At 72.0% G+C, this 56,074-nt stretch carries 52 protein-coding genes and 1 pseudogene (1 of these 53 cut by a window edge); 27 read left to right on the top strand and 26 right to left on the bottom strand.

Features of this window, described 5'->3' with window-relative positions; genetic code table 11:
- Positions 1-306: the 5' end (the start) of a glycosyltransferase family 2 protein gene (locus ABD198_RS21790; protein WP_344004577.1), read on the bottom strand. It extends 675 nt beyond the left edge of the window; 306 of the gene's 981 nt are visible here — the first part of the coding sequence; its start codon is at positions 304-306; the stop codon falls past the left edge of the window.
- Between the two features lie 220 nt (positions 307-526).
- On the opposite strand from ABD198_RS21790, the gene ABD198_RS21785 reads away from it, so the two are divergent.
- From ABD198_RS21785 to ABD198_RS21770, 4 genes are all read left to right on the top strand, one after another.
- Positions 527-1,846 carry a DUF6716 putative glycosyltransferase gene (locus ABD198_RS21785; RefSeq protein WP_344004574.1) on the top strand — a complete coding sequence of 440 codons (1,320 nt, stop codon included), beginning with the start codon at positions 527-529 and terminating at the stop codon, positions 1,844-1,846.
- 122 nt (positions 1,847-1,968) lie between these two features.
- Positions 1,969-3,243, top strand: a complete 1,275-nt coding sequence (locus ABD198_RS21780) for a cytidylyltransferase domain-containing protein (protein ID WP_344004572.1) — start codon at positions 1,969-1,971, stop codon at positions 3,241-3,243.
- Positions 3,244-3,319: 76 nt separating this feature from the next.
- Positions 3,320-4,255, top strand: coding sequence for an N-acetylneuraminate synthase family protein (locus tag ABD198_RS21775; protein ID WP_344004569.1), 936 nt, complete (start codon positions 3,320-3,322; stop codon positions 4,253-4,255).
- Positions 4,256-4,263: 8 nt separating this feature from the next.
- Positions 4,264-5,400: a hypothetical protein gene (locus ABD198_RS21770; RefSeq protein WP_344004566.1), complete on the top strand. Its 1,137-nt coding sequence runs from the start codon at positions 4,264-4,266 to the stop codon at positions 5,398-5,400.
- Here ABD198_RS21770 and ABD198_RS21765 read toward each other — a convergent pair.
- Entirely contained in the window at positions 5,327-5,758 is a 432-nt protein-coding gene (locus tag ABD198_RS21765) for a class I SAM-dependent methyltransferase (RefSeq protein ID WP_344004563.1), read from the bottom strand. The two genes, ABD198_RS21770 and ABD198_RS21765, sit on opposite strands and share 74 nt — an antisense overlap.
- Positions 5,759-6,099: 341 nt before the next feature.
- Here ABD198_RS21765 and ABD198_RS21760 point away from each other — a divergent pair, with 341 nt between their 5' ends.
- From ABD198_RS21760 to ABD198_RS21725, 8 genes are all read left to right on the top strand, one after another.
- Positions 6,100-7,329: a M20 family metallopeptidase gene (locus tag ABD198_RS21760; RefSeq protein ID WP_344004591.1), complete on the top strand. Its 1,230-nt coding sequence runs from the start codon at positions 6,100-6,102 to the stop codon at positions 7,327-7,329.
- Between the two features lie 235 nt (positions 7,330-7,564).
- The gene (locus ABD198_RS21755; protein WP_344004559.1) at positions 7,565-8,617 is read left to right on the top strand and encodes a BMP family lipoprotein; all 1,053 of its coding nucleotides are present in this window, start codon (positions 7,565-7,567) and stop codon (positions 8,615-8,617) included.
- 583 nt (positions 8,618-9,200) lie between these two features.
- On the top strand, positions 9,201-10,247 hold the full coding sequence (locus ABD198_RS21750) for a BMP family lipoprotein (protein WP_344004556.1): 1,047 nt from the start codon (positions 9,201-9,203) through the stop codon (positions 10,245-10,247).
- Positions 10,248-10,442: 195 nt separating this feature from the next.
- A complete protein-coding gene (locus ABD198_RS21745; protein WP_344004553.1) occupies positions 10,443-12,020 on the top strand; it encodes an ABC transporter ATP-binding protein in 1,578 nt (525 codons plus the stop codon).
- On the top strand, positions 12,020-13,144 hold the full coding sequence (locus tag ABD198_RS21740; protein WP_344004550.1) for an ABC transporter permease: 1,125 nt from the start codon (positions 12,020-12,022) through the stop codon (positions 13,142-13,144). Before ABD198_RS21745 ends, ABD198_RS21740 begins: the two co-directional genes overlap by 1 nt.
- Positions 13,141-14,415: an ABC transporter permease gene (locus ABD198_RS21735; RefSeq protein ID WP_344004547.1), complete on the top strand. Its 1,275-nt coding sequence runs from the start codon at positions 13,141-13,143 to the stop codon at positions 14,413-14,415. The genes ABD198_RS21740 and ABD198_RS21735 overlap by 4 nt, the downstream gene beginning before the upstream one ends.
- On the top strand, positions 14,412-14,822 hold the full coding sequence (locus tag ABD198_RS21730; RefSeq protein ID WP_344004544.1) for a cytidine deaminase: 411 nt from the start codon (positions 14,412-14,414) through the stop codon (positions 14,820-14,822). Before ABD198_RS21735 ends, ABD198_RS21730 begins: the two co-directional genes overlap by 4 nt.
- A gap of 73 nt (positions 14,823-14,895) precedes the next feature.
- A complete protein-coding gene (locus ABD198_RS21725; RefSeq protein ID WP_344004542.1) occupies positions 14,896-16,179 on the top strand; it encodes a thymidine phosphorylase in 1,284 nt (427 codons plus the stop codon).
- A gap of 84 nt (positions 16,180-16,263) precedes the next feature.
- Here the strand turns inward: ABD198_RS21725 and ABD198_RS21720 are convergent, their stop codons facing one another.
- Together ABD198_RS21720 and ABD198_RS21715 are read right to left on the bottom strand one after the other, a co-directional pair.
- Complete coding sequence (locus ABD198_RS21720) at positions 16,264-16,533, bottom strand: hypothetical protein (RefSeq protein WP_344004539.1); 270 nt, start codon at positions 16,531-16,533, stop codon at positions 16,264-16,266.
- 248 nt (positions 16,534-16,781) lie between these two features.
- Entirely contained in the window at positions 16,782-17,702 is a 921-nt protein-coding gene (locus tag ABD198_RS21715; RefSeq protein ID WP_344004536.1) for an AEC family transporter, read from the bottom strand.
- Between the two features lie 160 nt (positions 17,703-17,862).
- Here ABD198_RS21715 and ABD198_RS21710 point away from each other — a divergent pair, with 160 nt between their 5' ends.
- Positions 17,863-18,249: an STAS domain-containing protein gene (locus ABD198_RS21710; RefSeq protein WP_344004533.1), complete on the top strand. Its 387-nt coding sequence runs from the start codon at positions 17,863-17,865 to the stop codon at positions 18,247-18,249.
- Here the strand turns inward: ABD198_RS21710 and ABD198_RS21705 are convergent.
- Positions 18,133-19,146 carry a sigma-70 family RNA polymerase sigma factor gene (locus ABD198_RS21705; protein ID WP_344004530.1) on the bottom strand — a complete coding sequence of 338 codons (1,014 nt, stop codon included), beginning with the start codon at positions 19,144-19,146 and terminating at the stop codon, positions 18,133-18,135. The genes ABD198_RS21710 and ABD198_RS21705 overlap by 117 nt on opposite strands.
- Before the next feature lie 358 nt (positions 19,147-19,504).
- Positions 19,505-20,872: an MFS transporter gene (locus ABD198_RS21700; protein ID WP_344004528.1), complete on the bottom strand. Its 1,368-nt coding sequence runs from the start codon at positions 20,870-20,872 to the stop codon at positions 19,505-19,507.
- 63 nt (positions 20,873-20,935) lie between these two features.
- On the opposite strand from ABD198_RS21700, the gene ABD198_RS21695 reads away from it, so the two are divergent.
- Positions 20,936-21,904: a LysR family transcriptional regulator gene (locus ABD198_RS21695; RefSeq protein ID WP_344004527.1), complete on the top strand. Its 969-nt coding sequence runs from the start codon at positions 20,936-20,938 to the stop codon at positions 21,902-21,904.
- Positions 21,905-21,953: 49 nt separating this feature from the next.
- Here ABD198_RS21695 and ABD198_RS21690 read toward each other — a convergent pair whose 3' ends face one another.
- Entirely contained in the window at positions 21,954-22,709 is a 756-nt protein-coding gene (locus ABD198_RS21690) for an alpha/beta hydrolase (protein ID WP_344004524.1), read from the bottom strand.
- Between the two features lie 168 nt (positions 22,710-22,877).
- Between ABD198_RS21690 and ABD198_RS21685 the strand changes: the two genes are divergently transcribed.
- Both ABD198_RS21685 and ABD198_RS21680 read left to right on the top strand, forming a co-directional pair.
- Complete coding sequence (locus tag ABD198_RS21685) at positions 22,878-24,035, top strand: adenosine deaminase (protein WP_344004521.1); 1,158 nt, start codon at positions 22,878-22,880, stop codon at positions 24,033-24,035.
- Positions 24,036-24,172: 137 nt separating this feature from the next.
- On the top strand, positions 24,173-24,526 hold the full coding sequence (locus ABD198_RS21680) for an ATP-binding protein (RefSeq protein WP_344004518.1): 354 nt from the start codon (positions 24,173-24,175) through the stop codon (positions 24,524-24,526).
- 118 nt (positions 24,527-24,644) lie between these two features.
- Here ABD198_RS21680 and ABD198_RS21675 read toward each other — a convergent pair whose 3' ends face one another.
- The 5 genes and pseudogenes from ABD198_RS21675 to afsQ1 form a co-directional block, all read right to left on the bottom strand.
- Positions 24,645-24,851 (bottom strand): PspC domain-containing protein, encoded by a 207-nt coding sequence (locus tag ABD198_RS21675; RefSeq protein WP_344004515.1) that lies wholly within the window; start codon positions 24,849-24,851, stop codon positions 24,645-24,647.
- Positions 24,852-24,911: 60 nt separating this feature from the next.
- Positions 24,912-25,493, bottom strand: a complete 582-nt coding sequence (locus ABD198_RS21670) for a VanZ family protein (RefSeq protein ID WP_344004512.1) — start codon at positions 25,491-25,493, stop codon at positions 24,912-24,914.
- A gap of 168 nt (positions 25,494-25,661) precedes the next feature.
- Positions 25,662-26,312, bottom strand: coding sequence for a hypothetical protein (locus ABD198_RS21665; protein ID WP_344004509.1), 651 nt, complete (start codon positions 26,310-26,312; stop codon positions 25,662-25,664).
- Between the two features lie 286 nt (positions 26,313-26,598).
- Positions 26,599-28,264 (bottom strand): annotated as a pseudogene (locus tag ABD198_RS21660) (sensor histidine kinase); the annotation flags it as partial.
- Entirely contained in the window at positions 28,261-28,938 is a 678-nt protein-coding gene (gene afsQ1 / locus ABD198_RS21655) for a two-component system response regulator AfsQ1 (protein ID WP_309141370.1), read from the bottom strand. The gene afsQ1 and the pseudogene ABD198_RS21660, both read right to left, overlap by 4 nt.
- A 242-nt stretch (positions 28,939-29,180) precedes the next feature.
- Between afsQ1 and ABD198_RS21650 the strand changes: the two genes are divergently transcribed.
- Positions 29,181-29,918 (top strand): SigE family RNA polymerase sigma factor, encoded by a 738-nt coding sequence (locus ABD198_RS21650; protein WP_344004504.1) that lies wholly within the window; start codon positions 29,181-29,183, stop codon positions 29,916-29,918.
- 385 nt (positions 29,919-30,303) lie between these two features.
- On the opposite strand, the gene ABD198_RS21645 is transcribed toward ABD198_RS21650, so the two are convergent.
- Positions 30,304-30,951, bottom strand: a complete 648-nt coding sequence (locus ABD198_RS21645) for a uridine kinase family protein (RefSeq protein WP_344004501.1) — start codon at positions 30,949-30,951, stop codon at positions 30,304-30,306.
- A gap of 127 nt (positions 30,952-31,078) precedes the next feature.
- Between ABD198_RS21645 and ABD198_RS21640 the strand changes: the two genes are divergently transcribed.
- On the top strand, positions 31,079-31,486 hold the full coding sequence (locus tag ABD198_RS21640) for a hypothetical protein (protein WP_344004498.1): 408 nt from the start codon (positions 31,079-31,081) through the stop codon (positions 31,484-31,486).
- Between the two features lie 92 nt (positions 31,487-31,578).
- Here ABD198_RS21640 and ABD198_RS21635 read toward each other — a convergent pair whose 3' ends face one another.
- The 4 genes from ABD198_RS21635 to deoC form a co-directional block, all read right to left on the bottom strand.
- A complete protein-coding gene (locus ABD198_RS21635) occupies positions 31,579-31,755 on the bottom strand; it encodes a type II toxin-antitoxin system RelE family toxin (RefSeq protein WP_425580523.1) in 177 nt (58 codons plus the stop codon).
- A gap of 117 nt (positions 31,756-31,872) precedes the next feature.
- Positions 31,873-32,775, bottom strand: a complete 903-nt coding sequence (locus ABD198_RS21630) for an aldehyde dehydrogenase family protein (protein WP_344004495.1) — start codon at positions 32,773-32,775, stop codon at positions 31,873-31,875.
- Positions 32,772-34,253: an aldehyde dehydrogenase family protein gene (locus ABD198_RS21625; protein ID WP_344004492.1), complete on the bottom strand. Its 1,482-nt coding sequence runs from the start codon at positions 34,251-34,253 to the stop codon at positions 32,772-32,774. The genes ABD198_RS21630 and ABD198_RS21625 overlap by 4 nt, the downstream gene beginning before the upstream one ends.
- A 5-nt stretch (positions 34,254-34,258) precedes the next feature.
- Positions 34,259-35,209, bottom strand: a complete 951-nt coding sequence (deoC, locus tag ABD198_RS21620) for a deoxyribose-phosphate aldolase (RefSeq protein ID WP_344004489.1) — start codon at positions 35,207-35,209, stop codon at positions 34,259-34,261.
- A gap of 91 nt (positions 35,210-35,300) precedes the next feature.
- Here deoC and ABD198_RS21615 point away from each other — a divergent pair, with 91 nt between their 5' ends.
- Positions 35,301-36,056 (top strand): PH domain-containing protein, encoded by a 756-nt coding sequence (locus tag ABD198_RS21615; protein WP_344004486.1) that lies wholly within the window; start codon positions 35,301-35,303, stop codon positions 36,054-36,056.
- A 133-nt stretch (positions 36,057-36,189) separates the two neighbouring features.
- On the opposite strand, the gene ABD198_RS21610 is transcribed toward ABD198_RS21615, so the two are convergent.
- The 3 genes from ABD198_RS21610 to ABD198_RS21600 all read right to left on the bottom strand — a co-directional run bounded on the left by ABD198_RS21610 (position 36,190) and on the right by ABD198_RS21600 (position 39,802).
- Complete coding sequence (locus tag ABD198_RS21610; RefSeq protein ID WP_344004483.1) at positions 36,190-37,821, bottom strand: phospho-sugar mutase; 1,632 nt, start codon at positions 37,819-37,821, stop codon at positions 36,190-36,192.
- A gap of 616 nt (positions 37,822-38,437) precedes the next feature.
- On the bottom strand, positions 38,438-39,262 hold the full coding sequence (locus ABD198_RS21605; protein ID WP_167993512.1) for a purine-nucleoside phosphorylase: 825 nt from the start codon (positions 39,260-39,262) through the stop codon (positions 38,438-38,440).
- A 102-nt stretch (positions 39,263-39,364) separates the two neighbouring features.
- Positions 39,365-39,802, bottom strand: coding sequence for a gamma-glutamylcyclotransferase family protein (locus ABD198_RS21600; RefSeq protein ID WP_344004479.1), 438 nt, complete (start codon positions 39,800-39,802; stop codon positions 39,365-39,367).
- Positions 39,803-39,901: 99 nt separating this feature from the next.
- Between ABD198_RS21600 and ABD198_RS21595 the strand changes: the two genes are divergently transcribed.
- Positions 39,902-41,350 carry an NAD(P)H-quinone dehydrogenase gene (locus ABD198_RS21595; protein ID WP_344004476.1) on the top strand — a complete coding sequence of 483 codons (1,449 nt, stop codon included), beginning with the start codon at positions 39,902-39,904 and terminating at the stop codon, positions 41,348-41,350.
- Between the two features lie 101 nt (positions 41,351-41,451).
- Positions 41,452-42,405 (top strand): DeoR/GlpR family DNA-binding transcription regulator, encoded by a 954-nt coding sequence (locus ABD198_RS21590; protein ID WP_344004473.1) that lies wholly within the window; start codon positions 41,452-41,454, stop codon positions 42,403-42,405.
- A gap of 673 nt (positions 42,406-43,078) precedes the next feature.
- Here the strand turns inward: ABD198_RS21590 and ABD198_RS21585 are convergent.
- A complete protein-coding gene (locus ABD198_RS21585) occupies positions 43,079-44,851 on the bottom strand; it encodes an acetyl/propionyl/methylcrotonyl-CoA carboxylase subunit alpha (protein WP_344004470.1) in 1,773 nt (590 codons plus the stop codon).
- Between the two features lie 365 nt (positions 44,852-45,216).
- Here ABD198_RS21585 and ABD198_RS21580 point away from each other — a divergent pair, with 365 nt between their 5' ends.
- Complete coding sequence (locus ABD198_RS21580) at positions 45,217-45,762, top strand: hypothetical protein (RefSeq protein ID WP_344004467.1); 546 nt, start codon at positions 45,217-45,219, stop codon at positions 45,760-45,762.
- On the opposite strand, the gene ABD198_RS21575 is transcribed toward ABD198_RS21580, so the two are convergent.
- The 4 genes from ABD198_RS21575 to ABD198_RS21560 form a co-directional block, all read right to left on the bottom strand.
- Complete coding sequence (locus tag ABD198_RS21575) at positions 45,731-46,351, bottom strand: Maf family protein (RefSeq protein WP_344004465.1); 621 nt, start codon at positions 46,349-46,351, stop codon at positions 45,731-45,733. The two genes, ABD198_RS21580 and ABD198_RS21575, sit on opposite strands and share 32 nt — an antisense overlap.
- 49 nt (positions 46,352-46,400) lie before the next feature.
- Positions 46,401-46,529 carry a morphogenic membrane protein MmpB gene (gene mmpB, locus ABD198_RS21570; RefSeq protein WP_344004462.1) on the bottom strand — a complete coding sequence of 43 codons (129 nt, stop codon included), beginning with the start codon at positions 46,527-46,529 and terminating at the stop codon, positions 46,401-46,403.
- A 128-nt stretch (positions 46,530-46,657) separates the two neighbouring features.
- Positions 46,658-46,867, bottom strand: coding sequence for an acyl-CoA carboxylase subunit epsilon (locus ABD198_RS21565; protein WP_167997994.1), 210 nt, complete (start codon positions 46,865-46,867; stop codon positions 46,658-46,660).
- 9 nt (positions 46,868-46,876) lie between these two features.
- Complete coding sequence (locus ABD198_RS21560) at positions 46,877-48,466, bottom strand: acyl-CoA carboxylase subunit beta (RefSeq protein ID WP_344004457.1); 1,590 nt, start codon at positions 48,464-48,466, stop codon at positions 46,877-46,879.
- 110 nt (positions 48,467-48,576) lie between these two features.
- Between ABD198_RS21560 and ABD198_RS21555 the strand changes: the two genes are divergently transcribed.
- The gene (locus ABD198_RS21555) at positions 48,577-49,446 is read left to right on the top strand and encodes a biotin--[acetyl-CoA-carboxylase] ligase (protein WP_344004454.1); all 870 of its coding nucleotides are present in this window, start codon (positions 48,577-48,579) and stop codon (positions 49,444-49,446) included.
- A 754-nt stretch (positions 49,447-50,200) separates the two neighbouring features.
- Entirely contained in the window at positions 50,201-51,322 is a 1,122-nt protein-coding gene (locus ABD198_RS21550) for an adenylate/guanylate cyclase domain-containing protein (RefSeq protein WP_344004451.1), read from the top strand.
- Here the strand turns inward: ABD198_RS21550 and ABD198_RS21545 are convergent.
- Positions 51,319-51,951, bottom strand: a complete 633-nt coding sequence (locus ABD198_RS21545) for a hypothetical protein (RefSeq protein ID WP_344004448.1) — start codon at positions 51,949-51,951, stop codon at positions 51,319-51,321. The two genes, ABD198_RS21550 and ABD198_RS21545, sit on opposite strands and share 4 nt — an antisense overlap.
- 218 nt (positions 51,952-52,169) lie before the next feature.
- Between ABD198_RS21545 and ABD198_RS21540 the strand changes: the two genes are divergently transcribed.
- The 3 genes from ABD198_RS21540 to hutH all read left to right on the top strand — a co-directional run bounded on the left by ABD198_RS21540 (position 52,170) and on the right by hutH (position 55,832).
- A complete protein-coding gene (locus tag ABD198_RS21540) occupies positions 52,170-52,970 on the top strand; it encodes an enoyl-CoA hydratase/isomerase family protein (protein ID WP_344004445.1) in 801 nt (266 codons plus the stop codon).
- Positions 52,971-53,051: 81 nt separating this feature from the next.
- Positions 53,052-54,203, top strand: a complete 1,152-nt coding sequence (locus ABD198_RS21535) for a GGDEF domain-containing protein (protein ID WP_344004442.1) — start codon at positions 53,052-53,054, stop codon at positions 54,201-54,203.
- A gap of 90 nt (positions 54,204-54,293) precedes the next feature.
- On the top strand, positions 54,294-55,832 hold the full coding sequence (gene hutH / locus ABD198_RS21530; RefSeq protein ID WP_344004586.1) for a histidine ammonia-lyase: 1,539 nt from the start codon (positions 54,294-54,296) through the stop codon (positions 55,830-55,832).
- The last annotated feature ends 242 nt before the right edge of the window (positions 55,833-56,074 follow it).

The following is a 56,074-nucleotide window of genomic DNA, read 5'->3' as shown; positions in this document are numbered from 1 at the left end:
CCGCGCGTAATAGCCGGGCGCCAGCCAGTCGTCGCCGTCCAGGAACGTCAGATACTTCCCGCGCGCCCGGTCGATACCGGTGTTGCGGGCGGTCGCCAGACCGCCGTTTCTCTCGTGCCGGACCAGCACCGCGCCCGGCAGTTCGCGTTCGCCGCGCGCGAGAAGTTCCGCGGTCCCGTCCGAGGAACAGTCGTCGACAAGAATGAATTCGAAGTCCTCGCGCGCGTTCGCACGAAGACTGCGCAGGGCATCGGGGACGTATTGCCGCACGTTGTAGAACGGCACGATGACAGAGAGCTTCGGCACCCCGCAGACGTTAGGCGGCACCCCGGCATCCGTCTTGACCTGCACCTTGAGGCAGGGTGAACGACGCGTGGCGAAGTGGTGAACCGGTCACTTCCGCGGCAGTGAAAATCCGTTCGCGACTTTCCGGGCCGGGCCGATTTGCCATTCGGCGGTGCGCTGTTCACCTTTTGTTGGATTCGGGTTGGGCGGCTGCTGGGAATTCCTTCCTAGCGTCATCGACGTGCCAGCAAGTGCAACGAAAGCCCTGCGGGTGGCGGTCCTCGCGGATTCCGACACCCGGTGGAAATGGGGCGCCCTCACCGCGCAACGCCTCGCCCCGGACGGCGGCGCCCGGCCGGCCCTGCGGCTGGACGGATTCCTGCTGCGCGGCCGGGCCACCCCGACCGCCCGCCAGCTGACCGAGGTCGGTGTCCGCGCCGACTCGATCGGCGAGGTGACCGCGGCCGAGTTCCTGCGCACCATGCGCGACACCGACCACGACGTTCTCGTGCTCGCCCTGGTCGGCGGCAGTGTCCAGGCGCTGCTGCACGGTCTGCGGCACATCTGGCAGGACCGGCGGGACCGGCCCGTCGTCGTCACCGGATACGTCGGGGTCGTCTACGAGAAGCTCGCCGACGGCCTGCTGCTGCGGCACGGCGCCGACCTGGTCCTCGCCAACTCCCGCCAGGACGCGGAGCGTTTCCGCGCGGTCTACGAGGGCGTCGGCGCCGACGCCGGCGCGGTCACCGAGGTCGCGCTGCCGTTCCTCGGCGGTGCGCCGTACACCGGCCCCCGCGAGCCGTACACCGTGGTGTTCGCCGCCCAGCCGTCCGTGCCGGAGAGCCGCAAGGACCGTACCTACCTGCTGGAGCGGCTGATACGGCACGCCCGCGGCCACCCCGAGCGCGAGGTGCTGCTCAAGCTGCGCTCCCGGCCCGGCGAACACACCACCCACATCGAGGAACTCCCGTACCAGAAGCTGGCGCAGAGGCTCGACCTGCCGCCCAACCTGCGCCTGGTGTACGGGCACATGGGCGAGGTGCTGGACCGCACCGACCTGCTGGTCACCGTCAGCTCCACGGCCGCCCTCGAGTCCCTGCACCGCCGCATCCCCACGGCGATCCTCACCGACCTCGGCGTGCGCGAGTCGCTGGGCAACCACCACTTCATCGGCTCCGGCTGCCTCGCCTCCTTCGACCAGCTCGACGCCGGCCACCAGCCGGTGCCGGACCCGGAGTGGACCGCCCGTCAGGGCGTGGCGGCGGACGGAACGTACGAGACGGCCTTCGACGCGGCCCGCGAGCGCCTGCTCAAGCTGCTCGCCGCGCCCTCGCTGCCGCCGCTGACCCCCTACTACACGCCGGACACCGCGCCCGGCTACCTCCCCGGCATCCTCGCCCGCCACCACCTCGCGCCCGACGGCAGCCCGCTGCCCGGAGCGCCGGCAGCGGACCAGCAGCCCGGGCCGGTGCGCCGGATCGTGCGGCGGGCCGCCCGCGGCGCCTACCGGCACGGGGTGCAGCGAGTGGCGCCGGTCATCCGGCGGATGGGGGAGCTGTGAACGCCATCCGGCGGCTGGGGGGAGCCGTGAACGCCCCCGCCCGCGCCAGCGATACGCCGCCCACCACGCCGGCGGACGGCTCCTCCGTCTCACCTGCCCCCTCGTTCCCAGGAGTGCACGCCATGCCCGAATCCCCGGCAGCGACCGCGCCGTCCGCCGAATTCCAGCGCCGGGTGGTCGCCGTCATACCCGCGCGCGGCGGCTCCAAGGGCGTGCCCGCGAAGAACCTCGCCCCGGTCGGCGGCGTCCCCCTGGTGGCCCGCGCGGTGCGCGAGTGCCGGGCCGCCCGGCGCGTCACCGACGTGGTGGTGTCCACCGACGACCAGGCGATCGCCGCCGCCGCACGCCAGGCCGGCGCCGAGGTCGTGACCCGGCCCGCCGCCCTCGCCGGGGACACCGCCACCTCCGAGGCCGCCGTCCTGCACGCCCTGGACGCCCACGAGGCCCTGCACCACGCCCCCGTGGACGCCGTCCTGCTGGTCCAGTGCACCAGCCCGTTCCTCCTCGCCGAGGACATCGACCGGGTGGCCGCCGCGGTCACCGAGCAGGGCGCCGACACGGCGGTGACCGTGGCCCCGTTCCACGGCTTCCTCTGGCGCGACGGCAGCGACGTTTCCGACAGCACGGACGGAGCGGGGGAGACGGCTGCCTCCGCCGGAGGCTACGGCGTCAACCATGACAAGGCCTTCCGCCCCCGCCGCCAGGACCGCCCCGAGGACCTGCTGGAGACCGGTGCCGCCTACGCCATGGACGCGCAAGGGTTCCGCACCCACCGGCACCGCTTCTTCGGCCGCACCGCCCTGGTGCGCACCGACCCCGCCCGGGTCCTGGAGATCGACGACCCGCACGACCTCGCCCGCGCCCGGGCCCTCGCGCCGCTCCTGGACGCGCACCGGCCCGGCGCCCTGCCGACCGCGGACGACATCGACGCGGTCGTCCTGGACTTCGACGGCACCCAGACCGACGACCGGGTGCTGATCGACGCCGACGGACGGGAGCTGGTCGCCGTGCACCGCGGCGACGGCCTGGGCATCGCCGCGCTGCGCCGCAGCGGACTGCGGATGCTGATCCTGTCCACGGAGCAGAACCCGGTCGTCGCCGCCCGAGCCCGCAAGCTGCGCGTGCCCGTGCTGCACGGTGTCGACCGCAAGGACCTCGCACTCAAGCAGTGGTGCGAGGAGCAGGGCATCGCGCCGGAGCGCGTGCTCTACGTCGGCAACGACGTCAACGACCTGCCCTGCTTCGCCCTGGCCGGCTGGCCCGTGGCCGTCGGCAGCGCCCACGACGCGGTCCGCGGCGCCGCCCGCGCGGTCACCACCGCCCCCGGCGGTGCGGGCGCCATCAGGGAGATCGCCGGCTGGCTCCTCGGCCCGTCCCTCGACTCCCTCCCCCTCTGACCCCTGACCACAGACCCCCCGAGTGACCCCCAAACCCCGAGCAACCCGAGCAACCCCCAGTAAGGAAGCCCCACTCATGAGCAACTCCCGCATCCGCACCCTCGGTTCCCGCGAGGTCGGCCCGGGCCGCCCCGTCTACATCACCGGCGAGATCGGCATCAACCACAACGGCGACCTCGACAACGCCTTCAAGCTGATCGACGCCGCCGCCGGCGCCGGCTGCGACGCGGTCAAGTTCCAGAAGCGCACCCCCGAGATCTGCACCCCGCGCGACCAGTGGGACCTCGAACGTGACACCCCCTGGGGCCGGATGACCTACATCGACTACCGGCACCGCGTGGAGTTCGGCGAGGACGAGTACCGGCAGATCGACGAGTACTGCAAGCAGAAGGGGATCGCCTGGTTCGCCTCCCCGTGGGACATCGAGTCCGTCTCCTTCCTGGAGAAGTTCGACGTGCCCGCCCACAAGGTGGCCTCGGCCTCGCTCACCGACGACGAGCTGCTGCGCACCCTGCGCTCCACCGGCCGCACGGTCATCCTGTCCACGGGCATGTCCACCCCGAGGCAGATCCGCCACGCGGTGGAGGTCCTCGGCAGCGACAACATCGTCCTCTGCCACGCCACGTCCACCTACCCGGCGAAGGCCGAGGAGCTGAACCTCCGCGTCATCGACACCCTCCGTCAGGAGTACCCGAACGTCCCGATCGGCTACTCCGGCCACGAGACCGGACTGCAGACCACCCTCGCCGCGGTCGCCCTCGGCGCCTGCTTCGTCGAGCGGCACATCACCCTCGACCGCGCCATGTGGGGCTCCGACCAGGCCGCCTCCGTCGAACCGCAGGGCCTGCAGCGCCTGGTCCGCGACATCCGCACCATCGAGGCCTCCCTCGGCGACGGCGTGAAGAGGGTCTACGAGTCCGAGCTGGCCCCGATGCGCAAGCTGCGCCGCGTGCCCGGCGTCGTCGCCGAGGCGGAGATCGCCGCGGCCGCGGGCGAGCCCCTGACCGTCTGAGCGGGCCGGTGATCCCCCGCGCCGGGAAGGCCGGCCCCCACACCCTCGCCTTCGTCGAGAGCCCGGTACAGCTGCTGAACGTGGTGGAGTGGGCGCACCTGCACGCCCCCCGCGCGGGGATCACCCTCGTGGTGCCGGCCCCCGTCGACCCGATGACCCGCGGCCAGCTGCGCCGCATGGCCGGACTGGCCCGCGAGGAGGGCCACACCGTCCGCTGGGAGGAGGCGCGCGGCGGCCCCACCGCCCCGCTGCGGACCGTGGGGGGCCTCGCCGGCCTGCTGCGCCGCGCCCACCGGGTCCTCCTCGGCGACCCCTTCTCCCGCTACGTCCAGCTGCTGCTGACCGTCACCCGCGCCCGCGAGGTGGTGGTCGTCGACGACGGCACGGCCACCATGGAGTTCGTCGGCCAGCTCGCCCGCGGCGAGCGGCTGGTCCGCTGGCACCGCAAGGGCGGCCGGCCCGGCCCCCGCGACCTCCTCCTCGCCCCCGTCTCCGCCGCCGCCCGGCGCCGCCTCACCCCGCACCGCGAGCGCCGCGTCGAGGTCTTCTCCTCGATGCCGGTGGCCGACAGCCCGCCCGGCGTCACCGTCACCGCCAACACCTTCGCCTGGACCCGCGCCCGCTTCGGCCCGCCCCGCATCGCCGAGGGCACCGACCTGGTGGGCACCTCCCTGGTGGAGACCGGCGTGGTCGACGACGGCGCCTACCTGGAGGCCGTCCGCGCTCTGGCCGCCGCGCACGGCGCGACCCGCTACTTCGCCCACCGCCGGGAGAGCGCGGACAAGCTCCACCGGCTGGCCGTGGAGACCGGCCTGCAGATCGTCCGCCCGGAACTCCCCCTGGAACTGATCGCCCGCCGGGGCCCGATCGGCTCCACCGTCCTCAGCTTCCCCTCCACGGTCGTCCACACCCTGCCCCTGGCCCTCGCGGGCACCGGCGTCCGCGTGGCGGTCTGCGACATCGACCCCGCCTGGCTCACCGGGCACGCCTCCCCCCGCGCCCGCGGCTTCCTCTCTGCCGTGACCGCCACGGCCCGCGACGCCCACCGCCTGGCCGGCCCGCCCCCTCCGGCTACGCCCCCTCGGGCCTGCGGGCCAGAAGCAGTGCGCGGGGGCGCTTCTCCTCGCCCTCCGGCTCCCGCATGACCTGCGCGGTGAGCTCCAGGCCGCCCTTGCGGAGGTGGCCGATCACGGTTGCCGGGGTGCGCCAGTAGTAGTCGAGGGACACGGCGTGCCCGAAGCGTTCGTCCAGGTGCAGGGTGCCGTTCTCCTCACCGGACTGGAAGGCCGGCAGCACCGGGGCGCCCGGCAGCAGCACCCGCCGGAACTCGGCGAACAGCGACGGCAGATGCGCGTCGGGCACATGGATCACCGAGTACAGGGCCACGATCCCGCCGAGCGTCGCGGACGGCAGGTCCAGGTCGGTCATCGACCCCACGTGAAAGCGCAGACCGGGATGCGCCTCGCGGGCCAGCGCCACCATGCGGGGCGAGAGGTCCGTCACCAACGTCCCGGGACAGCACACCTAGCCAGCACACCGGGCCGGTGTCCGCCAGATGAACCGCTCCGCGTGGAAGGCGCCATGCGTGGTAACCGTGTGGAGAACGGGCGCATGCCGCCGCCGGGGCGGAAGATGTGAGAGAAGTCACTCTCCGCAGGTCGGGCGGCCGGCCCGAGGCGGGCCATGCGGCCCGCACCTCAATGAAAAGAGCAAGAAGCTTACCCATCTCGATGGGCAGCCATGCGTAGGGCGGCAAGATTTTCTTCCCCTAAGGGGTTGAATTTTCTTGATCAGGGGACGGCCGGCGGCCTCCGCGCCCTACTCTTCAAAGGGTGAAGCCACTGATGTCACTGGAGTCCGAGATCGATCTCCCCGGGGGAGCGGTGCTTCCCGGTGCGCTCCCCGAGGCCCTGCGGGCCGAACTCGTGGCGTTCCGGCGCGATCTGCACATGCACCCCGAGCTCGGCAACCAGGAGTTCCGCACCACCGCCGCGATCAAGGAACGGCTCGTACGCGCCGGCCTGAAGCCGCGCGTCCTCTCCGGCGGAACCGGACTCATCTGTGACATCGGCGTACCGCAGGACATGGCCACCGGCTCGGCGATGCTCGCCATGCGCGCCGACATCGACGGCCTGCCCATCCCCGACATGAAGGCCGACTGCCCGTACCGCTCCGTCGTGCCCGACCGCGCGCACGCCTGCGGCCACGATGTGCACACCACCGTGGTGCTCGGCGCCGGCCTCATCCTGGCCGAACTGCACCGGCAGGGCCTGCTGCCCCGCCCCGTGCGGCTGATCTTCCAGCCCGCCGAGGAGGTGCTGCCCGGCGGCGCCGCCGACACCATCGAGGACGGCGCGCTCACCGGCGTCGGCCGGATCATCGCCGTGCACTGCGACCCGCGCGTCGACGCCGGCAAGATCGGGCTGTGCGAGGGCGCCATCACCTCCGCCTGCGACCGGCTGGAGATCGCCCTCGACGGGCCCGGCGGCCACACCGCCCGCCCTCACCTGACCACCGACCTGGTCACCGCCGCGGCCCGGGTCGTCACCGACGTGCCCGCGCTGGTCGGCCGGCGGGTCGACAGCCGCAGCGGACTCGCCGTCACCTGGGGCCGGGTCGAGTCCGGCCACGCCCCCAACGTCATCCCGCAGCACGCGGAGCTCTCCGGCACGGTGCGCTGCCTCGACCTCGACACCTGGCGGCAGGCGCCGGACATCGTGGTCGCCGCCATCGACGAGGTGGCCAACCTGCACCGGGCCAAGTCCGAGATCAACTACGTGCGGGGCGTCCCGCCGGTCGTCAATGAGCCCGGGGTCACCGAGCTGCTGCGCGACGCGATGATCGCCCGGCGGGGTGTGGAGTCGGTGGAGGGCACCGAGCAGAGCCTCGGCGGCGAGGACTTCTCCTGGTACCTGGAGCACGTCCCGGGTGCGATGGCGCGGCTCGGGGTGCGCACGCCGGGGGAGCGGATCATCCGCGATCTGCACCAGGGTGACTTCGACGTGGACGAGCATGCGATCACGGTCGGGGTGGAGCTGTTCACGGCGGCGGCGCTGCTGGACGCGTTGCGCTGAATCCCGGTCACTCCAGCCTCAGCAGTCTCTTCTGCCCTCCTCCGCTTGCATGGGCGGCGGGGGAGGTGCTGCGTGGTGCCTGCCGCACAGGTATATGCGCTCAGCACCGATGCGCCGGCCATCGGCACGAATGGATAACGGCCCCGCGGTACCCCGTTCCCAGGAGTGTCTACGCGCGTTAATGTGCGCCGAACCGAGCACCCGCTGCGGGGCTTTGGAGAATGGGGAACTTCAGATGCGTCGGATATCCAAACTGACCCGCGTCGCGGTGGGGGTCGCGTCGCTCGCACTCGCCGCCACTGCCTGCGGCGGCACCAGCAGTGACAACGGAGACAGCGGCGGGTCCTCCAAGCAGGACCGCGGGCTCGCCATCGCGTACGACATCGGCGGCAAGGGCGACCAGTCCTTCAACGACGCCGCCTACTCCGGCCTGCAGAAGGCCCAGAAGGAGTTCGGCTACAAGACCGCCGACGTCGAGCCGACCGAGGGCGAGACCGATGCGGACAAGGAGCAGCGGCTGGCGTCCCTGGCCCGGCAGGGCTACAACCCGGTCATCGGCGTCGGATTCGCCTACGGTCCGGCGATGAAGGCCGTTGCCTCCAAGTACCCGGACACCACTTTCGGCATCGTCGACTCCGTGGTCGAGGGCGACAACGTCGCGTCGCTGGTCTTCGCGGAGGAGCAGGCGTCCTACCTGGCCGGCGTGGCGGCGGCCAAGGCCACCAAGACGAACACGGTCGGCTTCGTGGGCGGTGTGGACATTCCGCTGATCCACAAGTTCGAGGCCGGCTACAAGCAGGGTGTGCAGGACACCAACCCCAAGGTCAAGGTGATCTCGCAGTACCTGACGCAGACCGCCGAGGAGGGCGGCTTCTCCAGCCCCGACAAGGGCAAGGCGGCGGCCGAGGGTCAGATCGAGAAGAACGCCGACGTCATCTACCAGGCGGCGGGTCTCTCCGGTCAGGGTGTCATCGAGGCGGCGGCCAAGGCGAAGGTCTGGGCCATCGGTGTCGACTCGGACCAGTACAAGCAGGAGGCGCTGGCCGGCTACAAGGACTTCATCCTCACGTCCGCGCTGAAGGACGTCGGTGGTGCGGTCTACGCGCTGGCCAAGTCGGTCCATGACGACAAGCCGCTGACCGGCACGCAGGTGTTCGACCTCAAGGTCGACGGTGTGGGCCTGTCCGAGAGCAACCCGAAGATGAACGAGATCGAGGGCCTGAAGGAAGCGGTCGCCAAGGCCAAGGAAGGCATCATCGACGGCTCCATCAAGGTCAAGACGGAGTAGCTCGCCTCTCCCTCTCACCTCTCAGCGGGCGGCGACCCTTGCGGTCTCCGCCCGCTGCTGCTGGGTGGGGGTTCGCGTGGCCATGCCTGCGGCGCAACTGTCCCTCCGGTGGGGGTGCGCGTCTGATGCCTGCGGCGCAACTGCGGCTCCGGTGGGGGTACGCGTAGCGCCCACCGTACGCGCCTGCGGCCGGTGCCCTGCTGATCGCCGTGCGCGGCTACTCCGCCTCGCCGCGGGCAGCCGCGCCCCCCTATAGCGCACCCCACCCCCGCCCAGTACCCACCCCGGGTGCCCAATCCAGGCACAGCCCACTACGCGCACGCGTGAGAAGGAGAGCAGGGGCGCAGCCACCCAGCACCAACGCGCACGCGCACCCCACCTCACCCCCACGACGCCCCGCCACCCCCGCCCCAAAATCCGCCACTCACCGTAACCGCCCCGCTCCCCTGAGCCCCCTTCAGCACGGGCGGATAACAAGGTGGACAGAAGGGGTTTTCAGGCAGGTCTACGCGCGTTACTCTGCGGCGAAGCCAGCGCCGAAGCTGAAACGTCCCGGCGCTTTGTACGACTAGGAGCACCACACATGCGCCGGATTTCCCGGATCACGGTCGCAGGCGCAGCGACCGCCTCCCTCGCCCTCGCCCTCACCGCCTGCGGCGGCACCTCCACGTCGGCCAACGCCGAGGGCAAGGGAGACAAGGGCCTCGCCATCGCCTACGACGTCGGCGGCAAGGGCGACCAGTCGTTCAACGACGCCGCCTACGCCGGCCTGGAGAAGGCGAAGAAGGAGTTCGGCTACGAGACCCAGGACGTCGAGCCGACCGAGGGCGAGACCGACGCGGACAAGGAGCAGCGCCTCGTCTCCCTGGCCAAGCAGGGCTACAACCCGGTGATCGGTGTCGGCTACGCCTACGCCTCCGCCGTCAAGGGCGCCGCCGAGAAGTTCCCGGACACCACCTTCGGCATCGTCGACGACGCCACCATCAAGGCCGACAACGTCGCCGACCTGGTGTTCTCCGAGGAGCAGGCGTCCTACCTCGCCGGTGTCGCCGCCGCCAAGGCCACCAAGACCAAGACCGTCGGCTTCGTCGGCGGCGTGGACATCCCGCTGATCCACAAGTTCCAGGCCGGCTTCGAGCAGGGTGTCAAGGACACCGACCCCAAGGTCAAGGTCATCTCCCAGTACCTCACGCAGACCGCGGAGGAGGGCGGCTTCTCCAGCCCCGACAAGGGCAAGACCGCCGCCGAGGGCCAGATCGAGAAGAAGGCCGACGTGGTGTACGCCGCGGCCGGCCTGTCCGGTCAGGGCGTCATCGAGGCCGCCGCCGCCAACAAGGTGTGGGCGATCGGTGTCGACTCCGACCAGTACAAGCAGGAGGCCCTTGCCAAGTACAAGGACTCCATCCTGACCTCGGCGATGAAGGACGTCGCCAAGGCGGTGTACAACCTGGCGAAGTCGGTCGAGGAGGGCAATCCCGAGACCGGTATCGTCAGGGGCGATCTGAAGACGGGTGAGGTGAGCCTGTCGAACTCCAACCCGAAGTTCGCGGACAACGCCGAGATCCAGGAAGCCGTCGCGAAGGCGAAGGAGAAGATCGTCAACGGCGAGATCAAGGTCAAGTCGAGCTGAGCCAGCGAGACCCCCGCGGGGTCGCGCGCGCTCGGCGGGGTGCGGGAGTCCGACCTCCCGCACCCCGCCGAAGCAGTGCGCCGCCCCTCCGTATGCCGTAGGGGCGCTACGCGTGTAGACGACCCCCGTCCCCATGGAGAGTGCGCCATCAACGCGTCCAGCAGCCCTCCGGCCGGATCGGCGGCGGGCGGTCAGGTGACCGCCGTCGAGCTTGCCGGGATCACGAAGCGTTTCCCCGGCGTCGTGGCCAACCACGACATCCACCTCACCGTCCGCAAGGGCACCGTTCACGCCCTCGTCGGCGAGAACGGCGCCGGCAAGTCGACGCTGATGAAGATCCTCTACGGCATGCAGAAGCCGGACGAGGGCACCATCGCCGTCGACGGCGAGAAGGTCAGCTTCTCCTCGCCCGCCGACGCCATCGCCCGCGGTATCGGCATGGTCCACCAGCACTTCATGCTGGCCGACAACCTCACCGTCCTGGAGAACGTCGTTCTCGGCAGCGAGAAGCTCTACGGCATCGGCGCCCGGGCCCGCCGGAAGATCAAGGAGATCTCCGAGCGCTACGGCCTCGAGGTCCGCCCCGACGCCCTCGTCGAGGAACTCGGCGTCGCCGCCCGCCAGCGCGTGGAGATCCTCAAGGTCCTCTACCGCGGCGCCCGCACCCTGATCCTGGACGAGCCGACCGCCGTGCTCGTCCCGCAGGAGGTCGACGCCCTCTTCGAGAACCTGCGCGAGCTGAAGTCCGAGGGCCTGTCGGTCATCTTCATCTCCCACAAGCTCGGCGAGGTGCTCTCCGTCGCCGACGAGATCACCGTCATCCGGCGCGGCACCACGGTCGGCACGGCGGTCCCCGCCGAGACCACCTCCCGCCAGCTCGCCGAGATGATGGTCGGCAGCGAGCTGCCCACCCCCGAGACCGCCGGGTCCACCGTCACCGACCGGCCGGTCATCGAGGTCGAGAAGCTGCGGCTGGCCGCCCCCGGCGGCAAGGCGCTGCTCGACGACATCAGCTTCACCATCCACGAGGGCGAGGTCCTGGGCATCGCCGGCGTCGAGGGCAACGGCCAGACCGAGCTGGTCGACGCGCTCATCGGACTGCGCCACGCCGACTCCGGCGTGATCCGGCTGGCCGGCGAGGAGATCACCGCCTGGCCCACCCGCAAGCGCCGCGAGCAGGGCGTCGGCTACATCCCCGAGGACCGCCACCGCCACGGCCTGCTCCTCGAGGCCCCCCTCTGGGAGAACCGTATCCTCGGCCACGTCACCGAGAAGCCCAACGCCAAGGGCTTCTGGCTGGACCCGAAGGCCTCCCAGGAGGACACGCGCCGCATCGTCGCCACATACGACGTCCGCACCCCCGGCATCGACGTCACCGCCGCCTCCCTGTCCGGCGGCAACCAGCAGAAGCTGATCGTCGGCCGCGAGATGAGCCACAAGCCGCGCTTCCTGATCGCCGCCCACCCCACCCGCGGTGTGGACGTCGGCGCGCAGGCCGCGATCTGGGACCACATCCGTGAGGCGCGCCGCGAGGGCCTCGCCGTCCTGCTGATCTCCGCGGACCTGGACGAGCTGATCGGTCTGTCCGACACCCTGCGCGTGATCTACGACGGCAAGCTGGTCGCGGACGCCGACCCGTCCACCATCACCCCGGAGGAGCTCGGCTCCGCCATGACCGGCGCCGCCTCCGGCCACCTCGAGCACGACGAGACCCCCGAGACCACGGCCGAGGTGTCCAAGGCCCCCGAGTCTCCGGAAGACGAGGCCCGCTGATGAAGAAGTTCGACAAGGAGCGCGTGCTCCTCGCGGTGGCCGGACCGGTCATCGCGCTCGCCGTGGCCTTCGTGCTGAGCGCGATCGTGCTGGTCGCCTCCGGCAAGAGCCCCGTCGAGCCGTTCGCCCTGATGTTCGAGCAGGCGACGTTCTCCGATGTCCAGGTCCTGATCATCAACCAGGCCTCGATGTACTACATCGCCGCGCTCGCGGTGGCCATCGGCTTCCGGATGAACCTGTTCAACATCGGTGTCGACGGCCAGTACCAGCTCGGCGCCATGCTGGCCGCCATCGTCGGCGCCCACATGAACCTCCCGGCCGTGCTGCAGATCCCGCTGCTGCTGCTCACCGCGGTCCTCACCGGCGCCTTCTGGGCCGGCATCGCCGGCGTGCTGAAGGTGACCCGCGGCGTCAGCGAGGTCGTCGCGACGATCATGCTCAACGCGATCGCGACCTCCGTCATCGGCTACCTGTGGCTGCCCACCGTCTTCGGCGTCAAGGTCGGCAACAACAACACCACCGGCGAGATGCACGAGTCCGGCTGGGTCCCCGGCATCGACATGGGCGCCGCCGGCGAGATCTACGGCCTGGTGATCCTGGCCGTGCTGCTCGGCATCGGCTACTGGGTCGTGCTCAACCGCACCCGCTTCGGCTTCGACCTGCGCGCCTCCGGCGCCTCCGAGACCGCCGCCGCCGCCAGCGGCGTCGACCCCAAGCGCATGGTGCTCACCGCCATGCTGCTCTCCGGCGCCATCGCCGGCCTCGCCGGCCTGCCGATCCTGCTCGGCGACGCGCACACCTACAACCTCAGCTTCCCCACCGGCATCGGCTTCCTGGGCATCGGCATCGCCCTGCTCGGCCGCAACAGCCCGGTCGGCATCGCCTTCGCCGCGCTGCTGTGGGCCTGGCTCGACAAGGCCTCGCCCGAGCTGGACTTCCACGGCTACGACAAGGAGATCGCGGTCATCATGCAGGGCCTGATCGTCCTCTCGGTCGTCGTCTCCTACGAGGCCGTCCGCGAGTGGGGCCTGCGCCGCCAGCAGCGCCGGGTCGGCGCGGAACTCGCCGCGGGCCACTTCATCGGCGCCGAGAACAACGTCAAGAAGGAGGTGGCTGGCCGATGACCGCTCCGACCTCCGCCGTCGACGTCAACCAGCCCACGCTGCAGCCCGCGGCGCCGACCGGCCGCCGCCTGTCGCTGCCGGTGCTGATGCTGGTCATCGCCGGAGCCCTGGCGCTGACCTCGATCGTCCGTCTCATCACGGGCGCCAACGGCATCACCAACGTCAGCCAGATGTCCACCGCGCTGGAGCTCGCCGTCCCGATCGGCCTCGCCGGCCTCGGCGGCCTGTGGGCCGAGCGCTCCGGTGTCATCAACATCGGCCTCGAAGGCATGATGATCCTCGGCACCTGGTTCGGTGCCTGGGCCGGCTTCCAGTGGGGCCCGTGGACCGGTGTGCTCGTCGGCCTCGCCGGCGGCGCCATCGGCGGCCTGCTGCACGCCATCGTCACCGTCACCTTCAAGGTCAACCACATCGTCTCCGGTGTGGCGATCAACATCCTCGCCCTCGGCGCCACCCGCTACCTCGCCCCGCTCGCCTTCGTGGGGCACCAGGGCGGCTCCGCCAAGCAGTCCCCCGCGGTCGAGTCCCTCGGCGAGTTCACCGTGCCCGGACTCTCCGGCTGGCTGCGGGACCTCAACAACCAGGGCTGGTTCTTCATCTCCGACATCGCCGGCCTGCTCGGCGGCCTGGTCACCAACGTCTCTTGGCTGACCCTGATCGCCGTCGCGCTGGTCCCCGCCACCTGGTGGGTGCTGTGGCGCACCGCCTTCGGCCTGCGGCTGCGCTCCTGCGGCGAGAACCCGATCGCCGCCGAGTCCCTCGGCGTCAACGTCTACAAGTACAAGTACATCGCGGTCGTCATCTCCGGCGCCCTGGCCGGCCTCGGCGGCGTGTTCCTGTCCATCGTGGCCAACCCCTTCTACCTGGAGGGCCAGGTCAGCGGCCGCGGCTTCATCGGCCTCGCGGCGATGATCTTCGGCAACTGGATGCCGGGCGGCCTCGCCATCGGCGCCGGCCTGTTCGGCTACACCGACAGCCTCAACCTGCGCGGCGGCTCCGCCAACGTGCACGCCCTGCTGCTGCTCGGCGCGCTGCTCCTGGTCATCGGCGCCATCTGGCTGGCCATCCGCAAGAAGTACACCGGCGCGGGCATCACCCTCGTCGTCGGCCTGCTGATGTTCACCTGGTACTCCGTCACCAACGAGGTGCCCAACCAGGTCGTCGCCGCCACCCCGTACGTCGTCACCCTCGTCGTCCTGGCCCTGTCCGCGCAGCGGCTGCGGATGCCGAAGGCGAACGGACTGCCCTACCGGAAGGGGCAGGGCAAGTGACCGGCCCCCAGGGCGCCGACGACATCGACTGGGAGGCGCTGCGCGCCGTCGCCCGGGACGCCATGTCCCACGCCTACGCCCCCTACTCGGGCTACCCGGTCGGTGTCGCGGCCCTGGTCGACGACGGGCGCACCGTCTCCGGCTGCAACGTGGAGAACGCCTCCTACGGGCTCGGCCTGTGCGCCGAGTGCGGCCTGGTCTCCGAGCTGCAGCGCACCGGCGGCGGCCGGCTGACGCACTTCACCTGCGTCGACCGCGACGGCGAGATCCTCGTCCCGTGCGGCCGCTGCCGGCAGCTGCTCTACGAGTTCGGCGGCCCCGGACTGCTGCTGGAGACCCCCGAGGGCATCGTGCCCCTGGCGGAGATGCTGCCGCAGGCCTTCACCCCGAAGCACCTCGACAAGTAACCCTCCCGCGGCCCCTGGGACCACTGCGGTTCCGGGGGCCGCCCCCTTCGCACTCCCGGAAGGAACGCCAGCCATGGCCATGGACGCCATCTCCGTCATCCGCACCAAGCGGGACCGCGGCGAACTCAGCGACGAGCAGATCGACTGGGTCATCGACGCGTACACCCGCGGGGAGGTGGCCGACGAGCAGATGTCGGCCCTCGCCATGGCCATCCTGCTGAACGGCATGAACCGCCGGGAGATCGCCCGCTGGACCGCCGCGATGATCGCCAGCGGCGAGCGCATGGACTTCTCCTCCCTGTCCCGCCCCACCGCCGACAAGCACAGCACCGGCGGAGTCGGCGACAAGATCACCCTCCCGCTCGCCCCCCTGGTCGCCGCCTGCGGCGCCGCAGTCCCCCAGCTCTCCGGCCGGGGCCTCGGCCACACCGGAGGCACGCTCGACAAGCTGGAGTCCATCCCGGGTTGGCGCGCACTTCTCTCCAACGAGGAGATGCTGCACGTCCTCGACGAGGTCGGCGCCGTCATCTGCGCCGCCGGCGACGGACTCGCCCCCGCCGACAAGAAGCTCTACGCCCTCCGCGACGTCACCGGCACCGTCGAGGCGATCCCGCTCATCGCCTCCTCCATCATGTCCAAGAAGATCGCCGAGGGCACCGGCTCGCTGGTCCTGGACGTCAAGGTCGGCAGCGGCGCCTTCATGAAGACCCTCGACGACGCGCGCGAACTGGCGTCCACCATGGTCGGCCTGGGCACCGACCACGGCGTGAAGACCGTCGCCCTGCTCACCGACATGTCCACCCCCCTCGGCCTGACCGCGGGCAACGCCCTCGAGGTCCGCGAGTCCCTGGAGGTCCTGGCCGGCGGCGGCCCCAAGGACGTCGTCGACCTCACCCTCGCCCTGGCCCGCGAGATGCTCGACGCGGCCGGCCTGAAGGACGCCGACCCGGCCAAGGCCCTCGCCGACGGCTCCGCCATGGACGTCTGGCGCCGCATGATCTCCGCCCAGGGCGGCGACCCCGACGCCCCCCTGCCCGCCTCCCGCGAGCAGCACGTCGTCAAGGCCCCCGCCTCCGGCACCCTCACCCGCCTCGACGCCTACGGCATCGGCGTCGCCGCCTGGCGCCTCGGCGCGGGCCGCGCCCGCAAGGAGGACCCCGTCCAGGCGGCCGCCGGCGTCGAACTCCACGCCAAGCCCGGCGACCAGGTCACCGAGGGCCAGCCCCTCCTCACCCTCCACACCGACACCCCCGACCGCTTCGCCTACGCCCTCCAGGCGATCGAGGGCTCCTACGACATCACCGCCGAGGCGGCCGCTTTCACGCCGTCGCCGGTGGTGCTGGAGCGGATCGCCTGAGGCGGGCTTACTTGGCTTGGTGAACGGGACCGATGGGGGGCGCGGGGCGCCCATCGGTCCCGTTCGCGCAGGTCGTGCCGGGCGTCATGGGTCGTCGATGCGAAGACGCTTCCGGGCTTCCCCGAGGCCGTCCAGAACCAGGTTGGGAGTCTGCCATTCGATACGAAGCGTGCACGGCCGGTCGTCCAGCCTGCGGAAGGTGAGCGAGGACGAACGGCTCCCGGGCGAGGCGGGCCGATCGAGGTCGACGCCGTCGACCCGGCTGCCGTTGCCGAGGACGAACCGGGCCGGCGGCTCGTCGGCCAGCGTCAACGTCACCCGCACCTTGCCGCCTTCACAGCCGGACGCCTCCATGGGGCCTCCCCAGCCGACGAAGGGGGACTGACCCGACGCAATCGGCTTCCAGTTCGTGTGCCGGGGTGGGTCTCCCGTTCGGACCAGCGCAGAGCGCGGTGAGGGAGGGGCAACCGGCCGCGTAGGTGACGGAGACACCAGCCGCTCCGGGGCGGCTGAGCCGCGCGCGCCCTGCTGGCGGCCGTCGGTCGGCGTAGGGCCGGCCGTCACCGTGGCGCAGCCCGCGATGGTCAGCAGGACGAGGACGTTCATCCGAAGAGCGCCGCCACCACGACCAGTACCGGAACGGAGAGTGCCGTGGAGATGAGGATGGCGTCCCGGGCCAGGCGTTCGCCCACGCCGTAGGTGGCGGCGTAGGTGTAGAGGTTCTGGGCGGCCGGGAGGGCCGACGTCACCACCACGTCGAGGAGTTGCGGGCCGCTCAGGCCGAAGACGCCCGCCGCCAGGGCCCAGGCCGCCAGCGGCTGGCCCGCCGACTTCAGGGCCACGGCGAGCAGGACCGTGCCGCGTTCGCCGTCGCGCAGCGGCAGGGTGCTGCCGCGCAGGGAGATGCCGAAGGCGAGGAGGACGGCGGGGACGGCCATGTTGCCGATCAGGGTCACGGGGTCCATGACCGGGCCGGGGACGGTGATCCCGGAGGCCGATGCCGCGACGCCCGCCAGGGATCCCAGGGCGATGGGGTTGCGCAGCGGGGTGAGCAGGCGCCGCCAGAGGGGGCCCTTCTCGCCCGTGGTCGAGAGGTCCAGGATGGTGAGGGCGATGGGGGTGACGCCGATCAGCTGGAAGAGGAGCACCGGGGCGACCAGTGAGGCGTCGCCGAGTACGTACACGGCGATCGGGATGCCCAGGTTCCCGGCGTTGACGTAGCCGGCGCACAGGGCGCCGATGGTGGTGCGGGCGACTCCCCAGCGGCGTACCACGCCCACGGTCACGAAGACGCCGGCTACCGCCGCCGTGCTCAGGGCGGTGACCAGGAGGCGTTCGGAGAAGACCACGGACAGGTCCGCCCGCGCGAGGGTCGTGAACAGCAGAGCGGGCGAGGCCACGTGGAAGGCCAGCTTGGTCAGCACCGCGCTGCCCTGGGTGCCCAGGAACCCCCGCCGTCCGATGACATAGCCGACGCCGATGACGACCGCGATCACCGCGAACCCGCTCAGCACCCCCTGCACGGCGGCCCCTCGGACGGGAAGGACAGGAAGGACGGGAACGATCTATGGCACATACAGCCAACCCTCGGCGCAGGCTCGCCCCGGGGTCAAGGTGACCGCCCGCACCCGCGATGCGCCACGGCTCCCGCACCCGCGGTGAGTCAGGGCTCCCGCCCCCGCGATGAGTTACGGCTCCCCGCGCGGTCTACCGATCGTGGACGCCAACACACCCCCTGTGCTCGTGCTGCGCGGCCCCCTCCTCGCCAGGGACGAGGTGCAGGGGCCGTGCGAGGCGGTGCAGGCCCTGCTGGACGGTTCCGGCGCGGTGGTGGTGTGCGACGTCGGCGGCCTGGGCCCGCCCGGCCTCGCCGCCGTGAACCTCCTCGCCCGGCTCCAGCTCGCCGCTCGCCGGGCGGGCGGCCGGATACGGCTGCGCGACCCGGACCCGGCCCTATGCTCCCTGCTCGACCTGGTCGGTCTCCGCTTCGAGGTGGAGGGGCAGCCCGAACAGCGGGAACCAGCGCTTGGTGTCGAGGAAGCAGTGGAACCCGGCGATCCGGCCGTCTGAGATCTCCAGCGCCTGCACGGCCCACGGGGTGAAGCCCCCGCTCTCCGGGTCGGGCTTGTACTGGGCGAACCCCGGCAGCCCGTTGACCTGCACCGGCACGAGCTTCGAGCCGGCGCATGCCGCGCCCAGCGTCGTCATGAAGCCGGTGATGTCGGCCGGGCCGGTCAGCCACAGGTCGAACGGCGGCATCGTCATGATGGCGTCCTCGTGCAGCAGTTGCGTCAGCGCCGACATGTCGTACCCCTCGAACGCGGCGACATAGCGCTCCAGCAGCTTCTGCTGCTCCTCGTCCAGCGGGTCGGAGACCGCCGCCTCCTCGCCCGGCTGCCGGCGCTCGGCGAGGGTGGCCCGGGCCCGCTGCAGCGCGCTGTTGACCGAGGCGACGGAGGTGCCGAGCAGCTCGGCGACCTCGTTGGCCTTCCAGGCCAGCACCTCGCGCAGGATCAGCACCGCGCGCTGCTTGGGCGGCAGCTGCTGCAGCGCGGCCATGAAGGCGAGCCGCACGGACTCCTTGGCGACGGCCGCCTCCGCCGGGTCCTCGGTGGTGGGCAGCACTCTCGAGTCCGGCATCGGCTCCAGCCAGGTGTTGTCCGGGCGGGGCGACAGAGCGGCCTGCGCGAGCGGCGTGGACTCGGTCAGGTCCATCGGGCGGGCGCGCTTGTTGCCGGCCGTGAGCATGTCCAGGCAGACGTTGGTCGCGATCCGGTACAGCCAGGACCGCAGGCTGGAACGACCCTCGAACTTGTCGTAGCTGCGCCAGGCGCGGACCATCGTGTCCTGCACCGCGTCCTCCGCCTCGAAGGAGGAGCCGAGCATCCGGTAGCAGTACCCGGTCAGCTCGACGCGGTACGCCTCCAGCCTGTCCTCCAGGTCGGTCGTCGCCGTGCCGTTCGTCATCGCTCACCCACCCCTGTGGCTTCCGTGGCGGCGCTCCTTCGCGCCCACACTCCGGAAGCTACAGCAGCCCACTGACAATGGCGCCCCGAGTCGGAAAAGCCACCCAGGTACCCACATCGGACGCGAGGCGCGATCCCGCTCGGCAGCCCCCGGGCGGGACTCCGCTCACCAGCCCGAGGTGCGTCTCAGATCGGCAGCCGTGGTGCGATTCCGCTCGGCAGCCAGCGGTGCGTCTCGGACCGGCAGCCGCGGTGCGTCTCGGACCGGCAGCCGCGGTGCGTCTCAGATCGGCAGCCGCGGTGCGTCTCAGATCGGCAGCCGCGCTGCGACCCGCTCACCAGCCCGCGCTGCGACCCGCTCAGCAGCTCGCCGAGCGCACCCTCACCGGCGCCCCGGAGCGCATCGCCGCCAGCGACCCCACCGCCGTGATCGCCACGACGCCCGCCACCGCCAGCAGGCCGACGCCGACCGTCCCGGCCCAGCCGCCCGCGTGGAAGGCCACCGCGCCCGCAGTGCTCCCGGCGCTGGAGCCGACGTAGTACGCCGACTGGTACAGCGCCGCGGCCTGCGCCCGCCCCTGCGTCGCCGTCTTCCCGACCGCCGACGAGGCGACCGCGTGACCGGCGAAGAAGCCCGCCGTGATCAGCACCAGACCCAGCAGCACCGGCACCAGCGCGTCGGCCAGGGACAGCAGCAGACCCGCCGCCGTCGTACCGCCGGCCGCGTACAGCGCGCCCCGGCGGCCGAGGCGTGCCACCAGGCGTCCCGCCGCCGACGCGGAGACCGTGCCGACCAGGTAGACGAGGAAGACCGAGCCGACGATGCCCTGCGGCAGCGAGAACGGGGCCTCGGTCAGCCGGTACCCGATCACCGTGTAGACGCCGCCGAACACCGTCATGAAGAGCGCGCCGATCGCGTACAGCCGCCGCAGCAGCGGATTGGCGAGATGGTCGCGCACGGTCCGCGCCAGGACACCCGGCCGCAGCGAACCGGCCCGGAAGTGCCGCGGCGCCGGCAGCAGCAGCCGGAAGGCCACCGCGCAGGCCACCGCGATCACCCCGAGCAGCCCGACGGCGACCCGCCAGCCCCACTCCTGGGCGGCCCAGCCGGTGATGACCCGGCCGCTCATTCCGCCGACGCTGTTCCCGGCCACGAACAGGCCGATCGCGGTGACCAGCGCCTTCGGCCGGACCTCCTCCGCGAGGTACGCCGTCGCCGAGGCGGGCAGTCCGGCCAGCGCCGCACCCTGCACCGCCCGCAGGGCGACCAGCCACCCCAGCGACGGCGCGAAGGGGACCAGCAGCCCCACCGTCACCGCGACCGCCAGCGACGCCGTCATGACCGTGCGCCGCCCGAACCGCTCCGACAGCGCGCTCATCGGCAGCACGAACACCGCGAGCCCGCCCGTGGCCGCCGCCACCGTCCAGCTCGCGTCGCTGGCGCTGACCCCGAAGTCGCCGGAGATCAGCGGCAGCAGCGCCTGCGTGGAGTACAGCAGGGCGAACGTGGCCACACCCGCGAGGAACAAGGCGAAGCTCATCCGCCGGTAACCCGGTCCACCAGGAGCCATACGCGCGTCCACAGCAGAGGAAGACGTCCCAGACGTCCCAGACGTCCCAGAGGGAGAAGCGGAAGCAGAAGCAGAAGCAGGAGTAGCGGAACGAGTGGCGGAACGAACGGATCCGGCGCCCGCAGTGGCGGACGCCCCGGTACTGGCGGGAGTCATGCCTCGAAGCTACGTACGGCGGCACTCATCCGTCCAATGCATGGATTCACCATAATCGTTCCCATGGTGCATCAGCAGAGTTCACGGCCCCGCCTGTCACAGTCCGGTGACACAGAAGACATTCCGGAGCGGGAGATGTCGCTGCTGCTGGCCCCCCGCCTCGCCCACTTCGCCGGTGTCGCCCGCACCGAGCACGTGACCCGGGCCGCCCAGCAGATGCAGGTCCCGCAGTCGACGCTGTCGCGCGCCATGGCCCGCCTCGAACAGGACCTGGGGGTGGATCTGTTCGCCCGCCACGGCCGCACCGTCTCCCTCACCCCCGCGGGCCGCACCTTCCTCACCTCGGTCGAGCGGGCCCTCGCCGAGATCGAACGCGCCGCCGAGGAGGTGCGCGCCGACGCCGACCCGGCCACCGGCAAGGTCGCCTTCGGCTTTCTGCACACCATGGGCGCCGAGACCGTCCCCGGCCTGCTGCACGCCTTCCGCGCCGACCACCCGCGCATCCGCTTCAGCCTGGTGCAGAACTACGGCGAGGCCATGCTGGAGCGGCTGCGCGCCGGCGAACTCGACCTGTGCCTGACCTCCCCGGTGCCCGACGCCCCCGACCTCGTCGCCCGGCGCCTGGACGAGCAGAAGCTGCGCCTGGTCGTCCCCGCGGATCACCGGCTCGCGTCACGCCGCCGCATCCGCCTGGCCGAGGCGGCGGACGAAACCTTCGTCACCCTGGAGCCCGGCTACGGGCTGCGGCGGATCACGGACAACCTGTGCGCCCAGGCCGGCTTCCGGCCGAAGGTCGCCTTCGAGGGCGAGGAGGCGGAGACCCTGCGGGGCCTGGTGGCGGCGGGTCTGGGCGTGGCCCTGCTGCCGCCGCCGACCGTGCCCCGGCCCGGGGTGGTGGAGCTGACGGTCACCGCGCCGAGGGCGGTGCGCGAGATCGGCGTCGCCTGGCTGGCCGGCCACCCGGACACGCCCCCGGTGGCCGCCTTCAAGAAGTTCCTGCTCTCCCGCCGGGGCAACCTGCTGCCGACGTGACGCGGGCGCCCCCCTCCCGGGGGAGCACACGTATCGCTGCGGCTGTTCGCTACCGCCACCGGCCGAATCCGGAGGCCAGCGGCATCCGCAGCCCCAATGGAGGCGGTGCCGCCAGCGCGTCCCGCACCGGACGCGTGAAGTTCCTGCCGAACAGCACACCCATGACGAAGTCCTCGGTGAGGGCGAGCACTTCGTCCCGGTACTGGTGCAACCCGTGGCCGTCGGCGTGCACTTCGAACCGGCACACGTCCCGGTTGGCCTTCTTCGCCCGTGCGGCGAGGCGGAAGGACAGCTCCGGGTCGGTGCGGGCGTCTTTGGTGCCGTGCACGATGAGCACCTGACGCCCCACCAGCTGCTTCACCGGTTCGGGTGAGGTCGCGCCCTCCTCCCGGGGCAGCCAGGGGGCCAGCGCCACAACGGAGTTGACGGCCTCGTGGCCACCGGCGCGCAGCGCGGCCCGGGCGCCCATTCCGGTTCCGGCGAGGCACACCGGCACGTCTCCGTACCGGCGTACGACCTCGTCGGCGGCCCACGCCCCGTCGCTCGCCAGATGGGCCGCGTCCCCGTTCCAGCCCCGGTAGCGGTAGTGGACGACATGGACGGCCAGCCCCTCCTCCCGCCCGGCGCGGCCCAGGCGGCGGCCCAGCGCGCGGACGGAGGCGGCGGCCAGCAGCGGGGACGGTCTGCGGCCGGAGGTCTCCTCCCCGTCGGGGAGCAGCAGCACCACTCCGCTCACCGCTGTCGGCTCGGGGCCGAACGCCCTCCCCAGCCGGGCCCTGCGGACCGGCGTCGCTTGCTGTGCCATGGCAGAACATTGTCAGAAGGGCGGATGTACGCCACCCGTCCGTGCGGTCACCGTTGCGTATCGGCGACCACCAAGCGCCGCGAGCACCGTCCAGCACCGGTGAATGGCGACGAATTCCCTCCGCTCTGCATCTACGCGCGTAGGGCGGCAAGGGGTTATGGTGCGGAAATGACGAGCCAGACCATTGCGAACACCCCGACACCGGACCAGATCCGCCGGGCGCCCAAGGTTCTGCTGCACGACCACCTCGACGGCGGCCTGCGCCCCGGCACCGTCGTGGACCTGGCACGGGAGACCGGCTACTCCCAGCTGCCCGAGACCGACCCGGACAAGCTCGCCCTGTGGTTCCGGGAGGCCGCCGACTCCGGCTCCCTGGAGCGGTACCTGGAGACCTTCTCGCACACCGTCGGCGTCATGCAGACCCGCGAGGCGCTGGTCCGGGTCGCCGCCGAGTGCGTGGAGGACCTCGCCGAGGACGGCGTCGTCTACGCCGAGGTGCGCTACGCCCCCGAACAGCACCTGGAAGGCGGCCTCACCCTCGAGGAGGTCGTCGAGGCGGTCAACGAGGGCTTCCGGCTGGGGGAGCGGCGCGCCAAGGGGGACGGGCACCGCATCCGGGTCGGCGCCCTGCTCACCGCGATGCGGCACGCCGCCCGCGCTCTGGAGATCGCCGAACTCGCCAACCGCTACCGGGACCTGGGCGTCGTCGGTTTCGACATCGCGGGCGCCGAGGCCGGATACCCGCCCACCCGGCATCTGGACGCCTTCGAGTACCTGAAGCGGGAGAACAACCACTTCACCATCCACGCCGGTGAGGCCTTCGGACTGCCGTCCATCTGGCAGGCGTTGCAGTGGTGCGGCGCCGACCGGCTCGGCCACGGGGTGCGCATCATCGACGACATCACGGTCCGCGACGACGGCACCGTGGAGCTCGGCCGGCTCGCCTCCTACGTCCGCGACAAGCGCATCCCGCTGGAGATGTGCCCCAGCTCCAACCTCCAGACGGGGGCGGCCTCCTCCTACGCCGAGCACCCGATCGGGCTGCTGCGCCGGCTGCACTTCCGCACCACGGTGAACACCGACAACCGGCTGATGTCCCACACCAGCATGAGCCGTGAATTCGAGCATCTGGTCGAGGCATTCGGCTACACGCTCGACGACATGCAGTGGTTCACCGTCAATGCGATGAAATCAGCGTTCATTCCTTTCGACGAACGACTGGCCATGATCAATGACGTGATCAAGCCGGGCTATGCGGAACTCAAATCCGAATGGCTGTTCCGGCAGACGGCCTCCACCAGCGGCTTTTCCACCGAGAAGGACTGAGGGGCAGGCGTCCCCGCACACGGGCCACGATTCGCGTTCACAATCCGTCCGCATTTCGATGTTTGCGGGCGGCGGCGGCGCGTGTTTACGGTCGCAGCACCGCCACATCCCCGTATCCCATTCGAGGACGCATTTTCATGAAGCAGTCTGCTGCCAAGACCCTCGGTGTCGCCGCTCTCGGTGCCGCCTTCGCCGCTGTCGGTGCGGGCACCGCCGCCGCTGCCCCGGCCGTCCCGGAGGCCGCTCCCGCCCTGGGCACCGCCGCCCAGACCCTCCCGGCGGAGAACGCCGCCGTGGTGCCGACCGCCGCGCAGACCCTGGACACGGGGAGGGACCTGGCCGCCACCGGGCTGACGGCCGCGGAGCCGGCCGCGCAGGACGTCGTCACCAAGAACCCGGCGGCCCCGGCCAAGGGACTGCTCGGCGGGCTGCCGCTGGACCAGCTGCCCACCAAGGGCCTCAACGTGAACGGCCTCCCGCTCGGCGGCTGACCGCCCGCACGGCGACGACAGCGATGGGGCGCCCCGCCACGCGGGGCGCCCCATCGGCGTTGCACGCAGGGCACTCAGGGCACTCAGGGAGATGGCCGGCGCAGCGGCGCCGCCGGGCTCACCAGGCCGTTCGGGCCTGGGTCTTGTCCTCCGACGGCAGCAGGATCCACAGCGCGATGTAGAGCAGGAACTGCGGGCCGGGCAGCAGGCACGACAGCAGGAAGATCACCCGCATCGTGGTCGCGGAGGTACCGAAGCGCCGAGCCAGCGCGGCGCAGACTCCGCCGATCATGCGGCCGTGGGTCGGGCGGGCGAGGCGAGACATTGCGGCTCCTTCGTGAGCGGTGCGAGGCCTCCCGTCCGGACGCCTCATCTGCCGTCCACGTTACGGAGACGAAGGGGGCAAAGCGTCGCTCCACGGGGCGATCCCGACCCTGGGAATCGTCGGGGTCCTACCCTGAGCCGGCTCCTCCTGCGGGGCGGCCGTACCGGCCAGGCGCACCGCCCGGCGGCGCAGCCAGGAGCGGCCCGCCGGCACCACCGCGGCGTGCGCAAGGCCCGCGCCCAGCGTGTTCAGCAGCAGCGAGTCGATGTCGACGAGCTGGCCGGGCACCGCCGTCTGCAGCATCTCGATGCCCAGCGACAGCAGGGCGGCCGCGGCCATGGTGCGGATCAGGGAACCCAGGGGCGAGACCACCAGCCGGCCGCCCGCCATCGGCAGCAGCACGCCCAGCGGGGCCAGCAGCGCCAGCCCCTCACCGATGCGCCGGGCCCCCTCCAACCAGCCGAGCGCGAAGCCGGCCCGGATGCCGTCCAGGGGGCGCAGATTGGCGGGCATCACCCAGGGGACGTCGAGGGGGCGCAGCGTGAACCAGGCGATGAACGCCAGATATGCGGCCAGGAGGAGGCCACCCAGCACACGGATGCGGATCGCGGCGGTGCCGCCGATGGAGCCTTGACGCTGCACGCCCCCCAAGACGCGGCCTTCGGCACGATCGGTTCCGGGATGTCACCCGTTCCGCCGATGAGGCATACGCCACAACGCACTGGCCCTGGGCCGGAGGTGTGAGACGACGGCGGGCGCCCCCCCGTACGAGGGGCGCCCGCGTCACTCGTCGGTTCACTACTCGTCGGTTCACTCGTCGGTGAGCTGTGAGGCGGGCGGGCGTTCGCCGGCCGGGCGGGCGCGGACCTGGTCCGTGCACTCGTAGCGCAGCGGTGCGGCGGAACCGGGACCGCCCAGGATGACCGAGCCGTTGTCCGTCGCCGCCGAGTCGGAGAAGGTGCACACGATCTGCGCCAGCGCGGTGGAGCTGAGGTCGGCGGGAGCGGCGCTCAGCCGCAGCGTGTCCTCCGGATCGCCGGGGCGCGGCCCGCTCACGGTGAGCCCGTCCCGCACCAGCGTGGTGTACCCGGCCTCCTTCTCGTCGGCCGAGGGCGGCGCGGAGAGCTCGTCCAGCAGCTCCTGCGCGATCAGCGTGCGCCGCCCGGAGTCGGCCGCCCCGTCCGGCACCCGCACCGTGCGGTCCACGGCCACCAGCGACGCCCCGCACAGCAGGAACACCTGCACGGGCAGTCCGCGGTCGGCCCGCGAGGAGACCCCCGGCTCACCCAGCGAACAGCGCACCCGCGAGGGCGCGGGACCGAAGTCGGTCGGCACCTCGGTGGCGCGGATGCCGCACCCGGAGAGCAGGGCGCCGAGCGTGGTGACGGCGAGCAGACCGGCGATCCGGCCCCGGACCGCCCGTCGCCGGGCCGGCCGCCGCCCGTTCGTCAGGCCGTACATCAGGCGTCCCCCCTAGCGCCTTCACCCTTGCTGTCAGTTCCGCCGCCGGTGCCGTGCGCCGTGGCGCCGGTGCCGTCCCCGGAGTCCGTGGCGTCGGCGGAGTCCGTGGCGTCGGCGGAGTCCGCGGTGCCGCCGGAGCCGCCGGTCCCGCCCTCGTCGGGGCCGCCGCCACGGCGCCCGTCGCCCTGCTCGCCGCGGCCCTTGCTGTCTTTGCCGTCCTCGGTGCCCGTGGCGCTCTTGGAGCTCTTGGCGCCGCTGTCGTTCTTACCGCTCTTCTGGCCCTTGCCGGCGTCGGTGTCCCGCTTGTCCTCCGCCAGGGCGGAGGCGTCCTGCGGCAGGCGCAGGGTGAACACCGCCCCGCCCTCGGGGGAGTTGGCCGCGGTGATCTCACCGCCGTGGATATGGGCGTTCTCCTGGGCGATGGACAGCCCCAGACCGCTGCCCTCGGAGCGCGGCCGGGAGGCGCTGGCCTTGTAGAAGCGGTCGAAGACGTGCGGCAGCACGTCCTCGGGGATGCCGGGCCCGTTGTCCCGTACCTCGATGACCACGACGCCGCCGTCCGGCGCCCGCTCGGCCCGCTCGTCCCTGTCCGTGCGGTCGCCACGGTCCGAACGCTCCGCCCGCTCCCCGGCCTCCGGACCGGTCCCGGCATCCGTGCCGACGGCCCCGCCGGGCTCCTCCCGCACCGACACGCGCACCGGTGAACCGCCGTGCTTGAGCGCGTTGCCGATGAGGTTGGCCAGGATGACGTCCAGGCGGCGCGGGTCGATCCGGGCGTGGATGCCGCGCTCGGCGTCCAGCTCGACCGCGTCCAGCCAGGCGCGGGCGTCGATGCACGCGGTGATCTGGTCGGCGATGTCCACGTCGTCGAGCACCAGCCGGGCGGTGCCCGCGTCGAAACGGGTCACCTCCATCAGGTTCTCGACCAGGTCGTTCAGCCGCCGGGTCTCGCTGATCACCAGCCGCACCGCCGGCTGGATCATCGGGTCGATGCCGCCGCCCTCGAACTCCAGCTCCTCCTCGAGGACTTCGGTGACCGCGGTGATCGCGGTGAGCGGGGTGCGCAGCTCGTGGCTCATGTCGGCCACGAACCGGCGTGAGGCCTCGTCCCGCGCCGCCATGTCCGCGACCCGCTTCTCCAGCGCCTCCGCGGCCTTGTTGAACGTCCGGGACAGATCCGCCAGCTCGTCCGTCCCCGACACCCTCAGCCGGGTGTCCAGCCGGCCCTCGCCGAGCCGGCGCGCGGCCGTGCCGAGCCGCTGCACCGGCTTCAGCACGGTGGTGGCGGCGGCCTGCGCGAGCAGCGCCGAGCCGATCAGCGCCAGGCCGGTGGCGATCCCCAGCGACCAGGCCAGCGAGTTGAGGTCCTTCGCCTCCGGCTCCAGAGACTTCAGCATGTAGCCGGTCGGCCCGCCGTCGATCATCCGCGTCCCCGCCACCAGGTACGGGGTGTCGTCCTCGACGATCCGCTGCCAGTACAGGTGGTACGGGTACTTGTTGGTCGAGGTGACCTTCTGCCGCTCGGTCACCGCCTGGCGCAGCGAGGCCGGCACGTCCTGCAGCGAGAAGCCGTTCAGCCCGCCGGAACTGCCGTAGACCGTACGGCCCTCGGGGTCCTCGGCGACCAGCAGCACGGTGAAGCGCTGGCTGCTGTTCGCCATCTGCCCGGCGGTGTGCTGCAGTTCGTCCTGCGTGGGGTGCTCGGGCAGCGCGCCCGCGCGGTTCTGCATCTCCTGCTCGAAGTCGCGCAGCACCGCGTCCTGGGTGCGGGTGAGCACCGCCTCGCGGTTCAGCCAGTACGCGATCCCGGACGCGGACACCGCCGCGGTCAGCGCGACCAGCCCGAACACCACGACCAGCCGAAGCCGCAGGCTGGTGAAGCGCAGCCGTGACCAGATTCCCTTGCGCGCCGCGGACCAGCCGCGGGACTCCTCCTGGTGCTCCTGTGTCACTGAGGCGGATCCAGCCGGTAGCCGACACCACGCACGGTACGGATCAGCGTCGGGGACGACGGCACGTCCTCGACCTTGGCGCGCAGCCGCTGGACGCAGGCGTCCACCAGGCGCGAGTCGCCCAGGTAGTCGTGCTCCCACACCAGCCGCAGCAGCTGCTGCCGGGACAGCGCCTGGCCGGGGCGGCGGCTCAGCTCGAGCAGCAGCCGCAGCTCGGTCGGCGTCAGCTGCAGATCCTCCCCGTTCTTCGTCACCGTCATCGCCGCACGGTCGATGACCAGGTTGCCGAAGGTGGCGGAGTCGCTCGACTCGCGCTCGCCGCGCCGCAGCACCGCGCGGATCCGGGCGTCCAGCACCCGGCCCTGAACGGGTTTGACCACATAGTCGTCGGCGCCGGACTCCAGGCCGACCACGACGTCGATGTCATCACTGCGCGCCGTGAGCAGAATGATCGGCAACTGGTCCGTGCGCCGGATGCGGCGGCACACCTCGAACCCGTCGATGCCGGGCAGCATCACGTCCAGCACGATGAGATCCGGCCGCTGCTCGCGCAGCAGCTTCAGACCGTCCTCACCGCTGGCAGCGGTCGCCACCCGGTGTCCCTGGCGCGTCAGGGAGAGCTCCAGGGCCGTGCGGATGGCGTCGTCGTCCTCGATCAGCAACAGGGAAGGCACCCGCTCATTCTGGCCCATGGAGGGGTCCCTGTTCGACCTGTGGGTTCAGATGCCCGGCTGGCCCCCATAAGGGCGGCTACGTGCGCGGACAGCTGTGAACATTTCGTGTCCGGGGCGTGGCGGACCCCTGTGACAGCTCTGTGACAGTCGGCGGACACTGCCATGAAGTGGCAGGGGCAGGATTTTCGGCACAGGCAAGCCAGCACCGAATCCAGCCGGAAGTCCACGACGGGGGGCGCGAGATGAACACGCTGCACAGCACCAGCACCAGCGCAGTGATCACGCGTCTGCACGACGTGCACCGGGGGGGAGAGAAGTCCGGTGCTGTGAGCGGGCGGGGGTGCGCTCGCAGCACCGGGCGTCAGCACACCGCGTTCATGACGGTGGTTGACGCGCCTACGGGGGAGACGCACGGGGGAGCAGCGTACGGGGAGGACTCGGGGGAGCGCAGTTCCCTGTCGGAGGCGGAGTTCACCGCCTACGTGCAGGAGCGTCGCGCCTCCCTGTACGCCACCGCCTACCACCTGACCGGTGACCGCTTCGAGGCCGAGGACCTGCTGCAGAGCGCGCTGTTCTCGACCTACCGGGCGTGGGACCGGATCAGCGACAAGGCGGCCGTCGGCGGATACCTCCGCCGCACCATGACCAATCTGCACATCAGCGCGTGGCGCCGCCGCAAGCTGAACGAGTACCCGACCGAGGAACTGCCGGAGACGCCCGGCGACACGGACGCGATGCGCGGCACCGAGCTGCGCGCGGTCCTGTGGCAGGCGCTCGCCCGGCTGCCCGAGCTCCAGCGCACCATGCTGGTCCTGCGCTACTACGAGGGCCGCACGGACCCGGAGATCGCGGACATCCTCGACATCAGCGTCGGCACGGTGAAGTCCAGCATCTGGCGGTCGCTCCGCCGGCTGCGCGAGGACGAGGCCCTGAGCTTCGGCCGTGACCAGGAGGACGCCTTCGGCGAACTGGTCGCCTGAAGGTCCGGGGGGACCTGGGGGGAACCGGGGGGATCACGGGGGAAGCCGGGGGGAGGAAAAGGCGGGGGCCGCGGGGCGTCGGGGGACGCCGGGGAGACGTCGGGGGGCGTCACCGCGGAGCACAACCGGGGGGGAACACGGGGAACAACGGGGGGAGTACGGGGGAACTCGGGGGACACGGGGGGGCTCCACGGGGGAGGCAAGGAGCGGGACTGGAGGGCCGGGGGGGTCCGTCCAGTCCCGCTTTTCGCTTGTCGGCCTCCTCCTCACGGCATCCGGGCGTCCCGTCCAGGCGAGTGCACCGGAGAGTGCACCCGAGGTGGTGTGACACCTGCCGTGACGGCACCCGAGGCGGTGTGACGCCTGCCGTGACGTTCGGGCGGGTTCAGGCGACCGCGCTCGCGCTGGGGTCCGTGGCCGCGCGGCCACGGACCGCCGCCGATGCCATCCGGCCCAGCGCCTCGTCGCGGTCGCAGGCATAGGCGCCCAGGGCCGTCTGACGGGCGATGATCGAACGCTCCAGGCGCATCAGGCGCCATCCGCGCCGCAGCAGGAACGGCACCGACTTGCGGCCCTCCCTCAGATCCCGCACGAAGCGCCGGCGGAAGGTGCGCACCGGGCCGCGGTTCAGGCACAGCGCGTCCGCCAGCAGACCCAGTTCGCGGCAGCGGGCGACGATCTCCGCGGCGAAGATGCCCTCGGCGACGAACAGCGGAGCGGCGCCGATGTCCACGGAGCCCTCGCCGGTGCGGGCGCTGAGCGAGATGTCGTAGACCGGGATGGGCGTACGGCCCGTGCGGCACAGCCGTTCGATCGCGGCGACCGCGGCGTCCGCGTCCCAGGAGTCGGGGTGGTCCCAGTCGACAGCCGAGCCGTCCGGCAGCAGCGGCAGCGTCGGGTCGTCGCCCTCCTTGTAGAAGTCGTCGAGGCGCAGCACCGGCAGGCCGGAGCGGGCCGCGATCAGGGACTTGCCGGAGCCGGAGGGGCCGCAGAGCAGCACGACTCGCGCGGATATGGGCGACTGGGAACTCACGGGACACCAGTGTGAGGCATCGATCGGGCGCCGTACGACCCCGCGGGTCCGCTTTGATGCGTGCGTCACATCTCAACTACGCTTCGCGTCGACCTGATTACCCAGTGAGATCGAAGGTGGCACACAGATGGCCCGACAGGACTCCCCCAAGACGTCGACCGCGCGACGTGTCCTCGCCGTCCTGGCGACCGCGTCCGTGGCGCTGGGCGCTGCCGCGACGACGGCGGCAGCGGCGGACTCCGAGTCGCTGCTGGGCGAGAGCGGCAGCCGCTCCGGCGCACTCGGCGAACTCGACCCGCAGTCCGGCCTGGACGCGACGACCGGCGCGGTGGGCCACGCCACCGCCCCGGTGACGGAGCTCAAGCCCAACGCGCTCGACGGCACCGGCTTCGACGTGCTCAACAACGGGGCCGGCACCCAGGTCGCCGACTTCCAGCCGGTGAACACCCGCGCGGTCACCGACCCGGTGGCCAAGGCCGACTCGGTCGGCGGCATCCCGCCGGTCGCCCAGACGACGGAGCTGCTGCGCGGCTGATCAGGAGCCGGGAACGGGCAGGAACAGGGCGGAACCGGAAGGCGGAGAGCAGCGCCCCTCCCGGGCGGAGGAGGGCGCGGCTCCCCAGCGGTTCAGGGGGTACGGCCGAGGTGGGTGACCAGGATGCGGATGACGTCGTCCTCGATGATGTAGAGCACGCGGCAGTCGCCGACGTACAGGCGGCGCACGTCCTGTGAGCCGTAAGGGACCGGGCCGCGCGGTCGAGGCTGGTCGGCCAGCGAGTCGACGGCTTCGTAGACGGCGGCCAGTCCGGCAGGGTCGTCCTTGGTGCGGCACGGACCGCGCTCGGCCGGCCGGAACAGGCGGAGAGCCGCGCCCCTCCTGGACGGAGGTGGGGCGCGGCTCTCCGGTGTGGGGGGTGGCGGTCAGTAGGAGGAGCCGGAGGCGCCCAGCGAACCCGTCGGGTGCCAGACGGTCTTGGTCTCCAGGAACGCCGTCATGCGGTCCAGGCCGGGCGTCGCCGCCCAGTCGTCCACAGGCTGTGGACGAAGAACGCGCTTGAGGTTGTCGGCCGCGGCGATCTCCAGCTCCTTCGCCAGCTCCTCGCCGGCGCCCGCCAGGTCGATCGCGTTGACGTCCATGTGCGCGGCGAGCGGGGCGGCGATCTCCGCCGTACGGCCCGACAGCACGTTCACCACGCCGCCCGGCAGGTCCGAGGTGGCCAGCACCTCGCCCAGGGAGAGGGCGGGCAGCGGGTACTTCTCGGAGGCCACCACCACCGCCGTGTTGCCGGTCGCGATCACCGGGGCGACGACCGAGACCAGGCCCAGGAACGACGACTCCTGCGGCGCCAGCACGGCGACCACACCGGTCGGCTCCGGCGAGGAGAGGTTGAAGAACGGGCCCGCGACCGGGTTGCCGCCGCCCACCACCTGGGCGATCTTGTCGGTCCAGCCCGCGTACCAGACCCAGCGGTCGATCGCCGCGTCCACCTGCGCGGACGCCTTGGACTTCGACAGGCCCTCGGCGTCGGCCACCTCGCGCACATACTGCTCGCGGCGGCCCTCCAGCATCTCCGCGACGCGGTAGAGGATCTGGCCGCGGTTGTACGCCGTCGCCCCCGACCAGGCGCCGAACGCCTTGCGGGCGGCGACCACCGCGTCACGGGCGTCCTTGCGGCTCGCCCGCGGAGCGTTGGCCAGCCACTTGCCCTTGGAGTCGGTCACTTCGTACACCCGGCCGCTCTCGGAGCGGGGGAACTTCCCCCCGACGTACAGCTTGTAGGTCTTGAAGACGGAGAGTCGGGTCGCGTCAACTGTGTTTTTCATCGCTCGCCCTCCGGGCTCGACGGGGCGAGGTACGCCTCCAGGCCGTGGCGGCCGCCCTCGCGGCCGAAGCCCGACTCCTTGTAGCCGCCGAACGGCGAGGTCGGGTCGAACTTGTTGAACGTGTTGGACCAGACGACACCCGCGCGCAGCTTGCTCGCCACGGCGAGGATGCGCGAGCCCTTCTCCGTCCAGATGCCCGCCGACAGTCCGTACGGGGTGTTGTTGGCCTTGGCGACGGCCTCGTCCGGGGTGCGGAAGGTCAGCACCGACAGCACCGGGCCGAAGATCTCGTCGCGGGCGATGGTGTGCGCCTGGGTGACGTTCGTGAAGAGCGTCGGGGCGAACCAGTACCCGGTGGACGGCAGTTCGCAGGCGGGCGACCAGCGCTCGGCGCCCTCCGCCTCGCCCTGCTCCACCAGCGAGGTGATGCGGCTGAGCTGCTCCTCGGAGTTGATCGCGCCGATGTCGGTGTTCTTGTCCAGCGGGTCGCCGAGACGCAGCGTCGACAGGCGCCGCTTGAGCGAGTCCAGCAGCTCCTCGTGGATCGACTCCTGCACCAGCAGGCGCGAGCCCGCGCAGCAGACCTGGCCCTGGTTGAAGAAGATGCCGTTGACGATGCCCTCGACGGCCTGGTCGACGGGGGCGTCGTCGAAGACGATGTTGGCGCCCTTGCCGCCCAGCTCCAGGGTGAGCTTCTTGCGGGTGCCGGCGACCGTGCGGGCGATCTCCTTGCCGACCGCCGTGGAGCCGGTGAAGGCGACCTTGTCCACGTCCGGGTGCGCCACCAGGGCGGCGCCCGCGTCGCCGTAGCCCGGGAGGATGTTGACGACGCCCTTGGGCAGACCGGCCTGGCGGCAGATGTCCGCGAAGAACAGCGCCGACAGCGGGGTGGTCTCGGCCGGCTTGAGGACGACCGTGTTGCCCGTGGCCAGCGCCGGGGCGATCTTCCACGCCAGCATCAGCAGCGGGAAGTTCCATGGGATGACCTGGCCGGCGACACCGAGCGGGCGCGGGTTCGCGCCAAAACCGGCGTGCTCCAGCTTGTCGGCCCAGCCCGCGTAGTAGAAGAAGTGCGCGGCGACCAGCGGCAGGTCGGCGTCGCGGGTCTCCCTGATCGGCTTGCCGTTGTCCAGGGTCTCCAGGACGGCCAGCTCACGGGAGCGCTCCTGGATGATCCGGGCGATGCGGAACAGGTACTTGGCGCGCTCGGAGCCGGGCAGCGCCGACCACTTCTCGAAGGCCTTGCGGGCGGCCTTGACGGCGCGGTCCACGTCCGCCTCGCCCGCCTGGGCCACCTCGGAGAGCACCTCCTCGGTGGACGGCGACACGGACTTGAAGACCCTGCCGTCGGCCGCCTCGGTGAACTCGCCGTCGATGAACAGGCCGTAGGACGGGGCGATGTCGACGATCGAGCGGGACTCGGGCGCCGGCGCGTACTCGAAAGCGGACGACCGCTTGTCCGTGGTCTTTTCGGTCATGGTGATCAGTCCACCGTCACGTAGTCGGGGCCGGAGTAGCGGCCCGTGGCCAGCTTCTGCCGCTGCATCAGCAGATCGTTCAGCAGCGAGGAGGCGCCGAAGCGGAACCAGTGGTTGTCCAGCCAGTCCTCGCCCACCGTCTCGTTGACCAGCACCAGGAACTTGATCGCGTCCTTGCTGGTCCGGATACCGCCGGCCGGCTTCACGCCCACCTGGACGCCGGTCTGCGCACGGAAGTCGCGCACCGCCTCCAGCATGAGCAGGGTGTTCGCGGGGGTCGCGTTGACGCCGACCTTGCCGGTCGAGGTCTTGATGAAGTCGGCACCGGCGAGCATGCCGAGCCAGGAGGCCCGGCGGATGTTGTCGTACGTCGACAGCTCACCGGTCTCGAAGATGACCTTCAGCCGCGCGGAGCCGCAGGCCTCCTTCACGGCCACGATCTCCTCGTACACCTTCATGTACCGGCCGGCGAGGAAGGCGCCGCGGTCGATGACCATGTCGATCTCGTCCGCGCCCGCGGCCACGGCCTCCTTCACGTCCGCCAGCTTGACGGAGAGCGGGGCGCGGCCGGCCGGGAAGGCGGTGGCGACCGAGGCGACCTTCACGGAGGAGCCGGCGACGGCCTCCTTCGCGGTGGCCACCATGTCGGGGTAGACGCAGACCGCGGCCGTGGCGGGGGTGGTCCGGTCGGCCGGGTCGGGCAGGACCGCCTTCGCGCCGAGCGCCCGGACCTTGCCCGGGGTGTCCGCGCCTTCCAGCGTCGTCAGGTCGACCATCGAGATGGCGAGGTCGATCGCGTACGCCTTGGCGGTCGTCTTGATCGAACGGGTGCCGAGGGAGGCGGCGCGCGCCTCCAGGCCGACGGCGTCGACGCCGGGCAGCCCGTGGAGGAAGCGGCGCAGCGTGCTGTCGGACGCGGTGACGTCGCCGAGGGGGCTGGGTGCAGTGGTGGGCATGCTCACAAGCCGAGCATATCTACGCGCGTAGCGGCTGTACAGCCCCCAGCGGCATCTGGTCCGCCGGGCGGAGTCGGGCAGAATCGGTGCCATGACCTCGTCTGACTCCCTGCCCGACCCGAAGCCGTCCGGTTCGAACAGCGACGCCATGGGTCGTCCGGGCCAGCGGGACCGCGTGCACCGGTCGCCCGCGGGCATCGCCGGCGGTGTGCTGCTGCTGGCCGTCATGGCGTGGCTCGGCACCGACGCGGTGGTCCGCGGCGAGGGCCGCGCCCCGTGGCTGGCCCTCGCGGCACTGCTGCTCCTGGTGCCGCTGGTGGTGGCCTTCACCCTCCGGCCCGCCGTCTACGTCGGGCCCGACCGGCTGCGCGTCCGCAATCCGTTCCGGGTGATCGTGCTGCCCTGGGGCCGCGTCGCCGGCCTGCGGTCCGGCTACACGAACGAGGTGCTGGCCGAGGACGGGACCAAGTACCAGCTCTGGGCGCTCCCGGTCTCCCTGCGGGCCCGCAAGCGGGCGGCCCGCCAGGAGATGCGGGCGCAGGCGGAGCGCGGGCAGGGCGTCGACGTGCGGTCGGCGGGGCGGGCGCCGGGTGTCGGCGACGCGTTCCGGGCCGGTGGGCGCGGCGTCGCCCGGACGAGCCCGTCCGGTGCCGGTGCCGGTGCCGGCGGCTCGGGGCCGGTGCGGGCGGCGACCGATCAGGCCATGGACGAGCTGCGGGAGCTGCACGAGGAGCGGCGGGAGGCGGCTTCGGCGCAGGGGGAGGTCACCGTGCGGTGGGCCTACGAGGTGCTCGGGCCTGCGGTGGCGGGAGCTGTGTTGCTGGGGGTTCTGCTGGGGGTGGGGTGAGCCTGCCTCCGGTGGGGTGAGCTTGCCTGCCTCGGCAGGGTGTTGAGTGTGCATGACGTGAGCGGGGTGCCCCTTCCTTCTGGGGCGCCCCGCTCTTTGGTGTCTCAGTGGTTGGTGTCCCAGGGCCAGTGGCTCAGATGCCTGCTGCTTGAGAGAAGTCCTGCTTGAGCCGGGTCAGGAGGGCCGTGGCCTTGGTTCGGGCGGCGGGGAGGTCGGGGCGGCCGGAGACCGGGACGACCACCTCCAGGTAGCACTTCAGCTTGGGCTCCGTGCCGCTCGGGCGGACGATCACCCGGGCGCCCTCGAGGGTGTAGCGCAGGCCGTCGGTGGGCGGGAGGGTGTCCGTGCCCTGGGTGAGGTCCTCCGCCTTGGTGATGCGCAGACCGGCGAGCTCCGTCGGGGGGTGCTCGCGCAGGCGGCGCATCGCGTCGGCGATCAGGCTGAGGTCCTTCACGCGGACCGAGAGCTGGTCGGTGGCGTGCAGGCCGTGCTCGACTGCGAGGTCGTCGAGGAGGTCGAGGAGCGTGCGGCCCTCCTCCTTCAGGACGGAGGCCAGCTCGGTGAGGAGCAGGGCCGCGGTGATGCCGTCCTTGTCGCGGACGCCGTCCGGGTCGACGCAGTAGCCGAGGGCCTCCTCGTAGCCGTAGCGCAGGCCCTCGGCGCGGGCGATCCACTTGAAGCCGGTGAGGGTCTCGACGTGGCGCAGGCCCGCCTTCTCGGCGATGCGGCCGAGGAGGGAGGAGGAGACGATCGACTCGGCGAAGGTGCCGGTCGCTCCGCGGCGGACCAGGTGGGCGGCGAGGAGCGCGCCGACCTCGTCGCCGCGGAGCATGCGCCAGTCGTCGCCGTCCTTCACGGCGGCGGCGCAGCGGTCGGCGTCCGGGTCGTTGGCGATGACCAGGTCGGGGCCGGTCTCGCGGGCCTTGGCGAAGGCGAGGTCCATCGCGCCGGGCTCCTCCGGGTTGGGGAACGCGACGGTGGGGAACTCCGGGTCGGGTTCGGCCTGCTCGGTGACGAGGGTGGGGGCGGGGAAGCCGGCGCGGGCGAAAGCGGCGAGGAGGACGTCCTTGCCGACGCCGTGCATCGCCGTGTAGACGGTGCGGGCGGTGCGGGGGGAGTCAGGGGCGAGGACGGCGTCCGTGCGGGCGAGGTAGGCGTCGAGGACGGCGTCGTCGAGGGTTTCCCAGCCGGCTGTGGGGCGGGGGACCGTGTCGAGGGACGTGACCGCCTGGATCTCGGCGGCGATCTCGGTGTCGGCCGGGGGGACGATCTGGGAGCCGTCGCCGAGGTACACCTTGTAGCCGTTGTCGCGGGGCGGGTTGTGGCTGGCCGTGACCTCCACGCCGGCCACGGCGCCGAGGTGGCGGATGGCGAAGGCGAGGACCGGGGTGGGCAGGGGGCGGGGGAGGATCGCGGCGCGCAGGCCGGCGCCGGTCATGACGGCGGCGGTGTCGAGGGCGAAGTCGCGGGACTTGTGGCGGGCGTCGTAGCCGATGACGACGAGGCCGTTGGCATGGCCGTGCTTGGTGAGGTAGGCGGCGAGGCCGGCGGCGGCGCGGATGACGACGGAGCGGTTCATGCGCATGGGGCCGGCGCCGAGTTCGCCGCGGAGGCCGGCGGTGCCGAACTGGAGGGTGCCGCTGAAGCGGGCGGCGAGTTCGGTGCGGTCACCGGAGTCGATGAGGCGGGCGAGTTCGGCGCGGGTGTCCGGGTCGGGGTCCTCGGCGAGCCATGCCTGGGCCTGTGCGAGGAGATCGTCTTGCACGTCGGTCAGCCTCTCGTGGGTGTGTGCGGGTTCGGCGGGTTCGGTGGGGTGCGAGGGGGCTCGCCTGCGGCACGTGGTGGGCCGGGCCGGTGGGGACCTGCGGACCGGTGGGGGTTCGCGTCTTGTGCCTGCGGCGCAACTGCGGCTCCGGTGGGGGTGCGCGTAGTGCCCACGGTGGGTGGGTGAGTCGGGGCCGGGGTGGTGGTATCCGTCCTCGGTCTGGCGCGGAATAGGTCGCCTTTCGGGTACTGGCGCGGACGCGCCGGCCGCTGCGGGCGGACACCACCACCCCGACCCCTCCCCGCCGTACGCGCCTGCGGCCGCCTACGGTCCGCTTCGGCCGGGCGCCGTGCGCGACTACCGCTACGTAGCTGCGGGCAGTCGTGCCGCTGGGGCGATGGGGGTCCCCCCGCTCGAGCGCAGCCGAGAGTGGGGGAGGCACCCCTCCAGCGGGGCTGGCGCGGCCCACCCCCGGCCAGCACCCGCACCGGGTAAGTCGTCGTTTGCAGTGCGCAGCACAGTTGCAGCGCTCTGCACGGGCACCGTCGGACAGACGGACGAGGCAACTGGTCACCAAGTACACGTACCCCCGGTGACCCGGCGCCGCAGGTGCGTGTCAGAGGCGGCCCAGGACCTGGGTCAGGAGGGAGCCCATCCGTGCCGCGCTGTCGCGGCCCGCCTGGAGGACCTCCTCGTGGTTGAGGGGCTCCCCGGTCATACCGGCCGCGAGGTTGGTGACGAGGGAGATGCCCAGCACCTCCGCCCCCGCCTCACGCGCCGCGATGGCCTCCAGCACCGTCGACATGCCCACCAGATCCGCCCCGATGACGCGAGCCATCCGGATCTCCGCCGGCGTCTCGTAGTGCGGGCCGGGGAACTGCGCGTAGACGCCCTCCTCCAGCGTGGGGTCGACCTCCTTGCACAGCGCCCGCAGCCGCGGTGAGTACAGGTCGGTCAGGTCGACGAAGTTTGCGCCGACGATCGGGGAGGTCGCGGTGAGGTTGATGTGGTCGCTGATCAGCACCGGCTGACCGGGACGCATGCCCTCCCGCAGGCCGCCGCAGCCGTTGGTCAGCACGACCGTCTTGGCCCCGGCGGCCACGGCCGTACGGACGCCGTGCGCGACGGCGGCCACACCCCGGCCCTCGTAGTAGTGCGTGCGGCCCAGGAAGACCAGGGCACGCTTCGCACCGATGCGGTACGAGCGCACCTTGCCGCCGTGGCCCTCGACCGCGGGCGGCGGGAAGCCGGGCAGCTCGGTGACCTGGAGTTCGGCCTCGGGCGTGCCCAGCGCGTCGACCGCCGGCGCCCAGCCGGAGCCCATCACGAGAGCGACGTCGTGGGTCTCGGCGCCCGTGAGTTCACGCAGGCGCGCGGCGGCGGCGTCGGCTGCGGCGTACGGGTCGTCCTGGAGGTCGTCCGGAAGAAGAGAAGCGTTCACGCGAATGAGAGTAACCCGTCTTCGCCTACGCGCGTAGATGTCGAAGGTGACGGGTTGGCTTTCGTTGTCTTGTCGTTTTCGATGAATGTCCTGCCAAAGCGGTCAGCAAGGGCGCTTGCGCAGCTCCATCACGTAGTCGTGCGGGGCGCCCGCGGACTCCGCCGCGTCGGCGATCTCGCCCAGGTAGCGGGCCGGGGGCAGGCCGCCCTCGTAGGAGTTCAGGACGTAGGTCCAGGCCATGTCCTCGCCGTCCAGCGTGTGCACCCGGACCTTGGTGCGGCGGTAGAGGCCGAGCCCCACGCCCTCCCAGCGGTCCAGGGACTCCTCGTCCATCGGCGCGATGTCGTAGAGCGCGACGAAGACCTGGGCCAGCGGGTCCTCGACGAGCGTCGCCAGCGCGCCCTCCCAGCCCATGTGCTCGCCCCCGAAGGTCAGCCGCCACCCGTTCAGCCACCCGGTGGCGCGCAGCGGCGAGTGCGGTGCGCGGCGGGACATCAGCCGGGCGTCGAGGTTGCCGGCGTAGGCGGCATAGAGGGACATGGGGGAAGGGTACGGCAGCCGCCACGCGGGTCACTCCGGTAACAGGGGAGCCACGGCCCTGGCCCCCCGGGGCGGTCGCCCGGTGAAGTGTGCGGGACAATGGAGTACGTGACTCGGATCGTGATCATCGGTGGCGGACCCGGCGGATACGAAGCGGCGCTGGTGGCCGCGCAGCTCGGGGCGGAGGTGACCGTCGTCGACGCCGACGGTCTGGGCGGTGCGTCGGTGCTCACCGACTGCGTGCCGTCCAAGACTCTGATCGCCACGGCCGAGGTGATGACCACCTTCGACTCCTCCTACGAGGAGCTGGGCATCATCGTCGCCGACGACACCCCGCCCCTCGAGCAGGCCACCCGTGTGGTCGGCGTGGACCTCGGCAAGGTCAACCGGCGAGTGAAGCGGCTGGCGCTGGCCCAGTCGCACGACATCACCGCCTCCGTGACGCGGGCCGGCGCCCGGGTCATGCGCGGCCGCGGCCGGCTGGAGGGCATGCAGGCCCTCGACGGCTCCCGCAAGGTCGTGGTGACCGCCGCCGACGGCAGCGAGGAGACGCTGGTCGCCGACGCCGTACTGATCGCCACCGGCGGGCACCCCAGGGAGCTGCCCGACGCCAAGCCCGACGGCGAGCGCATCCTCAACTGGACCCAGGTCTACGACCTGACCGAGCTGCCCGAGGAACTCATCGTCGTCGGTTCCGGTGTGACCGGTGCCGAGTTCGCCGGCGCCTACCAGGCGCTCGGCTCCAAGGTGACCCTGGTGTCTTCCCGCGACCGCGTGCTGCCTGGTGAGGACCCGGACGCCGCCGCCGTCCTCGAGGACGTCTTCCGCCGCCGCGGCATGAACGTCATGGCCCGCTCCCGCGCCCAGTCCGCCAAGCGGGTCGGCGACCGGGTCGAGGTGACCCTCGCCGACGGGCGCGTCATCACCGGCACGCACTGCCTGATGGCCGTCGGCGCCGTCCCCAACTCGGCGGGCCTGGGCCTGGAGGAGGCCGGCGTCAAGCTGCGCGAGTCCGGCCACATCTGGACCGACCGGGTCTCCCGCACCACCGCCCCCGGCGTCTACGCGGCCGGTGACGTCACCGGCGTCTTCGCGCTCGCCTCCGTCGCCGCCATGCAGGGACGTATCGCCATGTACCACTTCCTCGGCGACGCGGTGGCCCCGCTGAACCTCAAGACGGTCTCCTCGAACGTCTTCACCGACCCGGAGATCGCCACCGTCGGCTACACCCAGGCCGACGTCGACACCGGCAAGATCGACGCGCGCATGGTGAAGCTGCCGCTGCTGCGCAACCCGCGGGCCAAGATGCAGGGCATCCGCGACGGCTTCGTCAAGATCTTCTGCCGCCCCGGCACGGGCATCGTGGTCGGCGGCGTGGTCGTGGCGCCGCGCGCCTCGGAACTGATCCACCCCATCTCGATCGCGGTCGACAACAATCTGACGGTCGAGCAGATCGCGAACGCGTTCACCGTGTACCCGTCGTTGTCCGGCTCGATCGCCGAGGTGGCACGGCAGCTGCACAACCGCAAGACGGGCGCGGAGGGCTAAACCCGGGCCTTATACCACTTGGTCCCGTCCGGTGCGAACAGCTTCTGCTATTCAGCGCAAACTGCTGAAAGCAGACGGTCGCTGGCATTACTGTCAGTTTCGTGTTCGCTGCAGAACGTCGCCAATTGATCCTCGAAATGGTGCGGGCGAACGGGGCCGTGTCGCTCCGTGAGCTCGCCCGCGTCGTCCAGACCTCCGAAGTGACCGTACGGCGGGACGTGCGCGCGCTGGAGGCAGAAGGACTCCTCGACCGCCGGCACGGCGGTGCGGTACTGCCGGGCGGGTTCACCCGGGAGTCCGGCTTCCCGCAGAAATCCCATCTCGCGACCGCCGAGAAGACCGCCATCGCCGATCTCGCCGCGAACTTCGTGGAGGAGGGCGAGGCCATCGTGGTCGGCGCGGGCACGACCACCCAGGAACTGGCCCGCCGGCTGGCCCGGGTGCCCGGGCTCACGGTCGTCACCAACTCCCTCCTGGTGGCCCAGGCGCTGGCCCACGCCAACCGGGTGGAGGTCGTGATGACCGGCGGTACGCTCCGCGGGTCGAACTACGCGCTGGTGGGCAGCGGGGCGGAGCAGTCCCTGCAGGGGCTTCGGGTGTCCCGTGCCTTCCTCTCGGGCAGCGGTCTGACCGCCGAGCGGGGGCTTTCGACCTCCAACATGCTCTCGGCGAGCGTGGACCGGGCGTTGGTGCAGGCCGCGGCGGAGGTGGTGGTCCTGGCGGACCACACCAAGCTGGGTACGGACACCATGTTCCAGACGGTGCCGACGGATCTGATCACCCGGCTCGTCACGGATGAGCCGCCGGCTCATGACGACCGGGCCGCCACCGAGTTGCAGGCGCTGGCCGACCAGGGCGTCCAGGTCGCGGTCGCTCCGGGAAGCGGCTCGAACTCGGGAGGTGACAGCTCTTCACCTTCCTCCTCCTCCCGCCAACAACGCCGGGACGTTCCACTCCCGGGCCCACGCCGCCAGGGCCCCCTCAGGACGGCGGTCACCCTGACAGAACCTCAGACCAACGAACGCGCCCGCGTCGCGGACCTGCGTAGGCGTTGACCTGCCGTTAGCAGCCCCTTGGCAGGGGAGCGCGTTTCTTGGGGGTGCACCCGGCGTGGGTGCTGGGCGGGGGTGGGTAGCGCCAGCCCCGCTGAAGGGGTGCCTCCCCCACTCTCGGCTGCGCTCGAGCGGGGGGACCCCCATCGCCCCAGCGGCACGAATGCCCGCAGTGACGCGGCCGCAGGTGCCCGCAGTGACGCGGCCGCAGGTGCCCGCAGTTGCGCAGGCGCGGTAGCCGCGCGTGGCGCCCAGCCGAAGCGGGCCGTAGGCGTGCCGCAGTCGCGCGCGGCGGGGAGGAGTCGGGGTGGTGGTGTCCGCCCGCAGCGGCTGGCGCGTCAGCGTCAGTGGTCAAGAGGAAACCTATTTCGCGCCAGACCGAGGACGGATACCACCGCCCCGGCCCCGACTCACCCACCCACCGTGGGCGCTACGCGCACCCCCACCGGAGCCGCAGTTGCGCCGCAGGCATCCCACGCGCACCCCCACACACCCGCGCGGGCGCGAGACGCGCAGCCCCGGAGAGCCGTGCCGGCGCCGCGGCATCGGACGCGCACCCCCACCGGAGGTGCAGGGTGACGCCGCAGGCATCGCCACGCGCACCCCCACCGGAGGGGCAGGGTGACGCCGCAGGTCGGCGGCGCGCACCCTGCTCAGGTATGCCCAGCGGCAGCGCTCAGTCCTTGATTTCGCAGATGGCCGCGCCGGACGTCACCGACGCGCCGACCGTTGCGTTGAGGCCCTTGATCGTGCCGGACTTGTGGGCGTTCAGGGGCTGCTCCATCTTCATCGCCTCGAGGACGACGACCAGGTCGCCTTCCTTGACCTCCTGGCCCTCCTCCACGGCGACCTTGACGATGGTGCCCTGCATCGGCGACGCCAGCGTGTCACCCGAGGCGACCGGCCCCGACTTCCTCGCCGCGCGGCGCTTCGGCTTGGCACCCGCCGCCAGACCCGTCCGCGCCAGCGACATGCCCAGCGACGCCGGCAGCGAGACCTCCAGCCGCTTGCCGCCGACCTCGACGACCACCGTCTCCCGGCCCGGCTCGTCCTCCGCCGCCGCCTCCGCAGGCGCAGCGAACGGCTTGATCTCGTTGACGAACTCCGTCTCGATCCACCGCGTGTGCACCGTGAACGGCCCGTCGGAACCGGTCAGCTCCGGCGCGAACGCCGGGTCGGTGACCACCGCGCGGTGGAAGGGGATGGCCGTGGCCATGCCCTCGATCTGGAACTCCGCCAGCGCCCGCGACGCCCGCTGCAGCGCCTCTTTGCGGGTGCGCCCGGTGACGATCAGCTTCGCCAGCAGCGAGTCCCAGGCCGGCCCGATCACGCTGCCGGACTCCACACCCGCGTCCAGCCGGACACCCGGCCCCGACGGCGGAGCGAACTTCGTGACCGTCCCCGGCGCCGGCAGGAAGTTGCGCCCCGGGTCCTCACCGTTGATGCGGAACTCGATGGAGTGACCCCGCACCGGCGGGTCGTCGTACCCCAGCTCCTCGCCGTCGGCGATGCGGAACATCTCCCGCACCAGGTCGATCCCCGTGACCTCCTCCGTCACCGGGTGCTCGACCTGCAGCCGCGTGTTGACCTCGAGGAAGGAGATCGTGCCGTCCGAGCCGACCAGGAACTCCACGGTGCCGGCCCCGACGTACCCGGCCTCCTTCAGGATCGCCTTGGACGCCCGGTACAGCTCGGCCACCTGCGCCTCGGAGAGGAACGGCGCCGGCGCCTCCTCGACCAGCTTCTGGTGCCGCCGCTGCAGCGAGCAGTCACGCGTGGAGACCACGACCACATTGCCGTGCTTGTCGGCCAGGCACTGCGTCTCCACGTGCCGCGGCTTGTCCAGGTACCGCTCCACGAAGCACTCGCCGCGCCCGAACGCGGCCACGGCCTCACGCACGGCGGAGTCGTACAGCTCGGGAACCTCTTCGAGCGTGCGGGCGACCTTCAGACCGCGGCCACCGCCACCGAACGCAGCCTTGATCGCGATGGGGAGCCCGTGCTGCTCGGCGAAGGCCACGACCTCCTCGGCGCCCGACACCGGGTCGGGCGTACCGGCGACCAGCGGGGCGCCCGCCCGCTGGGCGATGTGCCGCGCCGCGACCTTGTCACCCAGATCGCGGATCGCCTGCGGCGGCGGGCCGATCCAGATCAGCCCCGCGTCGATCACCGCCTGGGCGAAGTCCGCGTTCTCGGACAGGAACCCGTAGCCGGGGTGGATCGCGTCCGCGCCCGACTCGCGCGCCGCCTTCAGCACCTTGTCCATGTCGAGGTAGCTGGTCCCGGGGGTGTCACCGCCCAGGGCGAACGCCTCATCCGCGGCGCGGACATGCAGAGCGTCCCGGTCCGGGTCCGCGTAGACGGCCACGCTCGCGATCCCGGCGTCCCGGCAGGCCCGGGCCACGCGGACAGCGATTTCGCCACGGTTGGCGATGAGCACCTTGCGCACGATTGAGGCTCCCTCCTTGAAACAAGCCGAGTTTAGGGACTGCCGACACGGCACTTCGACCCGTCCCCAATGGTGAGCTTGCCCACACGGAGCGTGATTCGAGGCTCGCTCGACCCGCGAAATCCCTTGTCGCACCACGGGTACGCAGGACTCCCTCGGCAAACCCTAGCCGCCCCATGTGGTCAAGGTCTCTGTGAAGGCGTGCTGCGGCCCACTTCGTTTCTTTGTGGAGTCCCTACGAATGGCCCAATGGTTCTTTGCCCGCGCAGGAACCCTTGTCCCCAGGTTTACCCGTTAGTAGCGTTCGGGTCGGCCCGAACATACTCGGGGCAACCACAGTCGTGCTCGGAAGTGGGTGGGGACCGGTGGTACGCAGACCGGTGGCGTGGATCGTGGCAGTCGTGCTGTTCGCCGAGGCGCTCGGCATCGCCGCCGTGAACTGGTTCCTCGGGGTCGTCGTCGACCGGCAGGACATGTCGCTGGCCGGTCTGGACCCGGACATGATGTCGGTGTCCTCGAAGATCGGCGGGGTCGTCTTCGGGCTCTACTTCGCCCTGTGCGGCCTGGTGGCCCTGCTGGTGGCGCTGCGCGACCGCGCGCCCGCCGGGCTCGGCCGGGTGCTGCTGATCAGCGCGGCGGTGGTGCACGGCCTGCTGGGCGCCTTCGCCTGGGGGCTGCTGGGCGCGGCCGAGTTCGTGTTCATGGTGGTGATGCTGGGGCTCATCGTGCTGCTGCTGATGACGTACGACCGTCCGGAGCAGCCCGCCGGGCCCGCCGACGCCACCCCCGAGGGCGGCACCGGTGACGGCTCGGCCGGCGGCTCGGGCGGCAGCGCGGCCGGCGGCACCGACGACGGCAGGGCCGGAGACGGCTCCCCGGTCACTCCTCCGCCGGCGCCCACAGCTCGGTGATGCCGACGCCCACCTCGGCCATCAGCTTGCGCACCAGCGGCAGGCTGATGCCGATCACATTGCCGTGGTCGCCGTCGATGCCGTCGATGAACGGGGCCGAACGGCCGTCCAGGGTGAACGCCCCGGCGACGTGCAGCGGCTCGCCGGAGGCGACGTAGGCGGCGATCTCCTCGTCCGTGGGCTCGCCGAAGCGGACCACGGTGGAGGCGGTGGCGGAGGCGTAGCGGCCGCTGAGGGTCTCGTAGACGCAGTGGCCGGTCTGCAGGACGCCGGCGCGTCCCCGCATGGACTTCCAGCGCGCCGTGGCCTCCTCCGCGTCGGCGGGCTTGCCGAGGGCCTGCCCGTCCAGCTCCAGCACCGAGTCGCAGCCGATCACGATGGCGCCCTTGACCTCGGGCTTGGCGGCGACCACCGAGGCCTTCGCCTCGGCCAGGGCGAGCGCCAGCTCGGCCGGGGTGGGGGCGGTGACGGCGTCCTCGTCGACTCCGCTGACGACCACCTCGGGGTCGAGTCCGGCCTGGCGGAGCAGGCCCAGCCGGGCGGGGGACGCGGAGGCGAGCACGAGGCGGCGGCGCGGCTGATCAGTCATGCGGTCAGCGTATCGGCGTCCCCCGGATGCCTCACCTCACGCCGATGCCTCACCTCACGCCGATCACGAGCATCGCGAGCACCATGGCCAACGCCATGAGAACGCCCAGCCGCCGCAGCATCGCCTGCGTGTTCCGCAGTTCTTCGGGCGGTTCGTTCTCGGGGTCGGACCACAGCATGCACCCAGCCTGCGGCTTCGGGGGTGCGGGGCGCCTGAGTAGGCGTACTCAAATCACGCGCTGCTGGGTGTTCGCGGGGCGGGGCCGCACAGCAGCCCCGCCCCGCGCCGCCGAGGGGCGCCGGCGGGTCAGGCCGGCCAGTACGTGCGGGTCCAGGACGCCGGGCCCGGCTGCGGCAGATGGCCCGCCGCGATCCGGGAGGGGTCGGACCACGCGTCGCGAGGAGCGGGCGCGCCGGACGGCTCGGCGGAGGCCGCCGCGGCGCGGGCCCTGACCACCGCCAGGGCGGCGGCGAGCTCCTCCGGTGTCGGGTTGCCCCGTACGACCTTGATCGTCACAACGGCTCCTTACAGGGGGATGTTGCCGTGCTTCTTCGGGGGCAGGGATTCCCGCTTGGTCCGCAGCTGACGCAGGCCGCGGACGATGTGGCGGCGGGTGTCGGACGGCATGATCACCGCGTCGACGTAGCCGCGCTCGGCGGCGACGTAGGGGTTGAGGAGGGTGTCCTCGTACTCCTGCATCAGGCGGGCGCGGGTCGCCTCGGGGTCGTCCGCCTCGGCGATGGTGCGGCGGTGCAGGATGTTGACCGCGCCCTGCGCGCCCATCACGGCGATCTGGGCGGTGGGCCAGGCCAGGTTGAGGTCGGCGCCCAGGTGCTTGGAGCCCATGACGTCGTAGGCGCCGCCGAAGGCCTTGCGGGTGATCACGGTGATCAGCGGGACGGTGGCCTCGGCGTAGGCGTAGATCAGCTTGGCGCCGCGGCGGATGATGCCGTCGTGCTCCTGGTCGACGCCGGGCAGGAAGCCGGGGACGTCGACGAAGGTCAGCACCGGGATGTTGAAGGCGTCGCAGGTGCGCACGAAGCGGGCGGCCTTCTCCGAGGCCTGGATGTCCAGGCAGCCGGCGAACTGCATCGGCTGGTTCGCCACGATGCCGACGGGGTGGCCCTCGACGCGGCCGAAGCCGGTGACGATGTTCGGGGCGAACATCGGCTGGGTCTCGAAGAACTCGGCGTCGTCGAGGACGTGCTCGATGACGGAGTGCATGTCGTAGGGCTGGTTCGCCGAGTCCGGGACGATCGTGTCCAGCTCGCGGTCCTCGTCGGTGACCGTGAGGTCGGCCTCCTCGGGGAAGGACGGGGGCTCGGAGAGGTTGTTGGACGGCAGGTAGCTCAGGAGCTGCTTGACGTACTCGATGGCGTCCTTCTCGTCGCCCGCCATGTGGTGGGCGACGCCGGAGGCGGTGTTGTGGGTGCGGGCGCCGCCGAGCTCCTCGAAGCCGACGTCCTCACCGGTGACGGTCTTGATGACGTCGGGGCCGGTGATGAACATGTGGCTGGTCTGGTCGACCATGACCGTGAAGTCGGTGATCGCCGGGGAGTAGACCGCGCCGCCCGCGCAGGGGCCGACGATCAGGCTGATCTGCGGGATCACACCGGAGGCGTGGGTGTTGCGGCGGAAGATCTCGCCGTACGCGCCGAGGGAGGCGACGCCCTCCTGGATGCGGGCGCCGCCGGAGTCGTTGATGCCGATGACCGGGCAGCCGGTCTTCAGGGCGAAGTCCATGACCTTGACGATCTTCTGGCCGTAGACCTCGCCGAGGGCGCCGCCGAAGACGGTGAAGTCCTGGGAGAACACCGCGACCGGGCGGCCGTCGACGGTGCCGTACCCGGTGACGACGCCGTCACCGTAGGGGCGGTTGGCGTCGAGGCCGAAGTTGGTGGAGCGGTGCCGGGCGAACTCGTCCAGTTCGACGAAGGAACCCTCGTCGAGCAGGAGGTCGATCCGCTCACGGGCCGTCAGCTTGCCCTTGGCGTGCTGCTTCTCGACGGCGCGTGCGGAGCCGGCGTGCGTCGCCTCTTCGATACGGCGCTGCAGATCCGCGAGCTTGCCCGCGGTCGTGTGAATGTCAGGCTGCTGCTCTTCCGGCTCGGACATCGGGATGCGGCTCCCTGCCTGCTCAAAAGGGGGGACGGTTACTCATCCGTAGCGTAGTGGGGTGCCTTGACATCGGCAGTGCGGTCTTTGCCACACCTATCGTGGCTTGCATGACGCCGCGTGATGCATCAGAGAACAGCAGTCCTTGGTCCGATCTCGAGCGGCCTCCGCTGAATGTGGCCGCGCTGCGGCGGGGGCTGGTGCGGGAGGGGAGCCTGTGGTCCGAGGTGGACGTGGTGCGGCGCACGGGGTCGACGAACTCGGATCTGGTGGAGCGGGCGCTGAAGGGGCAGGCCGGGGAAGGTGCCGTGCTGGTAGCCGAGGAGCAGACGGCGGGGCGTGGCCGGCTGGACCGGCAGTGGAGCGCGCCGGCGCGGTCCGGGCTGTTCTTCTCCGTGCTGCTGAAGCCGGGGGAGGGTGTGCCGGTGGAGCGGTGGGGGTGGCTGCCGTTGCTGACCGGGGTCGCGGTGGCGGCGGGGCTGTCGCGGGCGGCCGGGGTGGATACGGCGCTGAAGTGGCCCAACGACCTGCTGGTGAAGGTCGGGGGTGAGGAGCGCAAGGCGGGCGGGATCCTGCTGGAGCGGGCCGGGGACGGCGGTGTGGTGATCGGCGTCGGGATCAACGTCACGCTGCGGGAGGCGGAGCTGCCGGTGCCGACGGCGGGGTCGCTGGCGCTGGCCGGGGCGGTGAGCACGGACCGGGAGACGCTGCTGCGCGGGGTGCTGCGGTCGCTGGACGACTGGTACGGGCGGTGGCGTGCGGCCGGGGGTGACGCGGGGCTGTGCCGGCTGCAGGAGGCGTACGCGGCGGGGTGCGCGACGCTGGGCCGCACGGTGCGGGCGGAACTGCCCGGGGACCGGTTTGTGGTGGGCGAGGCGGTGGCCATCGACTCCGACGGCCGCCTGATCCTCGCCACGCCGGATGGCCTCCGCGAGCCTGTAGGCGCCGGCGACATCATTCACCTGCGTCCGGCGGGCTGAGGCCCCCTTTGTGCCTGCGGCGGGGTGGGGTGCGCGTCCGATGCCTGCGGCTTTGTGCCTGCGGCGGGGTGGGGTGGGCGCCCGATGCCTGCGGCTTTGTGCCTGCGGCGGGGTGGGGTGGGCGTCCGATGCATGCGGCGCCGGCACGGCTCTCCGGGGCTGCGCGTCTCGCGCCCGCGCGGGTGTGTGGGGGTTCGCGTCTGATGCCTGCGGCGCCACTGCGGCTCCGGTGGGGGTGCGCGTAGCGCCCACGGTGGGTGGGTGAGTCGGGGCCGGGGTGGTGGTATCCGTCCTCGGTCTGGCGCGAAATCGGCTTCCTTTTGACTCCTGCTGTTGACGCGCCAGCCGCTGCGGGCGGACACCACCACCCCGACCCCTCCCCGCCGCGCGCGTCTGCGGCCGCCTGCGGCCGGTGCCCTGCTGATCGCCGTGCGCGGCCACCCCGCCTCGCCGCGGGCAGCCGCGCCCTCCTATAGCGCACCCCACCCCCGCCCAGCACCCACCCCGGGTGCCCGTGGACCCAGGTCAACCCGAATGCCCGCGAGCCCCGCTCAAAAGGGCGCCCCCTCCTCAGCCGGGCGCAGCCCCCGCACAAACCGGCGCTGACAATGCACGCACCTGCGCAACCTCGTCAGGCAAGTGCACCCCCTCACCTCACCCCCTGCTCGACCGAACGGAGTGAGCTGGCGCACACCTGCCGTAGAGTTGTGGCCGGTCGATACTTGGCCATGGCAGATCGGAAGGGCAGCAACGCGTGACCGTCGACGACTCGGGTTCCGGCACGGACGCGCAGGGCGCCGACACCGGTGAGGATCCGCTCGCTCTGCGCCTCGAACAGCTCATTCTGGGTGCTGAGCGCCGTTACACCCCGTTCCAGGCGGCCCGCAGCGCCGGCGTCACCATGGAACTCGCCACCCGCTTCTGGCGAGCCATGGGCTTCGCCGACGTCGGCCAGGCCAAGGCCCTCACCGAAGCCGACGTACTCGCCCTGCGCCGCCTCGCCGGTCTCGTGGAGGCGGGCCTGCTGAGCGAGGCCATGGCCGTACAGGTGGCACGTTCCACCGGCCAGACCACCGCCCGCCTGGCCGAGTGGCAGATCGATTCCTTCCTGGAGGGGCTGACCGAGCCGCCCGAGCCGGGCATGACCCGCACCGAGGTGACCTACCCGATCGTCGAGCTGCTCCTGCCCGAGCTGGAGGAGTTCCTGGTCTACGTCTGGCGCCGGCAGCTCGCCGCCTCGGCCGGCCGCGTGGTGCAGGGCGCCGACGACGAGGAGATGGTCGACCGCCGCCTGGCCGTCGGCTTCGCCGACCTCGTGGGCTTCACCCGCCTCACCCGGCGGATGGAGGAGGAGGAGCTCGGCGAGCTGGTCGAGGCCTTCGAGACCACGGCCGCGGACCTGGTGGCCGCTCGCGGCGGACGGCTGATCAAGACGCTGGGCGACGAGGTGCTGTACGCCGCCGACGACGCGGGTACGGCCGCGGAGATCGCCCTGCGGCTGATCGAGACGATGGCGAACGACGAGACCATGCCGGAGCTGCGGGTCGGGATGGCCTTCGGCACGGTGACCACCCGTATGGGTGATGTGTTCGGTACGACGGTGAACCTGGCCTCCCGGCTCACCTCGATAGCTCCCCGGGACGCCGTCCTGGTGGACACCGCGTTCGCCGAGGAGCTGATCCGTACCGGAGACGCCCCCGCCTCCGAGGCGGCCGCGGCGGAGGCAGCGGCTGCCGCGGAGAAGGAGGGGGAGGAGCCGCCGACGTACCGGTTCGCCCTGCAGCCGATGTGGCAGCGTCCGGTGCGTGGTCTGGGTGTCGTGGAGCCCTGGCTGCTCACCCGCCGTGACTCCGCCCCGGCTTCGTCGTCCTCCTAGCCTCCGAGTCCGAGTCCGAGGTCGAGTCCCAGGCCGCCTACGCAGACGCCGAGGAGCGGTACGCACAGGCCCTGGTCGCTGCCGCCGCCGTTTCCGCCTCCGGGTGTGTCGTCGGCGGGGGGTGGGGGCGTCGACGGGGCGTGGGGCGGGGCAGGGGGCCCCGGGGCCGGGCGGCGGTCCTGCGGTGGTGTCCGGGGCGTCGAGGATGCGGACGGAGGCGTGTCCGGACCGGAGGGTGCGGATGGGGTGGCCGGGGGCGCTGAGCCGGGTTGCTCGGGCTCCGCGGCTTCCGGGAGGGGCGTGGAGTCCTTGGCGCCCAGCGCGGTGGGGGAGGTCGGGCGGGGCTGGGCGGGGCGGGGTGCGCCGGTCCGGTCCGGGGACGGGGGCGTCGCGGAGGGGCTGAGGGTCACCGCGGGGGTGACGGGGGTGGTCCCGATGGCGGTGTCCGCGGGGCCGGGGGTGGTGGCCAGGCGTACGACGCTCATCGCGCCCATGGCCAGGGCCAGGCCGCCCGCGGCCACCAGGGCCTTGCGGTGGCGGGGCCGGCGGTGACGGCCCCGGATGCGGGTGGCGAAGCGGACGCGCACGGGTGGACGCTGGGTCGTGCGCTGTGGTGTGTCCGTGGTCATCGCGATCCCCTCCCCTGCGAACGCGCCCCCCGAGTGCGCCCGCCGTGCTGCGCACGTTAGGCGTTCGGCGGGGCCCTGGAGCCGGGAGTCGCCCGAAGTCACTCGAACGGGTGGACGGGGGGTGATCGGGGAACCGGGAGTACGCCCTTTCCCCGGCGGACTCGGCCTGCGATGATCGGAACGGCAAACTTGTTAACACGCGTTAACCGGAGGGTGTCATGAGCGAGGAGCGGTTCGGGGAGTTCGTGCTGGTGCGGCGGCATGAGGAGGGGCATGTCGCGGAGCTGGTCCTCGACCGGCCCAAGGCCATGAACGCCGTGTCGACCGAGATGGCCCGGTCCATCGCCGGGGCGTGTGCGGCGCTGAGCGCGGACCGCGGTGTGCGGGTGGTGGTGCTGACCTCGTCGCACGAGCGGGCGTTCTGCGTGGGTGCGGACCTGAAGGAGCGGAACTCGTTCAGCGACGCCGATCTGGTGCGCCAGCGGCCGGTGGCGCGGGGTGCGTACACGGGTGTGCTGGAGCTGCCGATGCCCACGGTGGCGGCGGTGCACGGCTTCGCGCTGGGCGGCGGCTTCGAGCTGGCCCTGTCCTGCGATGTCATCGTGGCGGACCGTACGGCGGTTGTGGGGCTGCCGGAGGTCTCCGTGGGAGTGATCCCGGGTGGTGGCGGTACGCAGCTGCTGCCGCGGCGGGTGGGCGCCGCGCGGGCGGCCGAGCTGATCTTCACCGCGCGGAGGGTGAAGGCGGAGGAGGCCCGTGAGCTGGGTCTGGTGGATCAGCTGGTGGAGGAGGGCCGGGACCGGGAGGAGGCCTTGAGCCTGGCCGCGCGGATGGCCGCCAATTCGCCGGTGGGGCTGCGTGCCGCCAAGCGGGCCCTGCGTCTCGGTCACGGGATCGACCTGCCGGCCGGACTGGAGATCGAGGACGCGGCCTGGCGCTCCGTGGCCTTCTCCGGGGACCGGGCGGAGGGTGTGGCGGCCTTCAACGAGAAGCGCAAGCCGCAGTGGCCCGGCGAGTGACGGGAGGTGCTCCGCGGACGGGTGCGACCCTTTCGCCCGTTTTGAGTCCCTTTCCTGCGTAAACCTCCCTAGCCTGGAGGAATGGGTGAGGACAGCCGGCTGACGGCGGTGGTGGCGCTGGCCCAGAGCATGGCCGCGGCGCAGAACGCGCGGGAGGCCTGGAAGGCGGCGGCCACCGGCGCCCGCCGCGCCCTCGGCGGCAGCTTCGCCGCCCTCTCCGTGTGGGAGCGGGAGCTCGGCCGGCTCCGCGTCCTGGTGAACGTCGGTGAGCTGGCCGAGGGGGAGGAGGAGTTCCCCGAGAACGAGTCCTACCCGGTGCACCAGTTCGCCGAGATCACCGAGTTCCTGCACGAACGGTGGGCCGGCGGCGGTGAGCCGGACGCCTGGGTGGAGACGGCCGAGGGGACGGCGGCCGGCCGGCCGGGCTACTGCCATCAGCGGGTGGCCGCCCTGCGCCGCCGCGGCCGGGGCTGCTGTGTGGTCGCCCCGATCGTGCTGCACGGGCGGGCCTGGGGCGAGCTGTATGTGGCTCGCCCGGTCGGCGCGCCCGTCTTCGGTCGCAGTGACGCCGATTTCGCGACTGTTCTCGCCGCCGTGGTGGCCGCGGGCATCGCGCAGACGGAGCGGCTGGAGGAGGCCAGGCGGCTGGCGTACACGGATGCGCTGACCGGGCTCGCCAATCGGCGGGCGGTGGACGCACGGCTGGACGAGGCGATCGAGCGGCACCGGCGCGACGGCGCCGTGGTCAGCCTGGTGGTGTGCGACCTCAACGGGCTGAAGCGGGTGAACGACACGCTCGGTCATGCCGTGGGCGACCGGCTGCTGGAGCGGTTCGGGACCGTGCTGTCGCTGTGCGGCGCCACCCTGCCGGGCGCGCTGGCGGCGCGGCTCGGCGGGGACGAGTTCTGTCTGCTGGCGGTGGGGCCGCCGGCGGACGAGGTGGTCAAGGCGGCCGACCAGGTGTGCCGCAGGGCCGTCGAACTGGGGCTCGGGGACGGGGTGGCCTGCGGAGTGGCGTCCACGGGGGATCCGATCGGGCCGGTGCACTCGGCGCGGCGGCTGTTCCGGCTGGCCGACGCGGCGCAGTACCGGGCCAAGGCCCAGCGGTTGGACCATCCGGTGGTCGCCGGACGGGAGGGCCCCGACGATCCCGTCGTACGGCTCGCGGACGAGCCGATGGGCGAGGCGGGCCACGGGGAGCGGCGGCGCTTCCGGGGCCGGCACGCGCCCTGAAGGGGCCGTTGTGACCGGATCGGTAAGGGGTGAACCCCGCTCCCAGTGGTGACAGTTTGGAATTCAATGCGTACGCTCCTGAATATGGATATGCACACTGTGGTGGTGGGGACGTCCGGCGTGACCGCGGCCGACGTGCTCGCCGTGGCGCGCGGCGGTGCCCGCATCGAGCTGTCGCCCGAGGCGGTGGCAGCGCTCGCCGCGTCCCGGGAGATCGTGGACGCGCTGGCCGCCAAGCCGGACCCGGTCTACGGGGTGAGCACGGGCTTCGGCGCCCTGGCGACCCGGCACATCAGCCCCGACCTGCGCGCTCAGCTGCAGCGCAACATCGTCCGCTCGCACGCCGCCGGCATGGGGCCCCGGGTGGAGCGCGAGGTCGTACGGGCCCTGATGTTCCTGCGGCTGAAGACCGTCTGCTCCGGGCACACCGGCGTACGGCCCGAGGTCGCGCAGACCATGGCCGACGTGCTGAACGCCGGCATCACCCCGGTCGTGCACGAGTACGGCTCCCTCGGCTGCTCCGGCGACCTGGCCCCGCTGTCCCACTGCGCCCTGACGCTGATGGGCGAGGGCGAGGCGGAGGGACCGGACGGGACGGTGCGGCCCGCCGCCGAGCTGCTGGCCGAGCACGGCATCCGGCCCGTCGAGCTGCGCGAGAAGGAGGGCCTCGCCCTGCTCAACGGCACCGACGGCATGCTCGGCATGCTGGTCATGGCCCTCGCCGACCTGGAGACCCTGTACAAGTCCGCCGACGTCACCGCCGCCCTCACCCTCGAGGCGCTGCTCGGCACCGACAAGGTCCTCGCCCCCGAGCTGCACGCCATCCGCCCGCACCCCGGCCAGGCCGCCAGCGCCGCCAACATGCTGGCCGTGCTGAAGGGTTCGGGGCTGACGGGGCATCACCAGGACGACGCCCCGCGGGTCCAGGACGCCTACTCCGTGCGCTGCGCCCCGCAGGTGGCGGGCGCCGGACGGGACACCATGGCGCACGCCCGCACGGTCGCCGAGCGCGAACTGGCCTCCGCCGTCGACAATCCGGTGGTGCTGCCCGACGGCCGGGTGGAGTCCAACGGCAACTTCCACGGCGCCCCGGTCGCCTATGTGCTGGACTTCCTCGCCATCGCGGCCGCCGACCTCGCCTCCATCGCCGAGCGCCGCACCGACCGGCTGCTGGACAAGAACCGCAGCCACGGTCTGCCGCCGTTCCTCGCCGACGACGCCGGTGTGGACTCCGGGTTGATGATCGCCCAGTACACACAGGCCGCGCTGGTGAGCGACATGAAGCGGCTCGCCGTACCGGCGTCGGCGGACTCCATCCCGTCCTCCGCGATGCAGGAGGACCATGTGTCCATGGGCTGGTCGGCGGCGCGCAAGCTGCGCACGGCCGTTGACAATCTCACCCGGGTCATCGCGGTGGAGCTGTACGCGGCCACCCGGGCCGTGGAGCTGCGCGAGGGTCTCACGCCCGCGCCCGCGACGCGGGCCGTCATCGACGCCGTACGGGAGGCGGGGGTCGCAGGTCCCGGCGCGGACCGCTATCTGGCGCCGGATCTCGCCGCAGCGGAGGCGTTCGTGCGGGAGGGACGTCTGATCGCGGCCGTGGAGAAGGTCACCGGGCCGCTGCGGTGAGGTGATGCGCCGTCGTGGTCGTGCCGGGGTCTCGCGGAGGGTGTCCGCGGGGCCCCGACCGTCATGGGGGAGGAGGCGGTGCTGTCGTACTGCCGTTCGGTGAGCGCGAGTTGTGCGGACACCCCTAGGGCCGCTCGTTTGGATCAGCCTGCGGGAATCGCCGGCGCGCCTTGTCAGCACCGGTGAGCGGGGTCTGGTGCGTGCAGCTGCAAGGCGGAGGAGGGCGCCGATGCGGAGCATCG

Source organism: Streptomyces thermocarboxydovorans (assembly GCF_039524635.1).
GTDB classification, from domain to species: domain Bacteria; phylum Actinomycetota; class Actinomycetes; order Streptomycetales; family Streptomycetaceae; genus Streptomyces; species Streptomyces thermocarboxydovorans.
The sequence above is the reverse complement of the archived record's forward strand: the minus strand, read 5'-3'. Positions and strand labels throughout refer to the sequence as shown.

Bases quoted from the DNA above. Each gene is read 5' to 3' on its own strand.
- ABD198_RS21780 (WP_344004572.1), top strand. From the start codon at position 1,969: ATGCCCGAATCCCCGGCAGCGACCGCGCCGTCCGCCGAATTCCAGCGC.
- ABD198_RS21775 (WP_344004569.1), top strand. From the start codon at position 3,320: ATGAGCAACTCCCGCATCCGCACCCTCGGTTCCCGCGAGGTCGGCCCG.
- ABD198_RS21760 (WP_344004591.1), top strand. From the start codon at position 6,100: ATGTCACTGGAGTCCGAGATCGATCTCCCCGGGGGAGCGGTGCTTCCC.
- ABD198_RS21755 (WP_344004559.1), top strand. From the start codon at position 7,565: ATGCGTCGGATATCCAAACTGACCCGCGTCGCGGTGGGGGTCGCGTCG.
- ABD198_RS21750 (WP_344004556.1), top strand. From the start codon at position 9,201: ATGCGCCGGATTTCCCGGATCACGGTCGCAGGCGCAGCGACCGCCTCC.
- ABD198_RS21740 (WP_344004550.1), top strand. From the start codon at position 12,020: ATGAAGAAGTTCGACAAGGAGCGCGTGCTCCTCGCGGTGGCCGGACCG.
- ABD198_RS21735 (WP_344004547.1), top strand. From the start codon at position 13,141: ATGACCGCTCCGACCTCCGCCGTCGACGTCAACCAGCCCACGCTGCAG.
- ABD198_RS21725 (WP_344004542.1), top strand. From the start codon at position 14,896: ATGGCCATGGACGCCATCTCCGTCATCCGCACCAAGCGGGACCGCGGC.
- ABD198_RS21720 (WP_344004539.1), bottom strand. From the start codon at position 16,533: ATGGAGGCGTCCGGCTGTGAAGGCGGCAAGGTGCGGGTGACGTTGACG.
- ABD198_RS21710 (WP_344004533.1), top strand. From the start codon at position 17,863: ATGAGTTACGGCTCCCCGCGCGGTCTACCGATCGTGGACGCCAACACA.
- ABD198_RS21705 (WP_344004530.1), bottom strand. From the start codon at position 19,146: ATGACGAACGGCACGGCGACGACCGACCTGGAGGACAGGCTGGAGGCG.
- ABD198_RS21700 (WP_344004528.1), bottom strand. From the start codon at position 20,872: ATGACTCCCGCCAGTACCGGGGCGTCCGCCACTGCGGGCGCCGGATCC.
- ABD198_RS21695 (WP_344004527.1), top strand. From the start codon at position 20,936: ATGGTGCATCAGCAGAGTTCACGGCCCCGCCTGTCACAGTCCGGTGAC.
- ABD198_RS21690 (WP_344004524.1), bottom strand. From the start codon at position 22,709: ATGGCACAGCAAGCGACGCCGGTCCGCAGGGCCCGGCTGGGGAGGGCG.
- ABD198_RS21685 (WP_344004521.1), top strand. From the start codon at position 22,878: ATGACGAGCCAGACCATTGCGAACACCCCGACACCGGACCAGATCCGC.
- ABD198_RS21680 (WP_344004518.1), top strand. From the start codon at position 24,173: ATGAAGCAGTCTGCTGCCAAGACCCTCGGTGTCGCCGCTCTCGGTGCC.
- ABD198_RS21675 (WP_344004515.1), bottom strand. From the start codon at position 24,851: ATGTCTCGCCTCGCCCGCCCGACCCACGGCCGCATGATCGGCGGAGTC.
- ABD198_RS21665 (WP_344004509.1), bottom strand. From the start codon at position 26,312: ATGTACGGCCTGACGAACGGGCGGCGGCCGGCCCGGCGACGGGCGGTC.
- ABD198_RS21650 (WP_344004504.1), top strand. From the start codon at position 29,181: ATGAACACGCTGCACAGCACCAGCACCAGCGCAGTGATCACGCGTCTG.
- ABD198_RS21640 (WP_344004498.1), top strand. From the start codon at position 31,079: ATGGCCCGACAGGACTCCCCCAAGACGTCGACCGCGCGACGTGTCCTC.
- ABD198_RS21630 (WP_344004495.1), bottom strand. From the start codon at position 32,775: ATGAAAAACACAGTTGACGCGACCCGACTCTCCGTCTTCAAGACCTAC.
- ABD198_RS21625 (WP_344004492.1), bottom strand. From the start codon at position 34,253: ATGACCGAAAAGACCACGGACAAGCGGTCGTCCGCTTTCGAGTACGCG.
- deoC (WP_344004489.1), bottom strand. From the start codon at position 35,209: ATGCCCACCACTGCACCCAGCCCCCTCGGCGACGTCACCGCGTCCGAC.
- ABD198_RS21615 (WP_344004486.1), top strand. From the start codon at position 35,301: ATGACCTCGTCTGACTCCCTGCCCGACCCGAAGCCGTCCGGTTCGAAC.
- ABD198_RS21600 (WP_344004479.1), bottom strand. From the start codon at position 39,802: ATGTCCCTCTATGCCGCCTACGCCGGCAACCTCGACGCCCGGCTGATG.
- ABD198_RS21595 (WP_344004476.1), top strand. From the start codon at position 39,902: ATGGAGTACGTGACTCGGATCGTGATCATCGGTGGCGGACCCGGCGGA.
- ABD198_RS21575 (WP_344004465.1), bottom strand. From the start codon at position 46,351: ATGACTGATCAGCCGCGCCGCCGCCTCGTGCTCGCCTCCGCGTCCCCC.
- mmpB (WP_344004462.1), bottom strand. From the start codon at position 46,529: ATGCTGTGGTCCGACCCCGAGAACGAACCGCCCGAAGAACTGCGGAAC.
- ABD198_RS21560 (WP_344004457.1), bottom strand. From the start codon at position 48,466: ATGTCCGAGCCGGAAGAGCAGCAGCCTGACATTCACACGACCGCGGGC.
- ABD198_RS21555 (WP_344004454.1), top strand. From the start codon at position 48,577: ATGACGCCGCGTGATGCATCAGAGAACAGCAGTCCTTGGTCCGATCTC.
- ABD198_RS21545 (WP_344004448.1), bottom strand. From the start codon at position 51,951: ATGACCACGGACACACCACAGCGCACGACCCAGCGTCCACCCGTGCGC.
- ABD198_RS21540 (WP_344004445.1), top strand. From the start codon at position 52,170: ATGAGCGAGGAGCGGTTCGGGGAGTTCGTGCTGGTGCGGCGGCATGAG.
- ABD198_RS21535 (WP_344004442.1), top strand. From the start codon at position 53,052: ATGGGTGAGGACAGCCGGCTGACGGCGGTGGTGGCGCTGGCCCAGAGC.
- hutH (WP_344004586.1), top strand. From the start codon at position 54,294: ATGCACACTGTGGTGGTGGGGACGTCCGGCGTGACCGCGGCCGACGTG.